The organism is Niallia taxi, from assembly GCF_004005475.1.
Classification (GTDB): domain Bacteria; phylum Bacillota; class Bacilli; order Bacillales; family Cytobacillaceae; genus Niallia; species Niallia taxi.
Genome location: NZ_RZTZ01000009.1, coordinates 1 through 57671 on the forward strand (window position 1 = coordinate 1; position 57671 = coordinate 57671).

General features: G+C 34.3%; 58 protein-coding genes and 1 pseudogene. 7 read left to right on the top strand and 52 right to left on the bottom strand.

Annotation, left to right across the window (positions count from 1 at the left end):
- Positions 1–151: 151 nt before the first annotated feature.
- The 19 genes from EM808_RS18945 to EM808_RS19035 form a co-directional block, all read right to left on the bottom strand.
- The gene (locus EM808_RS18945) at positions 152–1795 is read right to left on the bottom strand and encodes an FAD-dependent oxidoreductase (protein ID WP_127739779.1); all 1644 of its coding nucleotides are present in this window, start codon (positions 1793–1795) and stop codon (positions 152–154) included.
- A 55-nt stretch (positions 1796–1850) separates the two neighbouring features.
- Positions 1851–2123: an iron-sulfur cluster assembly accessory protein gene (locus EM808_RS18950; RefSeq protein WP_127739780.1), complete on the bottom strand. Its 273-nt coding sequence runs from the start codon at positions 2121–2123 to the stop codon at positions 1851–1853.
- Between the two features lie 2 nt (positions 2124–2125).
- The gene (arsA, locus tag EM808_RS18955; protein WP_127739781.1) at positions 2126–3904 is read right to left on the bottom strand and encodes an arsenical pump-driving ATPase; all 1779 of its coding nucleotides are present in this window, start codon (positions 3902–3904) and stop codon (positions 2126–2128) included.
- A 16-nt stretch (positions 3905–3920) separates the two neighbouring features.
- Complete coding sequence (gene arsD, locus EM808_RS18960; protein ID WP_127739782.1) at positions 3921–4289, bottom strand: arsenite efflux transporter metallochaperone ArsD; 369 nt, start codon at positions 4287–4289, stop codon at positions 3921–3923.
- Between the two features lie 24 nt (positions 4290–4313).
- Positions 4314–5612, bottom strand: a complete 1299-nt coding sequence (locus tag EM808_RS18965; protein ID WP_127739783.1) for an arsenic transporter — start codon at positions 5610–5612, stop codon at positions 4314–4316.
- A 15-nt stretch (positions 5613–5627) separates the two neighbouring features.
- On the bottom strand, positions 5628–5987 hold the full coding sequence (locus EM808_RS18970) for an ArsR/SmtB family transcription factor (protein WP_127739784.1): 360 nt from the start codon (positions 5985–5987) through the stop codon (positions 5628–5630).
- A gap of 193 nt (positions 5988–6180) precedes the next feature.
- The gene (locus EM808_RS18975) at positions 6181–6519 is read right to left on the bottom strand and encodes an ArsR/SmtB family transcription factor (protein WP_127739785.1); all 339 of its coding nucleotides are present in this window, start codon (positions 6517–6519) and stop codon (positions 6181–6183) included.
- A 106-nt stretch (positions 6520–6625) separates the two neighbouring features.
- Positions 6626–6835: a hypothetical protein gene (locus tag EM808_RS18980; protein WP_127739786.1), complete on the bottom strand. Its 210-nt coding sequence runs from the start codon at positions 6833–6835 to the stop codon at positions 6626–6628.
- A gap of 21 nt (positions 6836–6856) precedes the next feature.
- Positions 6857–8227, bottom strand: a complete 1371-nt coding sequence (locus tag EM808_RS18985) for an NAD(P)-binding domain-containing protein (RefSeq protein WP_127739787.1) — start codon at positions 8225–8227, stop codon at positions 6857–6859.
- A 1-nt stretch (position 8228) separates the two neighbouring features.
- Positions 8229–8756, bottom strand: a complete 528-nt coding sequence (locus EM808_RS18990; RefSeq protein WP_235856653.1) for an arsinothricin resistance N-acetyltransferase ArsN1 family A — start codon at positions 8754–8756, stop codon at positions 8229–8231.
- 70 nt (positions 8757–8826) lie between these two features.
- Positions 8827–9285, bottom strand: a complete 459-nt coding sequence (locus EM808_RS18995) for a MarR family winged helix-turn-helix transcriptional regulator (protein ID WP_127739789.1) — start codon at positions 9283–9285, stop codon at positions 8827–8829.
- Positions 9286–9843: 558 nt separating this feature from the next.
- Positions 9844–10620, bottom strand: a complete 777-nt coding sequence (locus EM808_RS19000; RefSeq protein ID WP_127739790.1) for a sulfite exporter TauE/SafE family protein — start codon at positions 10618–10620, stop codon at positions 9844–9846.
- Positions 10621–10669: 49 nt separating this feature from the next.
- On the bottom strand, positions 10670–10897 hold the full coding sequence (locus EM808_RS19005) for a sulfurtransferase TusA family protein (protein ID WP_127739791.1): 228 nt from the start codon (positions 10895–10897) through the stop codon (positions 10670–10672).
- A 22-nt stretch (positions 10898–10919) separates the two neighbouring features.
- Entirely contained in the window at positions 10920–12047 is a 1128-nt protein-coding gene (locus EM808_RS19010) for an MBL fold metallo-hydrolase (RefSeq protein WP_127739792.1), read from the bottom strand.
- 65 nt (positions 12048–12112) lie between these two features.
- Complete coding sequence (locus EM808_RS19015) at positions 12113–12688, bottom strand: sulfurtransferase TusA family protein (protein WP_127739793.1); 576 nt, start codon at positions 12686–12688, stop codon at positions 12113–12115.
- A gap of 53 nt (positions 12689–12741) precedes the next feature.
- A complete protein-coding gene (locus tag EM808_RS19020) occupies positions 12742–13038 on the bottom strand; it encodes a rhodanese-like domain-containing protein (protein WP_127739794.1) in 297 nt (98 codons plus the stop codon).
- A gap of 18 nt (positions 13039–13056) precedes the next feature.
- The gene (locus EM808_RS19025) at positions 13057–13419 is read right to left on the bottom strand and encodes a rhodanese-like domain-containing protein (protein ID WP_127739795.1); all 363 of its coding nucleotides are present in this window, start codon (positions 13417–13419) and stop codon (positions 13057–13059) included.
- A 39-nt stretch (positions 13420–13458) separates the two neighbouring features.
- Positions 13459–13938, bottom strand: coding sequence for a DsrE/DsrF/DrsH-like family protein (locus EM808_RS19030; protein ID WP_127739796.1), 480 nt, complete (start codon positions 13936–13938; stop codon positions 13459–13461).
- 159 nt (positions 13939–14097) lie between these two features.
- The gene (locus EM808_RS19035; protein ID WP_127740018.1) at positions 14098–14358 is read right to left on the bottom strand and encodes a metal-sensitive transcriptional regulator; all 261 of its coding nucleotides are present in this window, start codon (positions 14356–14358) and stop codon (positions 14098–14100) included.
- Between the two features lie 400 nt (positions 14359–14758).
- Here EM808_RS19035 and EM808_RS19040 point away from each other — a divergent pair, with 400 nt between their 5' ends.
- Positions 14759–15154 (top strand): DUF3888 domain-containing protein, encoded by a 396-nt coding sequence (locus EM808_RS19040; RefSeq protein WP_127739797.1) that lies wholly within the window; start codon positions 14759–14761, stop codon positions 15152–15154.
- Positions 15155–15335: 181 nt separating this feature from the next.
- Here EM808_RS19040 and EM808_RS28660 read toward each other — a convergent pair whose 3' ends face one another.
- Genes EM808_RS28660 through EM808_RS19050 form a run of 3 tightly spaced genes read right to left on the bottom strand, consistent with a single transcriptional unit; the run spans position 15336 to position 18026 of the window.
- The gene (locus tag EM808_RS28660; protein WP_164849713.1) at positions 15336–15500 is read right to left on the bottom strand and encodes an SE1832 family protein; all 165 of its coding nucleotides are present in this window, start codon (positions 15498–15500) and stop codon (positions 15336–15338) included.
- A 35-nt stretch (positions 15501–15535) separates the two neighbouring features.
- Positions 15536–17665 (bottom strand): heavy metal translocating P-type ATPase, encoded by a 2130-nt coding sequence (locus EM808_RS19045; RefSeq protein ID WP_127739798.1) that lies wholly within the window; start codon positions 17663–17665, stop codon positions 15536–15538.
- Positions 17658–18026 (bottom strand): ArsR/SmtB family transcription factor, encoded by a 369-nt coding sequence (locus EM808_RS19050; RefSeq protein WP_127739799.1) that lies wholly within the window; start codon positions 18024–18026, stop codon positions 17658–17660. The genes EM808_RS19045 and EM808_RS19050 overlap by 8 nt, the downstream gene beginning before the upstream one ends.
- A 292-nt stretch (positions 18027–18318) precedes the next feature.
- Between EM808_RS19050 and EM808_RS19055 the strand changes: the two genes are divergently transcribed.
- Complete coding sequence (locus EM808_RS19055) at positions 18319–19044, top strand: YwmB family TATA-box binding protein (protein WP_127739800.1); 726 nt, start codon at positions 18319–18321, stop codon at positions 19042–19044.
- A gap of 44 nt (positions 19045–19088) precedes the next feature.
- Here the strand turns inward: EM808_RS19055 and EM808_RS19060 are convergent, their stop codons facing one another.
- The 19 genes and pseudogenes from EM808_RS19060 to EM808_RS28670 form a co-directional block, all read right to left on the bottom strand.
- Positions 19089–21659: a heavy metal translocating P-type ATPase gene (locus EM808_RS19060; protein ID WP_127740020.1), complete on the bottom strand. Its 2571-nt coding sequence runs from the start codon at positions 21657–21659 to the stop codon at positions 19089–19091.
- Between the two features lie 206 nt (positions 21660–21865).
- Positions 21866–22186, bottom strand: coding sequence for an ArsR/SmtB family transcription factor (locus tag EM808_RS19065; RefSeq protein ID WP_127739801.1), 321 nt, complete (start codon positions 22184–22186; stop codon positions 21866–21868).
- A gap of 404 nt (positions 22187–22590) precedes the next feature.
- Entirely contained in the window at positions 22591–22794 is a 204-nt protein-coding gene (locus EM808_RS28955; RefSeq protein ID WP_127739802.1) for a MerR family transcriptional regulator, read from the bottom strand.
- 521 nt (positions 22795–23315) lie between these two features.
- Positions 23316–23576, bottom strand: coding sequence for an SHOCT domain-containing protein (locus EM808_RS19075; protein WP_235856654.1), 261 nt, complete (start codon positions 23574–23576; stop codon positions 23316–23318).
- Between the two features lie 204 nt (positions 23577–23780).
- Positions 23781–24011 carry a DUF2933 domain-containing protein gene (locus EM808_RS19080; RefSeq protein ID WP_127739803.1) on the bottom strand — a complete coding sequence of 77 codons (231 nt, stop codon included), beginning with the start codon at positions 24009–24011 and terminating at the stop codon, positions 23781–23783.
- Between the two features lie 271 nt (positions 24012–24282).
- Positions 24283–24435: an SHOCT domain-containing protein gene (locus tag EM808_RS19085; protein ID WP_127739804.1), complete on the bottom strand. Its 153-nt coding sequence runs from the start codon at positions 24433–24435 to the stop codon at positions 24283–24285.
- Between the two features lie 18 nt (positions 24436–24453).
- Positions 24454–24780 carry a hypothetical protein gene (locus EM808_RS19090; RefSeq protein WP_127739805.1) on the bottom strand — a complete coding sequence of 109 codons (327 nt, stop codon included), beginning with the start codon at positions 24778–24780 and terminating at the stop codon, positions 24454–24456.
- 98 nt (positions 24781–24878) lie between these two features.
- Positions 24879–25007 (bottom strand): SHOCT domain-containing protein, encoded by a 129-nt coding sequence (locus EM808_RS29195; protein ID WP_328040387.1) that lies wholly within the window; start codon positions 25005–25007, stop codon positions 24879–24881.
- An 81-nt stretch (positions 25008–25088) separates the two neighbouring features.
- Positions 25089–26270, bottom strand: a complete 1182-nt coding sequence (locus EM808_RS19100) for a F510_1955 family glycosylhydrolase (RefSeq protein WP_127739806.1) — start codon at positions 26268–26270, stop codon at positions 25089–25091.
- Positions 26271–26477 carry a hypothetical protein gene (locus EM808_RS19105; protein ID WP_127739807.1) on the bottom strand — a complete coding sequence of 69 codons (207 nt, stop codon included), beginning with the start codon at positions 26475–26477 and terminating at the stop codon, positions 26271–26273.
- Complete coding sequence (locus tag EM808_RS19110; RefSeq protein ID WP_127739808.1) at positions 26474–27913, bottom strand: HAMP domain-containing sensor histidine kinase; 1440 nt, start codon at positions 27911–27913, stop codon at positions 26474–26476. Before EM808_RS19110 ends, EM808_RS19105 begins: the two co-directional genes overlap by 4 nt.
- Positions 27892–28596: a response regulator transcription factor gene (locus tag EM808_RS19115; protein ID WP_127739809.1), complete on the bottom strand. Its 705-nt coding sequence runs from the start codon at positions 28594–28596 to the stop codon at positions 27892–27894. Before EM808_RS19115 ends, EM808_RS19110 begins: the two co-directional genes overlap by 22 nt.
- Before the next feature lie 247 nt (positions 28597–28843).
- Positions 28844–29531, bottom strand: a pseudogene (locus EM808_RS19120) (hypothetical protein); the annotation flags it as partial.
- Positions 29532–29656: 125 nt separating this feature from the next.
- Positions 29657–29926, bottom strand: a complete 270-nt coding sequence (locus EM808_RS19125) for a glutaredoxin (RefSeq protein ID WP_127739810.1) — start codon at positions 29924–29926, stop codon at positions 29657–29659.
- Between the two features lie 108 nt (positions 29927–30034).
- Positions 30035–30235: a MerR family DNA-binding protein gene (locus tag EM808_RS29810; protein ID WP_127740024.1), complete on the bottom strand. Its 201-nt coding sequence runs from the start codon at positions 30233–30235 to the stop codon at positions 30035–30037.
- 169 nt (positions 30236–30404) lie between these two features.
- The gene (locus EM808_RS19135) at positions 30405–32639 is read right to left on the bottom strand and encodes a heavy metal translocating P-type ATPase (protein WP_127739811.1); all 2235 of its coding nucleotides are present in this window, start codon (positions 32637–32639) and stop codon (positions 30405–30407) included.
- A 185-nt stretch (positions 32640–32824) separates the two neighbouring features.
- Positions 32825–33163, bottom strand: a complete 339-nt coding sequence (locus tag EM808_RS19140) for an ArsR/SmtB family transcription factor (RefSeq protein WP_127739812.1) — start codon at positions 33161–33163, stop codon at positions 32825–32827.
- A gap of 175 nt (positions 33164–33338) precedes the next feature.
- Positions 33339–35336 (bottom strand): heavy metal translocating P-type ATPase, encoded by a 1998-nt coding sequence (locus EM808_RS19145; RefSeq protein ID WP_205685883.1) that lies wholly within the window; start codon positions 35334–35336, stop codon positions 33339–33341.
- Between the two features lie 239 nt (positions 35337–35575).
- Positions 35576–35740, bottom strand: a complete 165-nt coding sequence (locus EM808_RS28670) for a hypothetical protein (RefSeq protein ID WP_164849714.1) — start codon at positions 35738–35740, stop codon at positions 35576–35578.
- Between the two features lie 170 nt (positions 35741–35910).
- On the opposite strand from EM808_RS28670, the gene EM808_RS19150 reads away from it, so the two are divergent.
- Positions 35911–36813 carry a YIEGIA domain-containing protein gene (locus EM808_RS19150; RefSeq protein WP_127739814.1) on the top strand — a complete coding sequence of 301 codons (903 nt, stop codon included), beginning with the start codon at positions 35911–35913 and terminating at the stop codon, positions 36811–36813.
- A 2-nt stretch (positions 36814–36815) separates the two neighbouring features.
- Positions 36816–37016, top strand: coding sequence for a capping complex subunit for YIEGIA (locus tag EM808_RS19155; protein ID WP_127739815.1), 201 nt, complete (start codon positions 36816–36818; stop codon positions 37014–37016).
- A 369-nt stretch (positions 37017–37385) separates the two neighbouring features.
- Here EM808_RS19155 and qoxD read toward each other — a convergent pair whose 3' ends face one another.
- From qoxD to qoxA, 4 genes are read right to left on the bottom strand one after another with little or no spacing between them, the layout of a single operon-like run.
- Positions 37386–37670 (bottom strand): cytochrome aa3 quinol oxidase subunit IV, encoded by a 285-nt coding sequence (gene qoxD / locus EM808_RS19160; RefSeq protein ID WP_127739816.1) that lies wholly within the window; start codon positions 37668–37670, stop codon positions 37386–37388.
- A gap of 1 nt (position 37671) precedes the next feature.
- Positions 37672–38268, bottom strand: a complete 597-nt coding sequence (gene qoxC / locus EM808_RS19165; protein WP_127739817.1) for a cytochrome aa3 quinol oxidase subunit III — start codon at positions 38266–38268, stop codon at positions 37672–37674.
- Positions 38268–40214, bottom strand: coding sequence for a cytochrome aa3 quinol oxidase subunit I (qoxB, locus tag EM808_RS19170; protein ID WP_127739818.1), 1947 nt, complete (start codon positions 40212–40214; stop codon positions 38268–38270). Before qoxB ends, qoxC begins: the two co-directional genes overlap by 1 nt.
- A gap of 34 nt (positions 40215–40248) precedes the next feature.
- Positions 40249–41166 carry a cytochrome aa3 quinol oxidase subunit II gene (qoxA, locus tag EM808_RS19175; protein WP_127740026.1) on the bottom strand — a complete coding sequence of 306 codons (918 nt, stop codon included), beginning with the start codon at positions 41164–41166 and terminating at the stop codon, positions 40249–40251.
- Between the two features lie 341 nt (positions 41167–41507).
- On the opposite strand from qoxA, the gene EM808_RS19180 reads away from it, so the two are divergent.
- The gene (locus EM808_RS19180; RefSeq protein ID WP_127739819.1) at positions 41508–43457 is read left to right on the top strand and encodes an LTA synthase family protein; all 1950 of its coding nucleotides are present in this window, start codon (positions 41508–41510) and stop codon (positions 43455–43457) included.
- 88 nt (positions 43458–43545) lie between these two features.
- On the opposite strand, the gene EM808_RS19185 is transcribed toward EM808_RS19180, so the two are convergent.
- The 6 genes from EM808_RS19185 to EM808_RS19210 form a co-directional block, all read right to left on the bottom strand.
- On the bottom strand, positions 43546–43845 hold the full coding sequence (locus EM808_RS19185; RefSeq protein ID WP_127739820.1) for an ArsR family transcriptional regulator: 300 nt from the start codon (positions 43843–43845) through the stop codon (positions 43546–43548).
- Between the two features lie 697 nt (positions 43846–44542).
- The gene (gene cydC / locus EM808_RS19190) at positions 44543–46261 is read right to left on the bottom strand and encodes a thiol reductant ABC exporter subunit CydC (protein ID WP_127739821.1); all 1719 of its coding nucleotides are present in this window, start codon (positions 46259–46261) and stop codon (positions 44543–44545) included.
- On the bottom strand, positions 46258–47991 hold the full coding sequence (gene cydD / locus EM808_RS19195) for a thiol reductant ABC exporter subunit CydD (RefSeq protein WP_127739822.1): 1734 nt from the start codon (positions 47989–47991) through the stop codon (positions 46258–46260). The genes cydC and cydD overlap by 4 nt, the downstream gene beginning before the upstream one ends.
- Before the next feature lie 28 nt (positions 47992–48019).
- The gene (locus EM808_RS19200) at positions 48020–49033 is read right to left on the bottom strand and encodes a cytochrome d ubiquinol oxidase subunit II (protein WP_127739823.1); all 1014 of its coding nucleotides are present in this window, start codon (positions 49031–49033) and stop codon (positions 48020–48022) included.
- Positions 49030–50382 carry a cytochrome ubiquinol oxidase subunit I gene (locus EM808_RS19205; RefSeq protein ID WP_127739824.1) on the bottom strand — a complete coding sequence of 451 codons (1353 nt, stop codon included), beginning with the start codon at positions 50380–50382 and terminating at the stop codon, positions 49030–49032. Before EM808_RS19205 ends, EM808_RS19200 begins: the two co-directional genes overlap by 4 nt.
- Positions 50383–51843: 1461 nt before the next feature.
- Complete coding sequence (locus EM808_RS19210; RefSeq protein ID WP_127739825.1) at positions 51844–52488, bottom strand: ZIP family metal transporter; 645 nt, start codon at positions 52486–52488, stop codon at positions 51844–51846.
- Between the two features lie 258 nt (positions 52489–52746).
- Between EM808_RS19210 and EM808_RS19215 the strand changes: the two genes are divergently transcribed.
- Together EM808_RS19215 and EM808_RS19220 are read left to right on the top strand one after the other, a co-directional pair.
- Positions 52747–54165 (top strand): Na+/H+ antiporter NhaC family protein, encoded by a 1419-nt coding sequence (locus tag EM808_RS19215; protein ID WP_127739826.1) that lies wholly within the window; start codon positions 52747–52749, stop codon positions 54163–54165.
- 938 nt (positions 54166–55103) lie between these two features.
- A complete protein-coding gene (locus EM808_RS19220) occupies positions 55104–55826 on the top strand; it encodes a YwmB family TATA-box binding protein (protein WP_127739827.1) in 723 nt (240 codons plus the stop codon).
- 932 nt (positions 55827–56758) lie between these two features.
- Here EM808_RS19220 and EM808_RS19225 read toward each other — a convergent pair.
- Positions 56759–57607 (bottom strand): cation diffusion facilitator family transporter, encoded by an 849-nt coding sequence (locus tag EM808_RS19225; RefSeq protein WP_127739828.1) that lies wholly within the window; start codon positions 57605–57607, stop codon positions 56759–56761.
- Positions 57608–57671: the final 64 nt, after the last annotated feature.

Genomic DNA, 57671 nt, shown 5'->3' on the forward strand with positions numbered 1-57671 from the left:
CTGTGAAAATCTTTTTACTCATTATTTTCTCCGTCTCCATGTTTCTCTAGTTGTGTTACATAATTATACAAAAAAATACCCTATAGGTAGACTTTTTTTAAGTGTCTACTCTATAGGGTACATTTTATTTTTCTAAAGGTCTTTTATATCATCATCTATTTTTCATATAATTTTGGTAATTTTTATTTCCACCAGAAAGATTATAAATATCATTGAACCCTAAGTTACGTAGTACATTTTGTGCAGCATTTCCAGTTACCCCACTATTACAGTAAGTTACTGTAGGTAAATTAGGGTCGAATTCTTTAGATTTCTCACGTAATTCACCTAATGGAATATTAACGGCACTTTCCACTTTTGATACATTATATTGTTTTGTTGCACGTGTATCAATTACCTGGATCGTTTCTCCTTTTTCAATTCTTTCTGTTAGTTCTTTCGGTGTAATTAGCTTATTTTTCTTTTCAATAGCATTTTGTAAGGCCATACCAGTATACATAACTGGATCTTTTGTTGTGCTAAATGGAGGTGCATAGGCAAGATCTAGGTGGAATAAATCTTCTGCTTTTGCTTTAAACGTCATTGCTGTTACAAAAACATCAATCCTTTTATCTACACCTTCTTCTCCTACTATTTGCACACCCAAAATTCTGCCAGTTTCTCTATCTGCAATAGCTTTTATAACTAGCTCTTTTCCTCCAAGATACTCTGCTCTAGCTGGCTTAATATTATGAAGTATTTCAATGTTATAGCCTTCTTCTAAAGCTTCCTCCTCATTCATACCTGTTTGACCAACAGCCAAATCAAATACTCTTAAGATGCCAGTACCTAAAATACCTCGGTGTTCTAAAGAACCTCCCGTTATTACATCACCAGCTATTCTTCCCATTTTGTTAGCTGTACTTCCTAATGGACGATAGATAGGTTTCCCAGTGATAACAGAATAACTTTCTGCCACATCACCAACAGCATACACATTAGGAAGGTTAGTTTGCATTTTGTTGTTAACTGCTATAGCTCCAGTATCACCAATAGTAACCCCTATTTCCTTAGCTAATATTGTATTTGGGCGAACACCTGTAGCTAATATGACAATATCCGTTTCAATAGTTTTCCCTGACTTTGTTTGTACGTTCTTCTCATTTATAGCAGTTACTTCATCACTTAAAATTAGGTTGACTCCCTTTTTCACTATATGATCTTCAACACGTGAAGCAATATCTTTATCCATATGTGCCATTACGTGATTACTACGTTGTACGATTGTTACATCTAATCCTCTATGAGTAAGCTGCTCCGCCATTTCTAAACCTATATAGCCAGCTCCAATAATGGTTGCTTTCTTTGGTTGGTTCGCCTTCATATATTGATCAATTGCTGCTGTATTTTGTATCGTACGTACTTGGAAAACATGCTCTTTATCAACTCCTGCAATGTCAGGAGTAATTGGTGAAGCCCCTGTTGCAAATACCAATACATCATAAGTGTCTTCTTTTATTTCATTTGTATCTAAGTTTTTAACTTGAACTTTTTTCTGCTCAGCATCAATCGTAGTTACTTCATGACGGGTAAAAATATCTACGTTGTAGCGTTTCTTAAACCAAGCTGCACTTCTTGGTGTTAATGTTTCCAGTTCCTCTACTTCTCCACCTAGGAAATAAGGAATACCACATATAGAATATGAAATGTCATAATCTGCATTATAGAGTGTTATTTCCGCTTTTTCATCGTTTCTTCTTGCTTTCGCTGCTACTGATGTACCTGCTGCTACTGATCCTATAATAATTACTTTCATGAATTATATCCTCCAAAATACAAATTAAAAATTCTATATTATTACTTCTATATAATTAGCAATTTTGTTCTGGTAGCCCAGAAAGAACTAATCCACCTTCTGAAAAATCAATGACAACATCATCTGTCATATCTTGAACTCGCTCATCCATTGCAACTTGTATCTTATTAATCATTAAGACTTTATCTGTCGTTTCTGGAGAGTCTAAAGAAACACCTAATTGAGGTCCACAGCATCCTTGACCGGCAAAATAAAACCGAATGCCTTGAGCTCCATTTTCTTTTATCATCTCTAACAGTTTATTTTCTGCAACTTCCGTAATTTTCATTATTATCTTCCTCCATCATCAGAAAAGTAATGTTTCTGTATTTGCTTGTAGCCAATAATTTCTTCTGGTTCCCATGGAATAATAGCAACTTTATCATTGAGTTCTTTTATCTTTTTCATCCAAATTTTTTCGGCTTGTGCTTTTTGTTCTAAGATGGGATCTGTTGTCTCAGTTGCATATAAACTCTGATTAATTACCCACCAACTTGTTTTAATATCTGCTCTTAATAGATCTTCTTGTAACCTCTGAGCTTCTAAGACTGGCGTCGCCTCTGCTAGTGTAGTAATAATCACACTTGTTTCATTCCGGTTACGTAACCTTGGTAATAGCTGTTGGACACTTAATGGTACATCACCATTCGCTTTTTTAATCTCTTTATGATAAGATTCAGCAGCATCTAATAACAACAGAGTATGACCTGTCGGAGCTGTATCAATAATAACCACTTCTTCATTAGAACGGCTAACTACCTCAGCGAAGGCACGAAATACTGCTATTTCTTCCGTACATGGTGAATTTAAGTCTTCTTCAAGGTAAGAAAGGCTATCTTGGTCCATATCAGTTTTGGCTTTTTCTAGAACTTCTTTTCTATACTTATCTACTTCCACCTCTGGATCAATGCGGCTAATGGTTAAATTATCGTGCAAGTTTCCGTCAAACATGTTTCCAATATGAGCTGCAGGGTCTGTAGTAGTTAAATGAACTCTCTTCCCTTTGTCAGCTAATCCAACTGAAATAATAGAAGCAAGTGTGGTCTTACCAACTCCACCTTTCCCCATGGTAAAAATAACTCTACTATTATTTTCATGAAGGTCTTCAACCATTTCCTCGATAGGACTATAATTCAATCCCTCTATTGATGTAGATTTATTTTTGTTAATATCTTCTGTTTCATTAAATAATCTTCTGAAATTGGATATACCTGTTAATGAATATGGAACAAAAGGTAAGAAATACTGGGAAAGTCCATTCAATCCTATTGGCATATTCTTTAATGACTGGGATTGGCGTTGGTGAAAAACTTCAGAAATTCTATCCCCTTTTGTAAAGCTTTTTAATATACCATTTATAATAATCACTTGATTTTTAATGCCTATTACTTTTAACTCTTTCGAAGCTCGCTCTGCCTCATTTAGCGAGAACTTTTCTGGCCTAGAAACAAGAATTAATTTGGTTTGATCTGGGTCAGATAAAACTTGAACTGTGGTTTCATAAACTTCTTTTTTTCTATCCAATCCAGAAAGTGGACCAAGACACGAAGCACCATGAGTTGATTCATCTAAATATCCAGTCCAAGCTGTCGGTAATTGCAAAAGCCTTAAGGTATGACCAGTTGGCGCCGTATCAAAAATAATATGGTCAAAGTTTGATACAATTTGTGGGTTGGATAATAAGTTCGTAAATTCATCAAAGGCTGCTATTTCTACTGTGCAAGCACCCGATAATTGTTCTTCCATTTGGGCTATAACTATTTCTGGTAACTTATCACGATACGGACCAATAACATTATTTTTATAACTTACTGCAGCCTGTTCTGGATCTATGTTACAAATTGATAGACCTTTAACTCCTTTAACTTCAGTAGGTTCATTGGATAACTCCATTTCGAATACGTCTTGAAGATTGGAAGCCGGATCAGTGCTTACAAGAAGAACTTTTTTATTTCCATCAGCTAATGCTATTGCAGTTGCAGATGCAGTAGAAGTTTTTCCTACCCCACCTTTTCCAGTGAAAAATAAAAATGGGGTACCTTCGAGAGCAAGTGGATTAAATTTTTCCATGTGCCAGTTTTCCTCCTTATTTGTTATCTATTTGGATGAACTGCAATGGAGTTAAAGGTTTCTTTTCAACTAATTCTGTTTCTTCTAATGAATACCATTTTGCTAATTCCTCAGTAGTAGGATAGCTGGCTTCCTTTACTATTTCTCCATTTAATATAACAACCGGTAAACAATCTGTTCCTTTTTCATGCAACAACTTATTTACTTTGTTATTCTCAACAAAAGCCCCTGGATCGTTAGCAAGATTATACCTATCGATAGTGTAACCCTTTTTACCTAACTGAAAAATTGCAGATGCTATTCTTGTTAGTTCAGGATCAACTGATGGCCCACATACGCCTGTTGAACAGCACATTGCCGGATCAAATATTTGTACTTTTGTCATTATTAACTCCCCTTTATTTCTTTATTATGAAAGGATGGAAAGCCACAGATATAAACCTATTAGAGTAATTAATAGGGTTGGAATAGTTAGGACGATACCTGTTTTGAAATAAGTACCCCATGATATTTTTACACCCTTCTGAGATAGAACATGAAGCCATAATAAAGTAGCTAATGAACCAATTGGTGTTATCTTAGGGCCTAAATCAGAACCAATTACATTGGCATAAATTAACCCTTCTCTGATTATTCCAGTAGTATTTGTATCTGCAATTGCTAAGGCATCAATAAGTACGGTTGGCATATTATTCATAATGGACGATATAATAGCCGCAATGAATCCCATTCCAATAGTTGCAACGAATAATCCCTGGTCTGCAGTTGCTTGAATAACATTTGAAAGTAAGTCTGTCAAACCAACATTACGCAGTCCATAAATAACGACATACATTCCAATGGAGAAGAATACAATTGCCCATGGAGCACCTTTAATTACTTTCTTAATAGATACAGCAGAGCTTCTTCTTGCAAAAACTAGGAAAATAATTGCGATTACACCAGCGATGATTGAGACTGGAATAGAAAGAAATTCGCTTACGAAATAGCCAGTAAGTAATACAGCCAATATCACCCAAGATAAACGAAACATTTTCAGGTCTTTGATTGCATCTTGTGGTACTTTTAATTGATTTAAATCATAAACCTTTGGAATCCTCTTACGGAAATATAAATACAACACGAGGATACTTGCCACTAAAGAGAATATATTCGGTACGATCATTCGGGAAGCATATTCTACAAATCCGATATCAAAGAAATCAGCAGAAACAATGTTTACCAAATTACTCACAACTAAAGGTAAAGATGTAGTATCAGCAATAAAACCACTTGCTATGATAAAGGGAAAAACCATCTTCTCTTCAAGTTTTAATGCTCTAACCATTGCTAGAACAATTGGTGTTAAAATTAGGGCTGCTCCATCGTTCGCAAACAACGCTGCAACAATTGCTCCTAATATAGAAACATAAACAAACATCTTTAGACCGTTACCACCAGCAACCCTTGCCATATGTAGAGCTGCCCATTCAAAGAAACCAATTTCATCTAAGATTAATGAAATGATTATGATTGCTACGAAAGCCAATGTAGCATTCCAAACAATTCCTGTTACATCGACTACATCATTGAAATCAACTACGCCTACAAGAAGTGCTAAGATTGCACCGCCGCATGCAGACCAACCGATTGATAGGTTTTTCGGCTGCCAAATAACTAAAGTTAAAGTTAATAAAAAGATAATTATTGCTAGTATTGTTTGTAGCAAAGCTGTTAACCTCCATTAATAACATGTAATTCTTAAACCTTTTTCCTCTAACCAATCAAACTTCTCTCGTTGGCTAGGAACATGTTTTAATAATTCTCTTACTAATAGGTAGTATTCACTCGTTGTATTTAAAGAATAAACCACCCATTGTCCTTTTCTTTGTTCCTTAACAATTCCAAGGTCTTTCATTTTCCGTAGGTGCTGGCTAATAGATGGCTGTGACATCTGAAAAATTTCAACAAATTCGCAGACACAACATTCTTGTTCAGCCAACATACTTACCATGGATAATCTTGTTTTGTCTCCTAATAGTTTTAAAATATTGGCTGTATCCTTTACATCTAATACCTTTAAAGATTTATCTTCTTTTATCATTTTTATCCACCTCCCTTAACAGACTAATTACAATTTATATAAACATATTATTATTTACTTATATAAAATCAAAAAAATAGCCTTTATTGACTCCATGTAATAAACAAGCACTTCACACATATAATTATATGCTTATATATTAATTTAAAAAAAAGTTAATGTCAATCACATTAAACATTAACCCCTTAACTTATTAATCACATGAAATTCGCAATCCATTTTCTTCAAGCCAAATAAATTTTTCTTTTTGGCTCGGTACGTACTTTAAGATATCTTTTATCATAAAGAAGTATTGATTTTGTTGATCTAGAGAATAGATGACCCATTGCCCTTTTCTTTGTTCTTTAACCAAACCGGAATCCTTTAGTTTTCTTAGATGTTGACTTATAGCTGGTTGAGACATTTGAAAAACATCGACAAACTCACATACACAGCAATCGTTTATCATAAGCATTCCCATTATGGATAATCTTGTCTTATCACCTAAAAGTTTTAAAATATTCGCTGTAGTTTCTAATTGTTCTGAAGACATATTAATCATCCACTTCCGTTGAATTAACTTTATCATATAGTTGAGTACCATAGTATGCAAGAAAATAGGAGTTACCTGAACACCTATTTCCTTGCATCAATGCTAATTAATTAGCTAATTCTTTCTCTAATTCATTATAAGCTTGGATGAAATTGTTATACGATATGTTTCCAAGCGTTTTTGCTTGATTCTTAAATAACCTCGTAAAGGTCTTCTCTCTTGCCATTTCAACGGACCCTCCCATACTTGTCATGATAAGTGTCAAGTAGGCTTTAAAGTACTCTTTACTTAGATTACCTCCATTATTTATAACCATAATACTCCCTCATTATTAATTTTATGAGCAACAAGAATCCGTTTCACAACTTCTATCACTTTTAATATTTGAGAAATTCACACTGCAAACCCCAGTTTCAGGTAAATCTAGCTCTACTTTTTCTGCTGCTTCAATATCCCCTGCAATATATGCAGCAATCGAACGTACCTGTTCATATCCAGTAGCCATTAGAAAGGTTGGCGCCCTCCCATAGCTTTTAGAACCAACTACATATAGGTTCTTCTCCGGTTGTCTCAATACCTTTTCTCCATGCGGTCGAACTGTTCCACAGCTGTGTAGATTAGGATCAATTAAAGAAGATAGTTCCTCCACACTTTCCGTTGCAAAATCTACTTTTGTACGTAATTCGCTCAAGAAAGAATAGTTAGGTCGATTCCCTGTATTGACGATTACTTCATCAATTAAATCAATCTCTGATTTTACACCTTTTATTTCGCCAATAATGGTTATGGTTGAGGTATTATTCTTTTTTAGTTGCTCTATTTTAAAGGAAGTGTACACTTGTATTATCCCTTTATCGACCATTTCATGGATTTTGCTCCCTAATAATCCTCTTGCTTTCAATGCATCCTTCTCTTCTCCACCATATGCATCTTCTACATGCTCTTTTCGAATAACCCATAAAATTTCTGTTGCAGGGTTCTTTTCCTTTAATATCCCTAATTCTAACAAAGCATTAATGGCAGAGTGCCCACTTCCTATAACTGCTACTTTCTTATTTTTGTAACGGCTTATACTTTCTCCCAAGATATCAGGTAAACCATAAAAGATGTTTTCCTTGAGGTGTTTTTCTGATTCTAACCAAACTCCACTAGAGTTTGCTGGGTTAGGATTTCCCCAGGTACCAGTAGCATCAATAACAGCTCTTGCTTCAATAGCTTGGATAGTGCCTTCATGCTCTGTATAAATAACAAATGGAACATTCTCTCGGTTAGCAGTCTTCAATTTATCGATATTTTTTTTTGCTATAGAAATGACTTTTGTATTTAAGGCTATTACTTCTTGTATTTCTGGAATCTTTGATAAAGGGATTAAATAATTTTCTACTAGTTCTTTACCGGTAGGTATTTCTTCTAAATTCGGCTTTTCCCATTTATATTTCTCTAATAAAGAAGATGCTGCTTTATCAATGTTATATTTCCACTGTGAGAATAACCTTATATGCTTCCATGTTAGAATGTTTGATCCCACTTCGGTTCCAGCTTCTAGTAGAATAACTTTTTGCTTATATTGAATCAAATGAGCTGCAGCAGCTAAACCAACGGGACCTGCCCCAACAATAGCAATAGGTAGTTCTTTATCGATAGTCGTTTTTACTTGAGATTCATCAGATGGCTGACAGCAAGATGATAAGATATTAAATTCAGACATATTAATTACTCTCCTTTGTATTCAACAAATAGTAATTTTGATCAAAAAGCAGCTTTTCCATTATCATTACATCTACAAATTTGCCTCTTAATCTTCCTTGATTTTTAAATAATCCAACCTCCCTATAGTTTAGCTTTCGGTATAAACCTTGGCCTAAAGTATTTATAGGAAATGTAGAGAGCACAAGTTTGTAGAAATCCTGTGATTTTGCTTCTTCTTCTAAGACATGTAATAGTTGCTGTCCTATTCCTTGTCCCCTAAATCCCCTATGTATATAAATGGATAGTTCTCCTACTCCATAATAAGCAGCCCTAGAATTGTAAGGGTTTATGGAAGCCCAACCCATTACTTCTCCTTGATCATTTGTAGCAACAAAAGCGCAATGTCTTCCACTATGAAGACTAAACCAATTGTTTATATAATTTTCATCTTTTAAATCTTCTTCGAATGTGGCTAATCCATCTTCAATGCCTTGATTATAAATCTCTAATATTTCTAATAAGTCCCTTTCCTCCACTTTCCTAATCACTTCTTCTACCTCCTCAATTGACTTGTTCATTAATTGACTTTATCAAATATAATATTTAATGAAAGCCACCTTATTTGGTGGCACAACTACCTAATCCATTATTTTTATTCATTGCAACCAATAGCAAACTTAGACTTTCCAAAACCTGTTGATGCTTATCTTCCTGTATATGCTCAAAAATATTACCGAGATACTCCACCATTTGATTGGAAATCTCATCTGCCTTCGATTCCCCTTCATCTGTTAATGACAAAAGGACATATCTTCTATCATTAGGATCTGGAACTCTTGAGATGAAGTGAAGCTCCACCAATTTATTAACTTGACGACTTAAAAGTCCAGTATCCATCATTAATTTTTCTGCCAATGTCTGTAGAGATATATTCGGACTCTTACTTAACTCATAGACAATGTGACTTTGTGATACTGTAATTCCACAACAGTCAGAACCATCTTTTTGCAGAAGTCCAAAGTCCCTTACTAACTGTTGTAACAATTCACGTATTTGAATTTTATCTTGTGTTTTCATATATCATCGCCTCAAATTAAATGTTAACGTCATTAATTGATAATGTCAAATATTTTTTCTTATTCAACTTACCTTCCAGGTTTTTTCCCTAAGTTAGTTTTTTTTTTATTACATCTTTATTAAAAAAGATGTCCCGTTCTTTTTTCATATAGAGAAAGTGAAGAAGAAAAAGAAAGGTATAAAATAACATGGTTGTATGGTGGCATGATTATCGGTACATAATTCTAACGATATCGTTCCTATTGTTGTGTTTTTTAATTATATACAGAAATATGGATTAACAATTTCAATTCAGAAGTACTAGATAATATAACCCCCCTCCAAAAAATAGGAGGGGGGTTATATTATTCTTATTACGCTAAACGGCCAAGTTTGTGACACAAGAAGGATTCTTTTCATTTATTATAGGATTGATGCCACAATAGTTTAAGAACAATTCCACAAAAAGTAGTCTGTTTCACAGTTGCAAATATAATGAATATCCCCCATTATTTAAAATCAGCTGCCTACGTCTTAAATAGAAATAACATAAGAAGCAAGACAATTTATATCTTTAAATTATAAAATTGTCATCCAAGTCTTAACTGCAGTTGCTAATATTAAAATCACCATTGTACTCTGCAATACTTTTGTGTTCACTCTTTTACCCATGTGGACTCCTATAGGTGAAGCAATTAAACTGGCAATAATCATAATAAATGCAGGAAGGACTGGTATTTGTCCTGTTGTAATCTTTCCGGACACTGCTCCAATTGACGAAATAAGTGTAATAGCCAATGAAGATGCTATTGTCATTCTTGTTGGTATTTTTAGAATTACAAGCATGATAGGAACTAACAGGAATGCTCCTCCTGCACCTACAATACCAGCTCCAATACCCACTATAAAAGCTAATAATGAGGCAAGCCATTTGTTAAACTTGACTTGCTGAAAAGACATATCGTCAATCCCTATTTTAGAAACAAACATCATAAAAACTGCAATTAAAGCTAGAACACCATAAACGATATTTAATCCATTTTCCGACATGTGAGTAGAACCCAATCCACCAATAAGACTGCCAGTTAAAATGCTAATACCCATGTATATGATTAACCCTTTATTAAGAAAACCACCTTTACGGTATGCTAATACGCCACCAAATGTCGCAAAAAACACTTGAATTGCTGTAATCCCAGAAACTTCATGTGCTGTAAAGTGCCCTACTCCCAACATTACTGGTATATATAGCAACATTGGGTAATTGATTATAGCACCACCTATTCCTAACATTCCAGAAATAAATGAACCAACAAATCCAATGACGAAAACGATAACTATAAAAGTAATATCCATTCTGTTTCACCTCTTTAGAAAAAGGGAACCTAACTGGTCCCCTTTATTTTCAACCTTTCTTTATCCAAAATTTTAATACTCCGTTTTCGTCTTCCTGTTTTAATAATTCATGTCCTCCAGATTTAGACCAGGCTGTTAAGTCATTTTTTGCTCCTTTATCCGTTGTATGGACTTCTAATACTTGCCCTTTTTCAATCTCATCTATTGCCTTTTTAGTCTTAACAATCGGCATCGGACAAGCCAAGCCTTTAGCATCTAATACTTTTATTGAATTCATTTATCTTCCTCCTATTCTAAAATTAACGAACTGCACAGCGATTCGGTCCAATTTCCATTTCACGTTGTTTCTCTAAATTTGGATTAATTTTCCCCATGTTTGTTTCACGAATTTCTTGATATGCATTTGGTTGAGGTGGTAATTTTTTTGTTACTAATTTTCTAAACTCGTTTTCATCATTGATATTGAGACCATGGTTTTTTGCAAACAATTCCCCTAGTTTTTCTGCCACACTACCATCCTCATTCAACTCGTCTATCATCATAAAATGTGCTGGCAGAACAATCAGGTCTTCTGACAATTCTCTATAGCGTTTATACAAAGTTGTCCTTAAATCAGCAACCCAGTCTTCTGCCTTACCTGCAAGGTCTGGTCTTCCGATAGAATTAATGAACAAAATATCTCCTGAAAGCAAGTATTCCCTGTCCACTATAAATGAGCTAGAACCAATCGTATGACCAGGTGAGTACAATGTTTCAAAATTTATAGTTGTGTTACCGATTGCTACATCATTACCGTGTTCCAATGGTTGGTAAACAAAAGTCACTTCAGTTGCATCCTTTGGTGGTAACCAGTAAGTAGCTCCAGTTTTCTCAGCAATTGTGCGTCCGCCGGAAATATGGTCAGCGTGGAGATGTGTATCAAATACGTGAGTAATTTTTGTACCTTTACTCTTAGCAAAATCAATATAGATATCCGTCATACGTGTTGAATCGATTACTGCTGCTTCTCCTTCAGATAACACCATGTATGAAAGACAGCCTTTCCCAATGCGAACAAATTGATAAATTTCACCACCATCATTTAGATCACCTATTTTAACTGGTTCTAAATATTCACTCCATGCTTTCATTCCACCCTTAAGATAGGATACATTTAAACCGGCCTCAGAAAGCATTTCTGCTACCATTACGGATGAGCCTTCCTTTGCACAAACAACTAATACAACTTTGTTAGTGGGGATTTCCCCTGTAATCTCTTCTACACCATCTAGTAATTCAAAATAAGGAACATTTAAATATTCAAAGTTTTCTCCTTCAATCTTCCAATCATTAAAATCACTTTCATTGCGAACATCTAGAATAAATAACTCCTCTCTATTAAAAGCCTTTTTTGTTATATCTTTAGGAGTCAATACATTAACAGTCACCCAGATACCCCCTTTTGTATTATTTAATTTATCATTTATATTGATTTAAAAGATTAAATCATGTTTTAGTTATTTATACTACTTGTTTTTCCATTCCATTGAATCATTCCATGTTCAACATTAGTTACGTTATTAAAACCATTTTCGGTTAATTTCTGTGCAGCAAGATCACTTCGATTTCCTGTTCTACAAACTATATAGATTTCATCATTTTTGTTTAAATCATCCAATTTGTTTTCCAATTCACCCAATGGAATGGAGATAGCGTTAGGAATATGGTTAAAAGCAAACTCTGCATTTTCTCTAACATCAATAATTACAGTGTTTTTATTTCCTTCTATCTTCTTCTCTAGTTCTTCATTGCTAATAACATTTGGGTGTTTTTTTTCATTCGCTTCTTCATTAGAAGATTTACGCAAATAATGCTTCATTACTTCCCCTTCTTCAATTGTTCCTAGATATTGATGTCCAGTTCTTTCAGCCCAAGCTTTCATGTCTGCTTTAGAGCCTTTATCCGTCGCTTGAACTTCCAATACTTGGCCTGCCTCTATGTTCTTCATTTCTTTTTTTGTTTTAACAATTGGCATGGGACATGCTAAACCTTTTACATCTAAGATTGTATTTGCGTTTAAATTTTTCATTTTTCAAGCCTCCACCCATATACCCTTATGGGTATTATTGATTTCAAAAAAATTTATTCTACTTTTCCTTCCCAAGCAAGCATTCCACCAGTCATATTTATCACATTAAATCCATAATCTTCAAGGATTTGTGTGGCACGACCACTTCTTGCTCCAGAACGGCACACCATAATATACTCTTTTGATTTATCTAATTCATGCATGCGAAATTCAACTAAACTTAATGGAATATTAACAGCACTTGGTATTTTTCCTGCAGCAATCTCATCCGCTTCTCGAACATCAATAATATTCAAGTTCTTTCCTTTATTTAATAAAGTTTCTACTTCTATTACCGTTATTTGTTTCATTATTTAGCCCTCCTACTATTAAAACCACGCACTCATGCCGCCTTTTACGTTCGTTACATTTCTAAATCCTAATTTTTTCAGGATTTTACTTGCTCGCTGACTTCTCATCCCACTTTGGCAAATTACAATTACTTCTTTTTCCTTTGTAAGTTCGCTCTCAGCTTTTTGAGCAAGTTGATCAAGTGGTATATTTTTAAAACCTCTGATATGATTTCCTTTAAACTCTCCGATTGTCCGGACATCAATAAACTGCTTGTTCTTGTTAGTTAAATCTTTTCTTAATTCATTTGTGGTAATATTGTTAACACCCTTAATCGGTAAGAACCTCTTTACAATGAAAAATAGTAATAAAGCAATAACCAGATAATTTATATATGCCATTCTGGTACCTCCTATTTGTTAGGGGACTGATATTTCCGTTTATATAAATAGATTAACATTCCCTTTCTCAGCATCCGCTAAATAAGCTGCAACTCCAGCATATTCAATGTTATCTAATAGCTCTTCCTCTTTTAGCCCTAACAAATCCATTGTCATTGTACAAGCCACAAGTTTTATGTCTTGTTCGAGTGCCATTTCAATTAACTGTGGCAGTGGTATTGCGTTATGTTTTTTCATAATATCCTTAATCATCTTAGGACCAAGTCCAGCAAAGTTCATTTTAGAAAGCCCCATTTTATCTGCACCTCTAGGCATCATTTTGCCAAATACTCTTTCCATAATCCCTTTTTTGACCGTAATATCCTCATTCTTACGTAGGGCATTTAAACCCCAAAATGTGTGGAAAATGGTTACTTCATGATCATAAGCTGCTGCCCCATTTGCAATAATATAAGCAGCCATTGTTTTATCATAATCTCCACTAAATAAGACAATTGTTGTTTTTTTCTGTTCCACCATGATGTACCTCCTATTTTTAAACCAATACCAGTATGGGTATGTTTATATTAAAAAAAATTCCATTTTTTCAATCCAAAGCCTTAGTACTTATTTCTTAAAACCAAAATACCCAATGGGGTATTTAATTGTTTAAAATAAGAGAAGGTGTCAACCCTTTTCTTATCGGCTTTTTACAAGTAGGTTTACAGCCTCTTTTACTATCTCCTCTGTGTTTTCCCCATTTTTATCAGCTTCCCGAACACATTCTACTAAGTTTGCACTAACAATCAAACCAATTGTTCGATCCAGGGCGGTTCTTGATGCAGATAGTTGAGTAATAACTTCTTTGCAGTCCTTATTCTCTTCCATCATTTTCAAAATTCCTCTTAGCTGCCCTTCAATCCGTTTAATTCTATTTTTCATTTGATCATTGTAATCCACCACTTTTTTTCCTCCTTTTTTTTGTGAATGGTAACTAGGTAATTTTTTATTATTTCATTTTCTTTTATGATTTATATTTTCGCTAACAAGATTTATATTATACCCCCTAAGGTATATAGTCAACTATAATTTTTTAGTATACAAAAAGACAGCAAATTAGCATAACAGTCCCAAAAGGATATTACAAACCTTTAAGAAACGACTTCATACCCTTTTATCAATCTGTTTAGGTCTTTTGGATTGAGGGTCCCGACTTTCATCTAAAAAGGTATGTTAAAGTTTTTGGTTGATTTCGTATAAAATTCTAATAACTGTCCTGCTTAAGTTAGTTGGTCTTTATTACCTTTGAATTTTAGACATCGGTATGGGGAAAATAAAGTAAAAATAAGTGGGGGTTATTATGACTTATAAAAGAAAGCTATTACTATTAATGACTTTTCTAACTCTTTCCTCTTATTCTCCAGTTCAAGCAGAAACAGTAACTAAAAACGATGTACAGTTGCGTGATGATGTGATTCTCGATTTGCTCTATCCATCCATCTACAAAGCACTCGAAAGACATTTCGGCGAACCAAAGCAATATTATTTTCCTAAGATTATCCAAATAAAACAAAAGGAAGAACAAAAAACTTACAGTTACTTTAATATTACAGTTCAAGTAACAACGTTTGAAGGTGCCCACAACCCCCCATTTGACTTAGTTACCATCACTTTTAGTAATAAAAATTCTATAGAATGGCAAGCAATAGATATCAAAAGCAGAACATTAAAGTCAAATGAAACATCTAAATTCTAATAAAACATTTTAGTAATTAAAAAACGGATACAGTTTAATTGTATCCGTTTTTTTAGATTTTTTAGTTGTTGTAATATGAAAATAGAAATTCAGGAGACCGTTTAATCAACCATTACCTTTAACATAGCGTAATTAAAAAATCTACTATCAGCTTATATCAACGTATTGTTCAAATTTCACCTTAATATTGATTAAAAGATTTTATTTCCTCTTCAATTTCAGAAAGCCTTTTTTCTAAGGGAGTTATGTTTCCTTTTACATATTCCAATTTTTCTGGATTATCTTGAACCTGTAACTTTTCGTCCTTTAAATCCATGATTTTATATTCAATATCTTTTTTATTCACTTTCTACCTGCCTTCTCCCTCTAAATATTAGTTAATTATTCTTTAATTTTTAATAAACGCAAACTGTTAAGTGTGACAATTAGTGTTGCCCCCATATCAGCAAAGATTGCAATCCACAAAGTTAACCAACCCGGCATCACTAATACTAATGCTAATAATTTAATCGCTAAAGAAAATGAAATGTTTTGCTTAATAATAGTTAGCGCTTTACGGCTTAATTTAATCGTATAGGGAAGTTTACTTAAATCATCTGACATTAAAGCAATATCTGCAGTTTCTAATGCTGTATCTGTTCCAGCTCCACCCATTGCAACACCAACTGAAGACGCTGCAAGTGCTGGAGCATCGTTCACACCATCACCGACCATTGCGACACTTTGATGTTTAGCTCGAAGTTCTTTAATAAAATTGAGTTTATCTTCAGGAAGTAAATCAGCTTTAATATCCAACACACCGACTTGCTTTCCAATTGCTATTGCTGTTCTTTGATTATCACCAGTTAACATTACTGTTTTAATACCTATGTTGTTTAATTTAGTAATAACTGCTTTCGATGTGTCTCTTATTTCATCAGCTACTGCAATTAAAGAAAGAATTTCCTTTTCTGTTCCTAAAACCATCACTGTTTTACCTTCATTTTGCATATGAGTGATATTTTCTTTAATTGTATTTTCAGTCTTACCATGTAATTCCTCAAATAGATTAGGACTGCCGACAAAGTATAATTCATTACTTATCTTCGCTTTTACACCTTTACCAGTAATCGATTGAAACTCTTCCACTATTAAAGCATTAAAATTTAATCCTTTTTCTTCTGCTTTTCTTATAATGGCTGATGCAAGTGGATGTTGAGACCCTTTTTCGATCGCTGCTGTTACCTTTAACAACTCATCCTCATTACCATTAATAGTCACGATATCTGTTACGGAAGGAACTCCCCTTGTTAATGTTCCAGTTTTATCAAAAGCAATTGCTTTTATATGGCCTGTTTCTTCTAAGTGAATACCACCCTTAATTAAAACGCCATTCTTAGCTGCGTTTCCAATGGCTGTAACTATAGAAACCGGAGTTGAAACGACTAAGGCACAAGGACAACCAACAACTAATACTGCTAATCCTTGATAAATCCATTCACTCCAATCTCCACCAAATAACGGAGGAACAACAGCGATTAATAAAGCTAAAATCACTATAGCTGGTGTATAGTATTTAGCAAATTTATCAACAAATGCTTGGGAAGGTGCACGCTCTGCTTGTGCTTCCTCAACAAGATGAATTATTTTGGATAAAGTTGTATCTTCTACTCGCTTCGTTACTTTTACTTCTAGTAGCCCTTCTTCATTTAGTGTTCCAGCAAAGACCTCATCATCCACTGTTTTCGTAACAGGAACACTTTCACCTGTGATGGCTGCTTGATTAAGTGTAGAAGTTCCTTTAATCACTAATCCATCCATTGCTAATTTTTGACCGGGCTTAACAATCATTATGTCTCCCACTTGAATATCATCAACAGAAATCATTAGTTCTTCGTTACCCCTACGTATTAACGCTTCTTTTGGTGCAATATCCATAAGAGATTCAATGGACTGTCGTGCTTTCTCCATTGAATAACGCTCCAATGCCTCGCTGATTGCAAACAAGATAACAACAGTTGCACCTTCGCCCCATTCGCCAATGATTGCAGCTCCAATAATAGCAATAGTCATTAGCGTATTCATATCAAATTTTAATCGACTAAGATTTTTAAGTCCTTTTACAAATAGTGTATAACCACCAATTAAAATAGATGCTCCATACCCAATCATTGGAAGGATATGATTTTCCCCATATTGCTCACCTAAAAACCAACTAATCACGAGTAATATAGCAGATATATATACTTTAATATTTTCTTTTTGCTTCCAAAATGGTTCACGCTCAACCTTTTGTTCTTTATCGCCTCGAATTTTTAGATTTTCAAAAGCTCCTGCTTTCTCTAATTCCTCGATGGTTGTATTTCCTTTTACGTAGACCTTGGATGCTCCAAAGTTCACTTTTGCATCTTGAACCCCAGGAAGTTCTTTTACATTATTCTCAAAAATAGCTGCACAATTTGTACAAGTAAATCCTTGAACACGATATGTTTTCATCTCTTCTTCGGTTAAATTTAATCCTTTTTCAGACATTTACCATCACCTCTTTATTACGCTTTAATGCAATCATTAATATCTGTCGAATATACTCATCCTCTAAAGAATAAAAAGCCAGTTTCCCTTCTTTTCTATACTTTACAAAACCTTGCTTATGGAGAGTTCTTAAATGATGGGAGGCATTTGCAACGGATGATCCAATAATATTTGCTACATCACAAACGCATAATTCATCGACTTGACACAAGGCATAGGTTATTTTTGCTCTATTTTCATCAGCAATTAGTTTAAACATTTGAGATAAATTACCAATGTTGACTTTTTCTATATCGCTTTGTATTCGAGTAACTTTTTCTTCGTCGTAACAATAAATTTCACAAGTATCTTTCTTCTTCATTACAACACCCCATGTTCATTCAAATATTCATTTGATTATAATATACCACATTCGAACAATTATATTCAAATGTTTATTTGAATGTTTTTACCTATTTCACCTGACCTTAAAAATAAAATAAGTTCATCTCACAGTTATTATGTACACAATAACCCTTCAGTACTTTGTATTTGTTGATAAATCTTCCTACATTAATCCCTCGCTATGGAAACTAGCTATTATTTAAAGAATATTAATCTAGTATAAATAATCCAGGCTTTGGTTATCCTTATTCATAAGGGAGAGTTGAAAAATGAAAAAAATAATATTAATGTTATGCATTTTTTTACTATTAGTAACTATTACAACTAAGGAAGCTAAAGCTTTTTATGAAGAGAATGAATTAAGTCAAATAACAAAAATCGCCAATCAAAATGGTGTTTCAATAAATACTTGGTCTATGTATATAAAAGAACCAATTCAACATTTTTCTACAATGAGGGACCTTGATAAGTCAGTATCAGTTTTTTTGAAGAACGAAAAAGAATATACGTGGTCCCCTAAAAAAGCTGAGAAAGATTATTATAAAATTGAAGGAAAAAAAGAATCTGCCAGTTTAGGAATAGCAGAGAAAGTATTAATCATAATTTATTCTCAAAACGGTAAATATAATTTAAGTATTACTTATGATATAAAGGGAAAGTGGAATGAAAGTAAATGGCCTGCAATTTTCAATATGTATAAAAATAAAATCGATAATTACTCTACGTTTTATACCATTCAAGGAACAGCAAATATAGAAAATTCCTTGTATACAGAAGCATCCCAATTACTAGCTGATTTTTCTGGAGAAGAAGTACAAAGCCTTAATGAAAATAACTTTGTTTCCCTATCCGCATACACGAAGCATTGGGAAAATAAACTTCCTCTTGGAGATAATCAATATATGAACCTGCATATCGCATACAGAGAGACTAGTGAACCTGCGAATAAGGTGAAGGTAACTATTGGTACCCCTATAATTACATCAGAGTATTAACAAGACAAAACGAGATGTCGGTCCATAGACATCTCGTTTGTTGTTCAACCTTTTATGCGAAGTAACCGTAATGCATTTAAAATTACAATTAGGGCTGCTCCTGTATCACTTAATACTGCCATCCAAAGTGTTAACCACCCTGGGAAAATCAATACTAAAGCAATAACTTTTATGAGGATAGAGAACCAAATGTTTTGCTTTATAATGCTTAAAGCTTTTTTACTTAATTTAATGGTATGTGGCAGTTTCTCTAAATTATCTGCCATTAACACAATATCTGCTGTTTCCATGGCAGTATCTGTACCAGCCCCACCCATTGCGATTCCTAAATCAGCCGTTGCCAAAGCTGGTGCATCATTTATGCCGTCACCAACCATTGCTACTTTGTATCCTTCTTCTTGCAATTTCTTTACCGCATCGACTTTATCTTCAGGAAGTAAGTTAGCAAAATATCGATTTACATTCGCCTTAGAAGCAATCAATTTAGCTGTTCCTTCATTATCTCCTGTTAACATAACCGTTTGCTTGATACCACTAGATAATAGTGATTTTAACGCAACGGCAGAGTTTTCACGTATAGTATCAGCAACCGAAATAACTCCCAGAATATCGGTTTTTGTCCCTATGATAACTACTGTCTTCCCATTATTTTGCACTTCATTTACATACGCTTCAACCGTACCTAATGGGATGCTCATGCCTTTAAACAGTTTCAGGTTTCCTGCATAGTATATTTCTCCAGTGATGGTAGCTTGCACACCTTTTCCTACAATGTTTTTGTATTCTGCTCCATCTTTAGCTGGCTTCCCTAGTTCTCTTACATGATCTACAATTGCTTTAGCAATAGGATGAGTAGAATATTCTTCCAAAGTTAGAGCTATGGATAGCAATTCTTCTTCAGAACCGCTAAAGGTTTTAATGTCTGATACTTTTGGTTTCCCTTCTGTCAGCGTACCCGTTTTATCAAAAGCAATTGCATTGATGGCCCCAGCAGCTTCTAAGAAAGTACCACCTTTTATTAGGACACCATTTCTAGCAGCATTGCCTATGGCAGATACAATCGCAACAGGAGTGGAGATAACTAGGGCACATGGACAAGCAACCACTAATAACTCAAGCCCTTTATAGAACCATTCTCCCCATGTTCCAAATCCAATCAATGGAGGAATAACAATAACAGCCAAAGCAGCTATAAATACGATAGGTGTGTAGATACTTGCAAATTTGTCCACAAATGCTTCTGTTGGTGCTTTTTGTTCTTGTGCTTCTTCTACTAAATGGATGATTTTAGAGATAGTCGTATCTTCCGCCAACTTCGTTACTTTTATTTCTAATAAGCTATGTTCATTTATTGTACCAGCGTATACAGAATCACCTATAGCTTTATCTACTGGTATAGATTCTCCCGTTATAGGTGCTTGGTTTACACTGGATTCACCCTGAACAACATCGCCATCCAAAGCAATTCGGTCACCAGGTTTTATAACGATAGTAGTACCAACCGAAATCTCCTCAACAGGCTTTTTGATTAAGTCATTTCCAATCTTAACCCAAGCCTCCGATGGAGATAAATCCATTAAACTTCGAATAGAATTTCTAGTTCTTTCAATGGACTTTGTTTGCAGGTAATTACCGATAGCGAACAACCAGACTACTGTGGCACCTTCCAACCATTCTCCAATTAAAGCAGCTCCAATTGCGGCCGCTGACATTAGCACGTTCATATCAAGGGATCGGCTCTTAATGGCATAAAACGCACTTTTCACTGGCTTATAACCGCTAATTACGATAGCACCAGCGTATAGAATAGTGGATACAAACGAAGGAACGGATAAATAAGATAGTAAAAAACCTAAAACGATAAGAAGTCCCGAAGAGATAATAATCCAGTTTTCTTTTTTACTTTTCGGTTGTTCCACCGTTGATTTCTTATTTGATTTCAAACTAGCACTATACCCAATTTTATCCACTTCTGAGATTATTTCGTCTACACTATTGGTATGTTCTATTTTCATTTTTCCTGTAGAGAAATTAACACTTACCTCTTTAACAGAAGGGTTTTTATTAAAGTGGTTTTCAATGCTTTTGGCACAGCTACCACAGTCCATTCCCACGATATCATAAGTTCGTAAATTTTTGTTTTGTTGCAGCACTTCAGCCGAATATCCAAGTTTCTTTATTTCCTTTTCAATAGGAATGAAAGCAGACGAATTAGCAGCGGATACCTGCATTTTTGCCGTACTGTAATTTACTTTTACCATCTCGATACCTGGTAATGATCCTAATCCTTTTTCAATGGTCTTGGCACAAGCAGGGCAATCCATTCCAGTAACAAGGAAATCTTGCCTTTCTCCAGCATTAGTTTCCATTATATTTTCTTCGACTTCAATTGTAGTACTACAACAAGAGCTAGCCTTTTCTTCAGACTTACTAACTTGAGAAGCACAGCAATCACTTACTTTTTCCGCTGAGTCATTACTGCAACATGAGTCCTTCTCCGGCTCTTTAGTACTGTTGCAGCAGCTACTTGCCACCGGTATCACATTAAATAGCTCAGATGTATTCGATGGTTTCTTTTTATTGGTCGAACAGCAACTTGAGCTTATTTCTTTCATTTCTTCTTTCGAGGAACTTGAACTGCAACATGTACTTTCGTCTGTCTCTTTGGAATTACTGCAACAGTTGCTTTCAACTAAAATCACTTCAGAAGTTTCTTCTGTTTTTTTCGTTTCGTTTGAACAACAATTTGTTGTGGTAATTAGTTTATTATCTTTATTTTCATTATTTGAACCACAGCATTTTTCAGGCACTATTATTCACCTCACTCCATATGATTTTCACAACAAATAACGTCATTCTGAACATCATTTAGAACTACATCAAACATATCTAATAAATCACGAATATATTGGTTTCTCAGACTATAAAAGCAATATTTGCCTTCATTTCTTCCAACGATAATGCCACAACCCTTTAAACAGGCTAAATGTTGAGAAATATTCGATTGATTTCCTTTTATCTGCTCGACAATTTGTGATACAGTTTTCTCCTCATTTTTCAGACATTCTAGAATCTGAATTCGAGTTTTATTCGAAAAACCATGAATTAGTTTGACCTTCATATCCAAAGTGCTATTTTGCATAATTACCCCCTCGTATTAGTTGTTTCTAATATGTCTAATACCATCATATTAACTTTCACTAATATGTGTGTCAATAAATTACTGTTTTTTAATGTGAGAAATAAATTCTTAAATAAAACTAGCCAATTAAAAAAGTCTGGAGATGTCTCTATCTCCAGACCACACTTTATTTTATGAAACAATATAGGGTTCATTCTATTGTTTCCTCTATGCTCCTTCGCTAAACGCTTTAATAATAGGGCATTGATTCATGGAAGATCCTGAACCTTCACATAGCTCTGATAACTGTTCTAATGTCTCTTTCATGTTCACAAGATCATGAATTTTTGATTCAATCTCCTGAATCTTTTATGCTGTAAATTCTTTTACCTTTATAGCATCACTTTCTTGTCGACATCCAAAAGCTATTTAATTTCTTCTAAGGTAAATCCAAGTTCTTGAGCTCTTTTGATAAATGAAATGCGTTCGATAGCTTCGTCTGGAAATCGTCTGTATCCAGATTCTGTTCTTGGAGGTTCTACTATTAACCCTCTTTTTTCGTAATAACGCACCGTTTCAAGGTTCACTTTCTCCGCATTCGCGACTTGACGGATCGTTAGACCTGTCACATCATTCCTCTCCTTTCATTATTAGTATAAAGCCCGTACCTTGCTACAGAGTCAATAGGTTTTTAAACATTTTTTTATGATCGTTTGAAAAAATTAGATTTTCATTTTCACAATCATCCAATTTATTCATCATGCGTGATACAACCTACTATCTTTTTTGACTTTCGTTTTTTCAACAGCCACTGGTTTGTTTACCTTTTCGTTCCTCCAAATGATTTAAATACCTCCGATACCTACAATTTAAGCTAATAGATAGAACAACTCATCCATTCAGTAATCCTCCAGATTTTCTGTCATTTTATATAAGGTTCCCTGTGATTGATGATTTAATAAAAGGGAATTATCATCCCTTAGAAAAAATTTAGAAAAAGGGAAAAGAGTTAGGCTGCTTCCCTAACTCTTCATGAACTTAAGCTATTCATTGTCATAAATCAGGTTGTATCTCTATCAACAAATTAAAGGAGGTAACATTGTTTTAGAATCACTTGTCATTATTTAGAAATAACCTTAAGATTGAATGTTTACTTTTCATTTAATACTTTTCGTTTCAGCTGATATTCTTCTTCGTTTATTTCACCTTTGACATATCGCTCTTTTAATAATAACAATGGACGGTCTGTCACGCTACTTTTTTTCATCAACTGGCGAACGACCATATAAATGGTCACTCCAATCAGAATAATCAAGAGAAATAATCCAATGCCCATCATGAGACACATTCCCATCATAGAATTACCACTCATTATTCCTCCCATCATTCCATCCATCATTCCATCCATCATAATCTTCAGCTCCTATCTAGATTACTTTTCTAATAACCGCGTAAAACAGTATAGACTACGTGCTTGACTTATATCAAATGAAGATTTATTACAATTGCTATACCTACTGTTGTATCAACTTGTATATATGCTCACAACTAGTTTTTTATATAATACGTTTCGTTTCTCATTACATTGAGACCTTGTTTCTAGGAAATTCCTTGATCACGGCGTATGGTTCTTTTGCTCTTTTAAAGAATGAATCTCCTTCGTAAGATTATGGTTTTGTTCAATCAAATCTGCCATTTTAATATGAAGTGATTGTAATTCTGTCTGTGAAACTTGCTGATGGTCTGAATTTTTAATTTTATCTTTATTCCCACTAAACATACCTTTCATACAGAACAGCATCATCAAAGGGCATAAAAGAAGGATTAAAATCTGTACCAATGTCATGTCGTTCACTCCTTTTTCTCGTTATGACAAGAGTATAAACAAAAAATGTGTTGAAACTTTGTATAAATGAAGGAGAAATCAAGTAGTTTATTTTTACATCTTTTGAATTTAAGACTTTCCCACATTAGATTTCGATTCATTTTTCCATTTATAAATTGATTAAAATACAAAATTCCCTTTAACATTGCGTTAAAAGTCAATCTGTAATTGATTCAGAATTTAATAAAAGAAAACGGACCAGTTTCTAACTCTGACTGGTCCGTTTTCCGTTTTATTTTACTAATTCACCTTTCACTTTTTCGTACTCCTCAAAGGAGATTTCTCCTCGAGCTAAACGAATTTTCAGCTGATCAAGAGGACTTACGTTTCCTACCGGTTCACTTTTTGTCGTATGTTTCTTTTTATTTGTTGGTCCACAGCACATAACCAATTCCACCTTTCCTTATAATGATGTTTCCTTAGGTTTTAAGCTATTATCTTTTGAATCAGATTGACCTTCTTTATTTTGAGATGATTCCATGAATTTGTTGCAACTTTCCATCATCTCTTTTCCTTCAGAAGAGTCCATGGCCTCCATCATATTGCCCATATTTGAATCCTTCATCATGCCTGACATATTTTCATCATTCATCATGTTTGACATGCTGTCACTGTTCATCATTTGACTATCATTATTATTTATTTTTTCAGCAAATGTTGTATTTCCTATAGCCAAGACGGCAGCTAATGTAAGGCCCAAAACTGTGAATGTTATCTTCTTTTTTTTCATCTTGTTTCCTCCTTGTCTCTTGATAGTTTTAGTATAAACAATAGGTTTGTTTATATCTTGTTGATTATTTGAAGAATATATGAAGTACTTTTTCTTTTCTATTTATGGAGGAATGCACTCTTCTGTTTAAATTCTTCCTCTGATATTTCACCTTTGGCAAATCTCTCCCTCAGTAGGTGAAACGCTGGGTTTTTCTTTTTCGTAAAGACCTTCATGATTAAAGACATCAGTCCATAAATTAAGAATCCAATCCACCAATTAGAAGCACAAATATGGAGGAATATAACATCATAACTCCATCCCTCCCTTTAATGATTTTTTTCGTCAATTCCTTTCCCTTGATCAGCCACTTTGATCCATTGGGTCGCTTTATCATATGAAACATATACATCTTTTTTAAACGTGGCGAATGCCATTTCCTTCCCGTTTACTGGATTCCCAGAAATATAGGCAATAGCATCTTCTTCCTTTATGTCAGGAATGTTGATTTCTTCCGACAGATTATTTTCAACATTCAACTCTACCAGATAAGCTTGTTTATCATAACCTCCAACAAATAGGGTTCCATTTGTTTTGAAGTACAGTGATGTAGCTTGACCTTTTGAAAAAACTTTTTCAAAGTTTTGTCCATAGTCTTTAGAGAGATATACCCCACTTTGGGTTCCAATCGCCAGTACAGTCTCGTTTGAAGGATGGACAGCTAATGCAGTCGGTTCCTCACTTATTCCTTTCATGGCACTTTTTGTCCACTTTTTGGTCTCATCGGTTGAATAGTAAAGACCCGTATAATCCATTCTTGAATTGGGTTGCGGGTTTATCACGTATATTGCATGTGATTTATACCCAACACCCATCATATGAAAGTCTATTTCCTCATAGAGGTCTAACGTTTCAAAGGTTTTTCCTTCATCTGTACTTTTGACAATTCCAAAAGGATTCTTCTTATCTGACCCAGAAGCAGGATGCCCACTACTGTAAAAACCATCATCTACAGAAGAAAAGCCCATGTAATCATGTTTTTCTCCTTCAGCACTACCCCAGTGCCCTTCTGAATACGTTTTTAATCCATCATGCGCAGGAATGATCATTTGTTTTCCATCCGTGGAATATCCTAAACCGTGTATATGTTCCAGGTATGTTCCTTTGCCTACAGTCAATTTGTCTCCCATAACGGATAGGCTACCAGTAATCAAAACTCCTATCAGGGATAATATCCATCCCCAATTTATTAGTTGTAGGTTCTTCTCTAACCGTTGTCGTTTGATTCGATCCTCTTTTTTCTTTACATTTTTTAGACCCTGTACTTTCTTTTTTACCACCATATAGAAAGCAATGAACAAGATCAATAATAGGCCCATTGCCAGCAATCCAAAGGTGCTCATTGGTAATCCTGATTGCGTTTCCTCCGCCCCGCCATGGGCGAAGACTGTACTGGGTATTAAGACTAAACCTACACTGATTGGATAAATAAGTGATTTGAACTCTCGCATTTATGAATCTCTCCTCTTCCTTTTCATTACGTAATAAATGACTCCTACGATAAGGATTGGTATGCCTATCCAAAGGCAAATTTGGAGGAAATTTGTGAAATAGGATCGAATGGATCCGGTATCCATCATCCATGTTGCGGACATGGTCAAACAAGTTAATCCAATGACTACCAAGAACAAAGCAATAATCCAGTCCAACCTTTTCATTCCTCTTCCTCCTCTTTTTTTATATCAGGTGAAATCAAGAACTTGATCTCAAAGCGAGTTCCTTTTCCTACCTCACTAAACGCTCGGATAGACCCTCCTTGTTGCTCCACCAGGTTTTTGACAATCGCCAGGCCTAATCCTGTTCCCCCAAATTCACGCGAACGAGATTTTTCAACCCGATAAAATCGTTCAAAAATATAGGTTAGTTCGTCCTCAGGAATTCCAATGCCTGTATCTTCCACAGAAATCTTCACGACATCATTCTCTTTCGTCATTTTCGCTGAAATCGTCCCTTGTTCTGTGTAACGGATAGCATTGTCCAGCAAGTTCATAAAAACCTGCGCCATACGATGACCATCACAATAGACAAATGGCAGGTCAGGTTGGATATAAGCTCGCATGTCCAATCCTTTTTCTTGGGCTCTCCATTTTGTTTTTTGAATAGCACTATTCAGCACTTCCGATAAATCGATCCATTCAAAGTGGAAGCCAATCTTTCCCTCTTCAATTTTGGAAAGTTCAAACAGGTCTCCAATTATCCTTGTCAAACGGATGGATTCCTGATGAATGATATCGAGGTATTGCTCTTTTTCTTCTTCTGAATCATACAACTTCTCCTTTAATACTTTTGCGTAGCCCTCTATACTCGTCATTGGCGTTCTTAACTCATGAGAAATGTTCGAAAAAAACTCACTCCGGGATTCACGATACTTTTGTAGGTCGAGTGCCAAATCGTTAATCGCTTGGGCTAACGAGCCCATCTCGTCTTTCGATGGTGGAGTGACACGAGTTTTTAAATCCCCTTTGGCTATCTTTCGAGTGGCTTTTTCCATTTGAATTAAGGGGTCTGATAACTTTTTTGAAAGGATATACGTGAAAGCAAGCGCAAGAAAGAAAGCGCCCATTCCCGATAACCATAACATACTTCGTATTTTTTCTAGAGACTCGTCAATCACATTAACAGAGGATACTACATAAACCCCACCATTAAATTGGTCTTTAGAAATAATAGGTGTCCCTGAAACTAGGTACCTTTGGTTGTCTAGGGGTTCTATAAATTCCTTTTCAACAGATTTTCCTTGTAATAGGGTTTGAACCTCTTCGTCTGGTATCAAGGTACCTTGCACTGAACTAGGTACACCTGAAGTAACAATGATAGTCCCCTGAGCGTCAACGATATATAACTTGATCTTTGAAAATTCCGACATCATTTCCAACATGTATGGAGTTTGTGGATTGTTGGATGCTGCGATCGATTCGGCATAACGCGAAGACAAATCCTCAATCTCTGCTCGAACTTCTTGATAGTAAAACCCTGAAAAGGCTCGATCGATGACAAATCCGAGGGGAAGTAACACCATTAGAAAAAGCAAAAGGATGGTTCCGCCTAGTTTAATGACAATACGGTTCCAGATCATTTTCGCTCGTCTGTCCATTGAAACTTATATCCAACTCCCCATACCGTTTGAATAGGGTTAAAGGATAATTCTGCTTTTCTTACTTTTTCTCGTATATTTTTCACATGAGTATCTACTGTGCGAAAATCTCCAAAATAGTCGCCTCCCCAGACTTTCTCCAACAGGTTCTCGCGTTCAAAAGCCCGACGAGGATTTTCAGCTAACACAAACAGCAATTCAAACTCTTTAGGGGTTAGATCTATAGGCTGTTCTCGAACCAACACTTGTCTACCCTCCGGATCAATCGTCAGGTCTAAATTAGTAATGACTCTTGAGACGGTTGTTGTTTGAGAGATGCTTGATCTTCTAAGAAGGGCAAACACACGAGCTATCAATTCGTCTGAATCAAAGGGCTTTACTAAGTAGTCATCTGCCCCCATAGTTAATCCCTTTACCTTATCTTTTGTGTCTGTGCGAGCGGTTAACATCAAGATAGGTGTATCTTTCGTTTCGCGAATTTTCTTACACACTTCCCATCCATCCATATCAGGCATCATGACGTCCAAAATAATAAGATCAAAAGATTGCTGTTCAGCCAATCGGACTCCCTCGTACCCATTTTTAGCTTCCATTACCTCAAAACCATTCTTGGCGAGATAAATACGAAGGAGATTCCGTACATTCCATTCATCATCTATCACAAGTACCTGCAATTTATTCATAAGAATCCCTCAATCCTGCGTTTTTATCTTTATTTTCCCTATTTGAATCCATTTTACCCGGTCTGAATCCTCCTTGATCTATTATATCTATTATAAAAGGTAAGTTTGTAGAAAGAATTAGTAAAATGTGTTGGAATTATGAAGATGCGAAGTATGGGGAGTTTGCTCATTAAATCCGTATATCTTTCCTTTGTCATTTAATTAATTAGGGGAATACCATAATGATAGTTGACACCGTTAAGGTGAGTATGCCAACAATACGCAAAAGAATTAGCTTCAAAATTATATCTAACAGATTACCAATATCGAATCAATAGCAAAATACAACTGCGTTCCGACAGTCGCAGATAATGTCAACACAAGTACTTGTTTAAAAGCTATTTTTCCGTTGTACATCGGTTTCTGAAGTGACTCGTACACAACAACAGAATAGGCGGGATAACTGCGTGTTGTGGGTAACCAGCCAAGTTAAGCCGATCCATACAAAATTCAGTACTAAGAATACGAGCGAGAACCCCAAGCATCAATATGAGCGTTAGAGTTAAAATTGATATAATAAATGTCCATTCGCTAGCATTCATCACCAACGGTAGCAAGCCCGTTGCAATAGACGGTGCCAAGTTCGATTGAATGATACGCAAAAAGAGCATCATGAGTACCACGGTAAGGATGACTTTTCCTAAATAAGCAATGTCTAATTGATTCACCGCGATGCCTAACGCAGCAGTGATGGACGGAGCAAGAAAAATCTTGGATGGTTGTCTGATCCATCCGGCTTCTCGGTATACCCACATGGCAATAGCCATTGCCGCAACTTCCGGCAAAATAATCTCATGATCGTTTAACATCACCGAATCCGTAATCATTGCAATAATGAATGTAATCGCAATCATATAAGAAATAATCGTTCCTTTCTTTGAAACAGCTGAATTCATGGTTATTTACTCCTTTTGTTCGTATCATTTCCATCATCCACAATAGCTGATTTAAACACCCGATTTTGTAAACATAACAATGCTATTACAAGGGTGAAATGATGTTTACCCTTGCAATTAGCTGTTTATTTACCTAATCCGGCAGCTTTTAAAGTTTCAATATCAATACTGTTGTTCATACAGTAATCCACTAATTTCTTATTAATTGCAACGGCAGGAACGGATTTTACGCCATAGGCTTTTGCTTTTTCTTCCCATTCAAGTGTGTCGCATTTTTTGTTCAGATCATAAACTACAACCTCACAATTATCACAAGCTAAATCTTTTACTTGCCGCACAGCATCTTCACACACACTACAACCTGCCGTAAATACTTCGATTAATCTTTTAGCCATAACTAATTCACTAATTCTAATAAAATTTTCATAATTGGATACTGAGCTTTCGGTACTCCAGAACCAGGGCATTTATCAACCAAACCCTCTAACAAGATTTTATGTCGTTTAAATCACAAATTTTTTTTCAGCCTCTTTAATTTTACACGATGCAAAGTTGAGCATTTCCTCTGAATGAAATTCTTCATCCCCGTTTGATGCGGCTAGTAAATCTTTAAATTCTTCAAGAGTAAAACCTAAATCCTGAGCTCGCTTAATAAACTCAATATCTTGAATAACTTCCTTAAAAATATTATTAGGGTAATTAATACTAAGCCCACAAGTACAATAGTAATATTTTGCATATGACTCTCCTAATTATTTTTTAGGTGAAATTCAACAATTAGTTTATATTCCTAAAGGTAATTGCATAAAAAACAGCATCATTATCAGCTTAGTTACTAAGATAATGATGCTGTTTTTAACTAATTATAAAGATTTAAGAAAAAGGTTCATCATTTGTTACTTTTAGTATTCTCATAGCATTCAATACTGCGATAAGTGTAACTCCTACATCAGAAAATACGGCTTCCCACATTGTTGCAATACCAAAAGCCCCTAACAATAGAAAGATTGCCTTTACTCCTAATGCGAAAATAATGTTTTGCCATACAATACGTCTAGTCCGCTTAGCAAGTGAGATTGCCGTGGCTATTTTAGAAGGTTCATCTGTCATAATAACAATATCAGCCGCTTCAATTGCTGCATCTGAACCTAACCCCCCCATAGCCATTCCTACATCTGCTCTAGCTAATACTGGAGTATCATTAATACCGTCTCCAACAAACAAAATTTTGTCTTTAGCATTCTTAGAAGCATCTAATTTCTCTATTTCTTCTACTTTATTTTGCGGAAGTAACTCTGCATGAACCTCATCTACCTCAAGTAATTCTCCTACCCTTTTTCCAACCACTTTAGAATCCCCTGTTAACATTACGGTCTTCTTGATGCCTATTCTTTTTAGTGTTTGTATCGCGCTATAGGAGTCCGCTTTTATTTGGTCTGAAATTGCAATGGAACCTACGAATTGTTTATCGTATGCAACATAAACAATCGTACCAATTTCGTTATTCCGATAAAAATCAACCTTTTCTTTTTGCATAAGCTTATCGTTTCCAGCTAGTATTTCTTTTCCGTCCACCACTATAGAAATACCATGACCAGCTATTTCATTATAGTCTTGAATTAATTCTTCTTTTATCTTATCTCCAAATGCCTTTCTAATTGAGTCAGCAATTGGATGATTGGAGTGTGTTTCAGCATAAGCAGCAAACTTAATTATTTCTTCCTCTGAGTATCCATTAACAGGATAAACCGAGTCTACTTCAAATACACCTTTTGTAAGGGTTCCTGTTTTATCAAATACGACATACTTAACATCATTAAGTGCTTCCAAATAGTTACTACCTTTTACTAATATTCCTTTTTTAGAGGCTGCTCCAATTCCACCGAAAAAGCCTAAAGGAATAGAAACAACTAAAGCACAAGGACAGGAAATAACTAAAAAGATAAGGGCTCTATATACCCAGTCTGAGAAGGTAGCTCCACTAAAAAGTAAGGGTGGAACAATAGCTAACAGTAATGCAATAATTACAACAACTGGTGTATAGTAACGAGCGAATTTAGTGATAAAGTTCTCCGTTTTAGCTTTTCTATTGCTAGCATTTTGTACTAATTCTAAAATTTTAGAAACAGTTGATTCTCCAAATTCTTTTTTTACTTCTACCGTCAGAAGACCATTTTTGTTAATAAAACCACTTAATATATCACTTCCCACAGTTACATCACGTGGCACTGATTCCCCTGTTAATGCAGATGTGTCAACGCTCGAAGTTCCTTCTAATATAACACCATCTAATGGAACCTTTTCTCCAGGTTTAATTACAATAATATCGCCAATTTCAACATCTTCGGGTGATACTTTTTTGACATCTAATCCAACTTGAAGATTGGCAAAGTCTGGTCGAATATCCATTAAACTGCTGATTGATTTTCTAGAACGATTAACTGCAATTGATTGGAATAGCTCACCGACCTGATAAAATAGCATTACGGCTACACCTTCTGGATACTCCTGAATAGCAAAAGCACCGATTGTAGCAATAGCCATAAGGAAATGCTCATCGAAGACCTGCCCTCTTGTTATATTTTTTATTGCTCTTAATACAATATCGCCACCAACTATAACATATGCAAGTAAGAACACCATCAATTCGGTCATTCCTGTTATTGGCGCAAAAATCCCTAAACCAAAAATTAGTCCACCTAAGAATAAACGACTAATCATTTTTTTGATATCATTACTTCCATGCTCATGGGAATGGGAATGGGAATGGCCATGATTATGGTCATTTGCATCATTGTGGGAATGGTCATGATTATGGCTATGAGCATGACCATGGCTTATGAGTTTAGTATTCTTTCTCCCACTTTGTTTTTCAACTAACTTAACATGTGGCTCTAAACGATTAATTGTTTTCTTTGTATTTAATAATATACTTTCTTCTTCGTTACTTTCGTATCGCAAGGATATTGTCTGTGTAGCAAAATTCACATTACAATCCTTTACACCATTTATAGACGAAACTCCTCTTTCAATTTTCATTGCACAGTTAGCACAGTCAAGACCCTCTAATAAAAATTCCTTTTTTAACTGTTGTCTGACTTCTTCCATAAATACTCTTTCCCCTTTCTACAAGCGTTCGAAAAACTTATATATGACCAAATATTCATATAACCATATATGTATTATATACTATCCAAAACAAGTGTCAATGGTTATCAACTTTTAAGAATAAAAAAGGATGGTATAAACTCCACCATCCTTTTACCCCATATTCTTTCTAAATAATCTTCTTATTAATGGTGTTGTGCATGATCAATCATTTGTTCTAATACACCCATTACATGCGCATCATCACACGAATAAATCATAGTAGTTCCTTCTCTTTTATATTTAACAAGCCTCAAATTTTTCAGAAAACTTAATTGATGAGAAACAGTTGATTGTAACATCTCCAACCTTTCTGCTATTTCATTTACAGAGTGCGGTCTTTCTGCTAACAAATGCAATATTTTTATCCGTGTTGGTTCAGAAAGAGCCTTAAACGTTTGAGACACTATAAATAATGTTTCCTCATCCAGTTGATTTTTATATTGTTTTGTATTCCCCTCATTTTTTTCATGTAAAGATCCCATTATGTAATCCCCTTATTTAGTTCTAATTTCTCTATTATAGCATAAATATATAATTCCCCTTTTTTATTTACTAAAAAAAGCAACTGTTTACTATAATTCTAATGGGATATATTACACATTAATCTAAACTACTTTACCTTCCCGTATTTAAATATTAGTTGTGGTATACAGAAAATTATTTTTTTAAAGCTAAAAGTCTTAATGCATTAAAAACAACAAGTATTGTGGATCCCTCATGTATTAAAACAGCTAACCCAATTCCAGTAAAACCAAATAAAGTTGCAGGTATCAGGAAAGCAGTAACGCCTAAACTTATCCATAAATTTTGCTTTATTATGGATTTACTTTTCCTACTTAGATTTATTGCGAAAGGTAAATCATTTAAATTATCTGCCATCAAGGCGATATCTGCTGTTTCTAACGCAACATCTGACCCTGCAGCACCCATTGCAATACCAACAGAACTTTTTGCCATAGCAGGAGCATCATTAACACCATCCCCTACCATAGCAACCTTCTTTTCAGTTTCTTTAAGATCATTTATTGCTTTAACCTTATCTTCAGGTAGTAGTCCTCCCCAAGCCTCTTTAATTCCGATTAATTTCGCAATACTATCCGCTACTCGTTGATTATCACCTGTAATCATTATCATTCGTTTTATTCCGTACTTCCGCAAACTTTTAATAACAGATTCAGCCTCTTCTTTTGGAGTATCCATCAGTCCAATAATACCCAGAAACATTTCTTCTTTTTTTACTATCATCGCAGTATTTCCATTTGACTCCAATTCATTTAAACTGTTTGATAAATCATCGGGTAAACTAATGGAGAGGTGCTCCTCAAATAAACTTCTATTTCCAATATAAATGGTTTCATTATTTAACTGTGCCGTAACACCTCTTCCCGTAACGGCTTTTAAACTATCTGCTTCTTCTATTGGTCTATTTCCGAGTTTCTCTACTCCACCTTTTACTATGGCGGCTGCTAGTGGATGATCACTTAATTTCTCTACCGCAATAGTAGTTAATAATAACTCTTCCTCACTAACATTATTAACAGTTACGATTTTATTTAGTTTTGGTTTACCCTCCGTCAATGTTCCTGTTTTATCAAAGGCTATTGCTTTTAATTCTCCTAAATTTTCAAGAGGTAACCCACCTTTTATTAATACACCTCCACGAGCAGCTCTTGCTACTCCACTTAATACAGCACTTGGCGTAGAAATAGCTAATGCGCAAGGGCTTGCTGCAACCAAAACTGCCATTGCCCGATAAAAGCTTTCACTAAATGTTTCATCTAAAACAAGAAAAGCAAAAAGAAGTAAAAACACCAATATAAGTATAGCTGGGACAAAATACTTCTCAAAACGATCAGTAAATAATTGAGTAGGCGATTTCTGTGATTCCGTTTCTTTCACTAATTTTATTAAACGACTTAAAGTCGAATCGTTAGCTTCTTTTAATACCTTAACTTCTAAAGTATCAGTACCATTAATCGTTCCAGAAAACACTCTACTTTCAGAAGGTAGATTTTTCTCCGATATATTATCTGGATTACTTATAGGAATTTTATCAACAGGCATGCTCTCACCCGTTATTGGAGCTTGATTAACACTACTCTTACCTTTCACGACAACTCCATCAGCTGATATTTTGCTATTTGGCTTTACAATTACAATATCCCCGACTGTCAAATCCTCTATAGGCACTTCTTTTTGATCTTTTCCAATTCGTACAATAGCTGTTCTAGGGGCAATATCAGCAAGGGCAGATATTGAATTACGTGCTCTATTCATCGCAAAATGTTCTAGTGCATGTCCTGCACTAAACAAAAACAGTAACAATGCACCTTCAGCCCACTCACCTAGAAAAGCTGCCCCAATTGCTGCCAAGATCATTAGAAAGTCTATTTCAAATTTTCCTTTTTTTATAGATGAAATAGCTTCTTTAATCGTAAAAAATCCGCCAAAAAAATACGCTATAACATACAAAGTAATGGATATTAAACTGACATTATCTTTCGTTATACTTATAAGATAACCAATTCCTAATAAGGCACCACATAGTAATGAAAAAATAAGTTCTGTATTACCTCCAAAGATTCCTCCGTGATGGTGATTATTTTCATGGTTTTCTCCTTTATGAATTGAATCTTTCTGCTTTTTATTCTCCAAACTAATTACCTCCATTGGCTGGTTCGTTATTCAGTGTAGTATTTCCTTAAATATGAGATATTGAAACAATTTCTTTAAAATATAATAGGCTTTATTAAGTGAATCCTCGTTTCATTTATCCTAAGTGGTTAGAAAATAAAATAATAATCAATAAAAATCCAATATAAATTTAACTTATAGAAAAAACTCTGTTCAATATTTTAATCAGAGTTTTTTCTCAGTGTATTCATTGCTTTATATTACTGTGGTTCTCTAATTTCAACTGGTTCTTTCATCTCAAATGGACTATTTATTTCAATGAATGGTTCGTTTGATTCTTTAATTCCTAAATTATTTAACAGACTTATATCATCTGGATTTCCCATATTATTTATTACACCTAAAAACTTATTTTTATTAAACATATTTTTTCACCTCCCAAATCTATTTTTATCTAAACTAAACTTTAATATGAATGATTTTTTAAAAAATTTTCTCCAACCATACAAAGTTCATTTTATTATTATAAACCTGAATACATTATTCATTTGCGGAGATAATATTTTTGAAAAGTAGATATGAGGAGGGGGAAAAAATGAGAGCACAAATTCTATCTACCCCACATTTAATTTTAATTATTATAGGAATAATTGGTGGTACACTTGCTAGAGTACTTATTTTAAGAGAGGACTATAGACAATATCCCACCTATCCAAATGGGGTTCTTAGCCAAATTGCACTTGGTTTTGTTGCATCAACATTAGGGGCAATTTTCATCCCTGCAATAATGACAAATAACGTTACAGCTGCTACTTTTTTAGCTTTGGCAATAACTCAATTTCAGGGTGTTAGAAAGTTAGAACAAGACAGCCTAAAATCCTTAGAAGAAACCGAATACACAAAACGCGGAAGTGCTTATATCGATGGTATTTCGAAGACCTACGAGGCGAGAAATTATATAGCTTTATTTGTTGCATTAACAATAAGTGTCATAGCTGAGTCACTCGAAACAATGCCAGTGTTCATCCGTATAAGCTTGGGAATATTAGGGGGGATTTTAATCTTTTTAATCTTAGTCCGTTTCTCAAAAGGGAAAACTATATCTGATTTTGCAGTAGTAAACCAAGCAAAGATAATTATAAAAAATAACGAGCTTTATGCAGATGATATGTTTATTTCTAATCGTATAGGTAGTATTCGTGGGCAAGAGATGATACTTCAAGAGGGGATAGCTGTTATTTTAAGCCCTAAACAAGAACACTATAGAATCTTCCTTGATAATTTTGGCCAAAGACAAGCTATTTTATTTGAAATCACCAGAACTCTTGGCTTAAAAAGGTACCATTTTACCAGAAAAGATTATTCTAACGGAAGAATTGCTTTTGTAATCGTACCTATAATTCATAATATTGATAATATGATTTCTTCTATTCTTCGCACACCTGTTCTTGAAACAGTCCAAAAGAATCATAAATATTTGCAAAAAAAGGAGAAATAAATGTGGAAGACATTAAAATTTTTGCCGTTATTGGAAGCAGTAGTCATACAAATGAAACAATTAACTCTGGAAATGCTCTTTTCATTCAGGCAAAAGAAGAGAATGAACAGCAATCGTTAGTAAGGGAAATAGCACTAGCTGTTAGAGGGGATACAGTAAAATTAAGTAATGGTTTATATCTTGTTATAACTGCTGATCGCTAATTTTATGAGTTAAGTGCTTTCGATTGAGATATCTTGGAATTATAATAGGAAGATTTTACTTTGTCCTTTTTTTCTAATTTTATAGGTATAAAAGATTCTTAAACCTTACCTATTCGATAATGTCTTCTTTTAAATTTTCTTAATTAACTTTGCTATAATCTTTAATGTTAGTAGGATAACCCTTTACCCACCTACTATTAGAAAGCATAAATTTCCGCAAACAACCAAGCAAATTTATGCCAAAACAGGTAACAATAAAAAAACTTTGAATATGACCAACGGCTGCATAACTTACCAAATAAAAAAGAAAACTGGACATATTAAACCATGCCCAGCTTAGAATACAATACATAAATTATTTTATCTTTATTAATAATATCCCCAAATTAAAGTTAAAAGTGTTCCAAAAACAGTTACCAAGGCGATAAAAACTCCGTAATAAATATTAATGTATATTACATTTTTATCTTTTGATTCACCTGCATGCATGAAGATTACTAATTGTACAATTGCCTGAATAAAGGCAGTAACTAGTAATATAGTAGATCCAACAGCAAATGACATATCCAAGAAATAAACAGTTAGTGCAATTGCGGTTAATATTAAGGAAGACACAAACCCAATCACATGTTTCTTTGGAAATAATTCACCCATTCTACATCATTCCTTTCAAGAACACAAAACTATAAAGGAAGATCCAAACTACATCGATAAAATGCCAATATAGTGAGAATATAAAAGCTTTATTGGCAGTTCTTTCATTTATCCCATCTCTTATTACCTGCAAAATAATCATTGTTCCCCAAAGAATTCCAAATGCTACGTGAGCTCCATGAGTTCCTAAAAGAGTGAAGAGAATGGCAGTAAATCCGCTAGTTTGCAGAGTAGCACCTTCATGTATATAAACAACAAAATCATAAATTTCGACTCCCAAGAATGCTAAGCCGAGTAATAACGTAAGAGCGAAAAAAGTGACCATTGCTTTCTGCTTTCTTAATCTCATAGCATTTATACCAAGGCCAATGGTAAAACTGCTTGCCAATAACAGTATCGTTTCAATAATCACTGGTAATATCTCGAATATTTCAGCACCTGTTGGTCCAGATCCTGTCCGATCAACGAGAGTAAAGTAGGAGGCAAAAAGTGTTCCAAACAACGCAATTTCAGCTCCTAGAAATATCCAAAAACCAAGTATATTTAACCGATTTTGTTCTGTACTATATTCAAGAGGCAAAGTATGATCTATTTTCATTATTTCGGACCTCCTAACGAATTTTCTATTTTCTCTACTGTTTCCTTAGGAATATATCTTCCGTTATCTTTTTCGTTTGATCTAAATGCTAAACAAATAAAGATAGCTACTGTTGCTATAATTAATAAAATCCAAAGTGCAAATACAAAGGCAAATCCCCAAACAAAGAAGATAAAACCTAGAACAAAAGGCATGCCACTGTTATTTGGCATATGAATTTTATCTACTTTCCCTTTAAATAACTTATAACCCTTTTTCTTTGAATCCCAAAATGCTTCTGTTGAATCAACTGTAGGAGTTATAGCAAAATTGTACTCTGGGACAGGTGATTTAGTTGCCCATTCTAAAGATCTTGCATCCCAAGGGTCGGAAGAAATATTTCTTGGTGCATTCTTGAAGCTGTAAAGAATATTGTAAACTATTAGGACAAACCCAACTAATAGTCCTAAAGCTCCTATAAAGGAGATCATATTCCATATACCAAAACCTGTTGACTCAGAATAGGTATACATTCTTCGTGCCTGACCATCTAATCCTGAAATGAACATTGGGAAGAAAGTGACACAGACGCTTATAGAAATAAACCAGAATGCCCATTTTCCAATTCTTTCGCTTAGCATGTATCCAAACATCTTTGGCCACCAATAAGTCAACCCAGCAAGCATTGCAAAAACAACCCCAGGAATAATTACTAAGTGAAAGTGAGCTACTAGAAACATTGTATTATGGTATTGGTAGTCAGCACTTGCCATTCCAAGCATTACTCCAGTCACTCCACCTATTGTGAAAATAGGGATGAATCCTAGAGAATATAGCATCGGAACCGTAAACTGTATTTTACCCTTCCTTAAGGTAAACAGCCAGTTGAAAATCTTAATACCCGTTGGTACCGCAATAGCCATTGTAGTAACAGAGAAGATACTATTTACTAATGCACCTTGTCCCATAGTAAAGAAATGGTGAACCCATACTAAGAAGGAAAGTACAGAAATTGCAACGATCGATATTACCATTGATTTATATCCATATAAATTTCTCTTAGCGAAGGTTGGAATAATTTCACTGTATATACCGAAAGCCGGCAATATGAGGATGTATACTTCTGGATGCCCCCACACCCAAAATAGGTTAGCCCAAAGCATATCCATCCCACCATCAGTGGTTGTAAAGAAGTTCGTACCAAACAGTCGATCCATTGTTCCCATGATTAATGCAATGGTTAAAATAGGAAAGGCAAATACAATGATTAAGTTTGTAATCAGTGCTGACCAAGTAAACATCGGCATTTTCATAAGAGTCATACCTGGAGCTCTCATTTTTAAGATAGTAGTAACAAAGTTAATACCTGTTATTAATGTACCTATTCCAGAAATTTGTAGTGCAGTCATGTAATAATTCGTACCTACAGATTTACTAAACTCAGTTCCGGCTAATGGGAAGTAAGAAGACCAACCAGAATCTGGTGAACCTCCAACTACGAAAGAAATATTGAATAACATGGCTCCAAAGAAATATAACCAAAAACTAACTGCGTTTAGCCTTGGAAAGGCGACGTCTCTCGCACCGATTTGCAGCGGTACTACAAAGTTCATAAGAGCCATGATAAATGCCATCGCCATAAATATAATCATAACTACACCATGTGTAGTAAAGATTTCATTATATTCCTGAGCATTTAATAAATTATTATCTGGAACCGCTGTTTGCGCCCTCATCATAATGGCATCGGCTCCACCACGGAAAAGCATTAATAATGCTGAGATTAAATATAAAATACCTATTTTTTTATGATCTACAGTTGTTAACCACTCTCGCCATAAATACCCCCACTTTTTTGTATACGTTATAAACACTAATGTCCCTATAACGGTAAGGGCTATTGCAACCATAGAAGCATAGATTGTTGGCCCTGGATTTGGAACAGCAAATCTATCGAAAAAATCCATACGGTAGTACTCCTTTCAGGAAAAAGATTTATTATTAATGGTTCATACCATCCATGTTCGTATCTGACATATTACCTGTCTCATTTGAATCTGCGGAATTCCCTTTTTCTTCATCTTCCGTATTCGCTTTCATATCATGAGGCGGTGGAGAAAAGCCCAAATGAGTTCCATTATAAGTTGACTGACCCAAATGACCAGGTTTTAACAATTCATTAAATTTTTCCTCTGTTAGTTTTTCTGCTGTACTTTTTACTTCTGTTACCCACTCCTTATATTCATCCTCCGGCATTGCCTGAACATTAAAAGTTTGCTGAGCAAATCCTTCTCCAGTGAAATTTGCATTACGACCTGGATATTCACCTGGTACATCTGCAGCTAGATTTAAGGTGTTCAGCATATCAGCCATTGCATATTTCTGGCCACCTAATTGCGGGATCCAAAAGCTAGAGATAGGTCCGTAAGAATATAACTTAAACTGTATTGGTCGGTCTGTAGGAATAAAGAGGTAGTTAACTGTCTCTATATCCTCTTCTGGGTAACTAAAGTGCCACTTCCAATTGGATGACGACGCATAAATAACAAGTGGTTCTTGACTATATCCCTTTGGTATATCTTCCACTTCATAGGTAGATTTGATTGTTATGAAGGATAAAAAAGCAACAATTAGAATAGGTATAGCTGTCCAAATTATTTCTAATTTTATGCTACCTTCAATATGAGGCGGTTCGTAATCCTCTTTTTGTTTGGAAGCCCTGTATTTCCATACCATATAAGAATATAAAGCTAATACAGAAACTACTACGATAGCCATTGTCCATATAGATATCTTAATAATATCGGCAGTTATTCTTCCTTGTGGGCCTTTTGGATCCAAAACCATTAGAGGCTCACACCCTGTTAAAAGAACAAGACTTAATATAGCTGTAAAATAAACAATCTTTTTTGTTTTCATCATCTGTATCCTTTCTTTAAAAAATTTGATTAATAAAGTCTTATCCCCCCTCACACTTAATCACTACATGCACACCTAACCATATTTAAATAAATATATATGTGCAATCATTCATTTAAATCTGATATTTTCACTATCTTTATAATGGTAACATATAAAAATAAATGTAATTGTGACGAAATTAAGAAGTAATATTTTTCCATTTTATTATTTAGTTACCAGATACTTCTGTGTTTTTGCTATTCAATATAAAACAAAATGTATTATAATAATACATGTTCACTTAGACATATTAAGTTAATCGTCAAGTGAGATACAATAGACATAAAAGAGGTGTAAATATGGAAACTAGCTACCTTAATAAATTTAAAAAATTAAATAATATCATGGTTATTTATCTTTTTATGGTATTTTTAATATGGTTAAAGACCTACTTTGTACAAATAACACAATTTAAATTAGGGATTGAAAACCTCTTACAGCAGTTTTTATTATTTTTAAACCCGCTTGGTTCTTCTTTATTATTTTTAGGCATAGCATTGCTATTTAAAGGACGAAAAAAATACTATCTACTATTTGGCTTATATTTCTTTCTATCATTCTTATTGTATGCAAATGTTCTATACTATCGTTTTTTTAATGATTTCATTACCCTGCCAACTTTAACCCAAACTCAAAACTTTGGTGATGTAAGTAGTAGCCTTTTTTCATTATTAAAACCGTATGATTTTCTATTCTTTTTTGATTTTATTATGTTACTAATATTATTTGCAGTAAAATTTATTAAAATCGACAATAGAAACTTAAAAAGAAAGCAGAAACTGGGTTTGTTTGCTATTGGTTTACTCTTGTCTATAGGTAATTTGATTTTAGCGGAGACAGATAGGCCACAATTATTAACAAGAGGATTTGATAGAAATTATATTGTAAAGTATTTAGGTTTATATAACTACACTATTTATGATGGTATACAAAGTACAAGAGCTTCCGCACAAAGGGTATTAGCTTCAAGTGACGAAATAACAGAAGTTGTTAACTTTACTCAAGCAAATTATGCTAAGCCTAACCCAGAATACTTTGGTATTGGTAAAGGAATGAACGTTATATATTTCCACTTAGAGTCCATTCAAAATTTTGTTATAAACTATAGTTTAAACGGCGAAGAGGTTACTCCGTTTTTAAACTCACTAACACAAGATGAAAATACTTTATATTTTAATAACTTCTTCCATCAAACAGCACAAGGAAAAACCTCTGATGCAGAATTTATGATAGAAAATTCACTCTACGGCTTGTCTAGGGGTTCTGCCTTTACAACTAAAAGTGGTAATTCTTACCAAGCTGCACCTGGTATTTTAGGACAACAAGGCTATACTTCTGCCGTTTTCCATGGTAACGCAGGTAGCTTTTGGAACAGAAACGAAATGTATAAGTCTTTAGGTTATACTAATTTTTTTGATGAAAGCTATTATGATGATGTAGACCCTGAACAAATGACCGGTTATGGTATTATGGACAAGCCATTTTTTCAAAAGTCCGTTCCTTTACTTAATTCTCTGAAACAGCCATTTTATGCTAAGTTTATCACTGTTTCCAATCATTATCCTTATACGATGAATCAAGAGGAAACTTCTATAGAGCCTGCTACTACAGAAGATAAATCTGTAGACAACTATTTTCAAACAGCACGTTACGCAGATGAGGCTTTAAATAACTTTTTTGATTACTTAAAGAAAACTGGTTTATATGATAACTCTATTATCATCATGTATGGAGACCATTACGGAATTTCAGAGAATCATAATACAGCAATGGAGAAAGTGATTGGAAAAGAAGTAACTCCCTTTGAATCAGCTGCACTACAGCGTGTTCCTTTATTCATTCGTGTACCCGGCCAAAAAGGTGGAACGATTGAAGAGTATGGTGGACAAATTGACCTGTTGCCAACACTATTACATCTTCTGGGTATTGATACGAAAAAATATATTCAATTTGGGACAGACCTTTTATCTGAAGACCATAATGAACTTGTACCATTTAGAAACGGTGACTTTGTAAGTCCAACCATATCATCAATTGATGAAAAATTTTACAATTCAAAAACGGGAAAGGTAATACAGGATGAGCAAACCATTGAGGCAAAAAGGCTTCTAGATAAGGTCACTACCACCCTTTCTCTTTCCGATAAAGTAGTAAATGGTGATCTTTTAAGATTCTATACTCCTAAAAACTTTAAACCGATAGATCCAAATGATTACTTTTATACAAGAACTGATAATGATAAAGAATAAATTTCATATCCAACAGAAAGAACCTATCTAGTAACTTACTGGATAGGTTCTTCTGTTGGATGAAATATAACTTTGGTATTTGATATTATTAATATGCTTGTTTTAATAATTGGTTTATTGTAATAATTAGTTCTTCGTCGTCATGTCTATAAAAATTCTCTGACCCTTTTCTACACTCAATATATTTTACATTTGTTAAATAGTTTACTTGATTAGATATCATAGAACTAGACATTTTCAGTCTGTCAGAAATCTGATTTATTGTTAACTCTTTTTTATATATCAAAGATAATATTTTTATTCTTGTTGGATTTGTAAGTACTTTACAAAGACGTGAAAGTCCCTTTATATTTTCATCAGATAACAAAGAGTTGATATCTCTTTTCATTTACTTATCCCACCATCTTTCTAAAAAATAAATTAGAATGCATCTATATTCTTAAATGCGCACTCATTCATATATAGAATATATGAATATCCTTGTATTTGTCAAACTTTATACCACCAAATTTATTAGTAGGATTATTATAGGTTCCTTAGTAACTTTTAGTAACTTAATAGCCACTTCTTAGGATAAGTAGTGCAACAATTAGATTGCATACAGTAACAAACCTTATCTAGGACTTCTAATTTGTTAAACTGCCTGGGATATTTTTAATATGCCTCTCAACAGCTTTCAATGAATTTGATGGGAAAATTGACAACTTATGAAGAATCAAATTATAATCTGAATGTTTTCAAGAGTATAGAGATTAAGGTCAGGTCTATGGGAATAATAAAGTGGTTGATATAGGAATCCTTGAAACTTTTTTATAAAATTAGGTTATCAAAAAAATATGTTATTTCAAGCAAAACTTATGAACATTGTACATATTTCTTAGAATCAGCAAATACCCCTTTCTGCAAAAATTCCAGTACAACAATTCAAAAAGCCAGTTACCTAGGAGGAACTGGCTAATCTGATATTCATTATACTACACATAGTATTAATAATTGTGGTGAAAAAACGACACCAAAATACAATAGCTCTTATATCTAGTGCATAGTTGGCGTGTTTCACACTCTTGTCTATTATTTATTCCTTTTTAAAGTAAACTTTCTTCTAATGTTTTCATTTGAAAGAAATATCCTTCTTTGTTCAAAAGCTCTTGGTAGGAACCGTATTCTATAATATTTCCTTGGTCCATTACAATAATTAGATCCATTCTGTCTAATCCTTGCAGCCTATGACTGATTAGTATTAAAGTATCCTCTTTTGCATATTCGAAAAGTCGCTGATAAATACTTTGTTCTGTCAGTGCATCTAATGATGAAGTGGGCTCATCTAATAACCACAGATGTCCTTTCTTTAGGAAAGCTCTAGCAATGGCTAATCGCTGTTTTTCTCCTCCTGAAAGATTTTCACCGTTTTCTAATACTTGCTGATCTAATGAAAATTGTTCAAGATTTACGTTAGTTAAGGCAGCTTTCAACTGATCATCTGTAAGTTCAGCTCCAGCTAATTTTAGATTTTCTCGGATGGTACCATAAAAGAAATGATTTTCCTGCAACACTACCTTTGCTTGTTCCCAGATTGCTTCGCCTGCAATACTTGCTGTATCTTGTTTATCCCAGAATACTTTACCGTTTTGAACTTGTAGTAACTTTAAGGCAATTTGCAGTAATGTGGATTTTCCAGAACCACTTGCACCTACAATTGCTACTTTCGATTTAGATGGTATCGTTAATGAAAGATTAGGGATTGTTGTCCGCCAATCGCCTTGGTGTGTAAACTGGATTTCTTTAAAGTGTAGTGATGGGGCATTATCCGGTAATTTAAATATAGTCGCCTTAGTCTCATTAACCTGTACGTCTGGGTCTTCTACTACATCATATAAACGCTTGGAAGCATCACTGCTTTCTTGCATATAGATTGGAAAGACGGCCATTGGTGCTGCAGGCTCAAAGACAGTAAGGGAAACCATGACTAGCATTGCCAAAAATATCCCTTCTAATGTACCATTCGTAACTAAATATGCTCCAAAGGCTAAGACAAACCAGCTGACTACAAAGGTAATAAATCCATTAAACGATTGACTGGATATTTTATTTATATTTTTAGCTTTTTGTTGAGCAATATAGGCTTCTGATTGACTTATTAAATGATTTTGTTTTGTTTGTAATTGTTGAAATAACTTTAAATCACGAAAGCCAAACATCATTTCTGTAATATATGTGGATAATTCACCACGTTCATTTCTAACTTTGCCATTAATCTTCACTTGTCTTAAGGTAAATAGCGCTGGAATAAGGACGGTGGTCAATAAAAATCCAATTAAAAGGATTACAGCAATCTCCATTGAATAGAAGCTAGCAAAGAAAATGGTACTAATAAAAACAAGTAATAACACCATTGGTGGGTAAAAAACTCTCAGAAAGAAATTTTGTAAACTTTCTACGTCTCCAACTACACGTGCTAGTAAATCTCCACTTCTATACTTTTGAAAAACATTTGGAACAAGTGGGGTTAATTTTTCAAAAAAAGCCACTCGCAAATTACTTAAAATGGTAAATGTTGCTCTGTGGGAATAAAGACGCTCTCCGTATTTTGCCCCTGCTTTAACTAGACCTAATAATTTTACAGTTGATGTTAATACAATTAATGTATAAAAGGGAGGGGTTAAGGCCGATTTAGAAATAAGATAACCACTTGCTGCAAATAAACCTACACTACTAATTCCAGCAATAAAGCCACAGATAACCGCAATAACGATATCTTTTTTCTCTATTAAAACTAGTTTAATTACTTTTAGCAAAGCGCTCATTGTTTAGCCCCCCCTTTTTGAATGGTAACAATTTTTTTATATGCTGGGATATTCTCAACCAAGTATTCATGCGAACCAGTTGCTTGTAACTGCCCATTCTCTAGATAGAGAATCTGATCTGCATTTTTAATGGTATGCAATCGATGTGCTACCGTTATAACAGTCGCCTTTTCACTTAGCATTTCAATCGATTGCTGCAAGATACTTTCCGTAGCAAGATCAAGTCCTCGTGTTGGCTCATCAAGTAAAACTATATTCGGTTTTTTCAGAAAGGCTCTGGCAATGGATACCCTTTGTTTCTCGCCGCTAGATAATCCCCTGCCTGCTTCCCCTATTTCTGTTTGAAACCCTTTTTCTAAAGATTTTATAAGTGGTAAAAGCCCAGCCAATCTTGCAGCCTCTTCTATAGCTGTTTCTTCTACCTTATCTGTAATCCCCATTGATATATTTTCGGCTATCGTACCAGAAAAAATATAAGGGTGCTGTGAAATGTAAGAGATCTGATTTAACCAGGAAGCTTCTGTATAGCTAGTCAGCTCTCTACTATTAATTTTAACTGACCCATGATCTGGAGTTATCATTCCTGCCAATATGTTAAGTAAAGTAGATTTCCCTGTTCCACTTGCACCAACTATGGCAATCTTTTGTTTTGGCAAGAACGTAGCAGTGACCGGCTTTAATTGAAAGTCCCCAACAGGATAGGTATATCCTACTTGATCAAGTAATATAGTTGGAGGAACATCCTGCTTTGGCAGCTCTTCTTTTCCCCATAACAACAAGTTTTCTTGTTCCTCAAATTCTTCTAATACTTTTTTCGTCGCTCCCATACTTGCTCTGCCATTATGGAATGTTGTTCCTAGTTCTTTTAATGAAGTAAAAAACTCAGGAACTAATATAAGAATTAAAAAGGCCGTAAAGAATGACATGTTTTCATAAATAATCATCTGTATAGCCAATTCCAGTGCAACAATTCCTATACTTAACATGGAGATAAGTTCAAGTGCAAAGGATTGTGTAAAAGCAATCTTTAGTATATCAAGAGTTGTGTCACGAAAACTCAAACTACTTTTTTCTAATTCATCCTTTTGACGTTTCGTTTGGTCAAATAACTTTAACGTAACGAGTCCTTTTAATGCATCTAAAAAGTTACCAGAAAAAGAAGCTAGTTTTTCTAACTTCTCTTCTGATTTTTTTTGCGTTTTAATTCCGATGATAATCATATAGATCGGAATAAAAGGAGCGGAAACTAATAGTATTAAACCTGAATTGATATGTTGTGTAAAAATGATTATTAGCACTAAAATCGGTACAAAGGTGCTCTGCATCACTTGCGGAATAAATTGACTATAAAAGCTATCCATCTCATCCACACCATCAAGCAGCATACTAACCTTTTTACCTGTTTGCCCTTTTTCTGCTAACTGAATAGAGCTACCAGCATATTTCGTTAATAATTCTTTACGCGTAGCATTCTTTACATCGCTCGCAATGGAAACACCGATACGTTTACTTAGATAATCAGAACTAGATCTAATCAATAGTATGAATAATAATAGGATTAACCATGGTATAACTGCTGAAAAGGTTTGATGATTCAAGAAGACACCATCCACTATATTCGTCATTGCGAAAGCCTGTGTAATAACGGCTATACCAAGTATTAATGTTAATCCCATTAAAAGAAAAATTCTTTTTTTATATAACCAGATGGTCTGCTTTAATTTTTGCATAATCAATTCAGCCCTTTGTTCAATCTCATTATTTTTTACCCTTCGCGTAATCTGCATCAAATAAGAACAGACGCATTAACAAAATCAGGGAAGGAACTAATAATAGCAGTCCAGCTATAAATGCAACAATAAGTGCAATTCCCATCGAAGGATTTGTAACACTATTTTCTATACTGATTTGCGGATATAGTAAATATGGAAACTTGGCCATGCCGTATCCAAAAAAGGCAAAAAGAAATTGCAGCATAATCGCTATAAAAGCAACACCATAATACTTGCCAATATACAATAGACTAATCGCAATTAAGAAAAATGCCATCGATAGACCAAAAACCCACCATAAATCAATCATATTTTCGTAATTTTGCTGATTGCGCTGACTTAAAGCTATCATGGTTGTAAGTGCCATAATAATGGTTGGTGTTGCCCAAAAAAGTGCCCATTTTCTTACTAAATGAAGTGCCGGTATATCATTTGCTCTTGATGCATAGTACGTTATAAAGCTCGCACTAATAAACAGGACAGAGACAATAGCCAAACCAACAATGCTCCAAGCTAATGGACTAGTAAATAACTCAAAGTATTTTAATGATACGTGTCCATTTTGTTCTGTAATGAATCCGCCCTCAGAAATCGTTAAGGCAACCGATAGAGAGGCTGGGATAAATAGCCCTGTTGCACCATATAGAAACATATAAATATTACTTTGTTTTGACCCATAATTTTCAAAAGCATAAAAGGAACCGCGAATAGCTATCAAAATGATGGCAAAACTTGCGGGTACAAGTAATGCTGATCCATAGTAATAGGCTGTTGATGGAAAGAATCCAACAATACCAACAAAAAAGAATACTAAAAATACATTTGTTACCTCCCAAACTGGAGATAAATAACGTGAAATAATTTTATTGATAATGTGATCTTGTTTCGTAACTTTTGCATAGTAAGCGAAAAAGCCTGCACCGAAATCTATGGATGCCACTATTAGATATCCATATAAAAATATCCATAATACACTAATCCCAATTACTTCATAGCTCATTTTTTATCCCCCTTATTAAGTTCAGGGTAGTATTTCTCTAATTCGAGTTCCACAGGCTTATCTTTAAATAATTTCCTTAAAGTAAGGACAAATAGGGTTCCAAGCACTAAGTATAGTGCTAAAAATAAGAAAAACATGTGAACAATATAGGGAGATTTAGTTGCTGCCTCTTCCACTGTCATATATCCTCTTAAAATCCATGGCTGTCTGCCCAGCTCTGCAAATACCCAGCCAAATTCGACTGCTAACATCGCAAGTGGACCACCTAAAGCGAGTAACCATAATATAAACTTGTTGTGGACATCCCATCGTTTAAATCTACTTAATACTAGATACAAGGACGAAACCCCTAATAAGAATAATCCAATCGAAACCATCAAATCAAACAAATAGTGAATGATTAATGGTGGTCGTTCTCCTTCTGGTGTTTCCTCAAGCCCTATTACCTCACTCGTAAAATCACCATTTGCTAAAAAGCTTAAAAAACCTGGAATTCGGATCGCCCCAACTACTTCATTATCTTCATTTAACCATCCGAAAAGAACAAGATCAGCATTACCCTCTGTTTCAAAGTGCCACTCTGCAGCTGCTAATTTTTCTGACTGGTACTTGGCTAGGTATTTTGCTGACAAATCTCCACCTAATGCAGTTAGCAAAGAGAACACAACCATAGAAATAACAGTCATTTTTAATGCTTTCTTATGATATTCTGCAGCACCTTTCTTTTTTAAGAGTGCAAACGCAGCAAGGGCAGCTAAAATTGCAGCAACTGTTAAATATGAACCTCCTAAGACGTGAAAGACTCTTGTGGGAGTTGATGGGTTTAACATGGCTTGCAATGGATTTACTGCAGTAAACTCACCATTCACCATGGTAAATCCGTCTGGTGAATTCATAAACGAATTCACTGTACTAATGAATACCGCCGACATACCTGCACCGATAATGACAGGTAAAGATAATAACCAGTGTGTATATTTCCCTTTAAATCGATCCCAAGTATATAAATAAATCCCCAGGAAAATTGCTTCAAAGAAAAATGCAAAGACTTCCATAAACAGCGGCAATGCAATCACATTGCCGGCAAGCTCCATAAAGTTTGGCCAAACTAAAGATAACTGTAGGGCTATAGCCGTTCCCGTAACCACCCCAATAGCTACAGATATCACAAAACCTCTGGACCAACGTTTAGCTAATAATTCATAATGTTTGTCTTTCTTCTTAATACCAATAAATTCAGCTAACGAAATAAATAATGGTACACCTACGCCTAAAGTAGCAAAAACAATATGAAAAATTAGTGTCATAGCGGTAATTAATCTACTTATTGTAACTGTATCAAACTCCATTTTAAAGCCTCCTCAAATGTTAATTTATGTGAAATTCTGAACAAGTTTTTGTATACTTATATACTCTTAAACAATAGATTGTCTGGTTTAAACATTTATCATTAAAGAACTTTTACACATATTTATCAATACCTTGTTCATATAACAGGATTTCTTTCTTTATAAGAACTATAGATAATCCTTATACAACTATCAACCATTCTAATCATGTAAATGATAGATTGTATTTTTCTATTTTCACTATGTATACAATGTTATCATGGAAGTATATAAAAAAATGTGTACAAATAGTGTACGTTTTGTGTACAATTCCGTAAGGGTATTTTTACCACTAACTTCCGAAACCCTCAACTTTACAAAAATTGAACTCCTAAACTCCAAAACGGCATAAACAGCAAGAGCATCATTAGAGACTGAAATCAAAAAGATTATGATAGTGTTCTATTTTTATTTTTACTCAAACAAAAAGGATCCAATCCTAGTTCCTATTTAATTAATAAAAAAAAAGGATTTCCCCTTTTTTTGCTTACTTTGCAAAAGTTTGTTACCAAATCTGACATTCACTTCTCTTCTTTAGTTAAAATCCATTCCCTTTTGATTGTAGAAGTATAGAGACCTTGTGTCCTCTCTATAGACAATGTTTTATCCAATGCCTTGTTTCCTATGCTTGTAGAGTCTTATTTATTTTGCCTATTTTAACAAGCAAGATAATAAAATAACTGTTAGAACTATTAAAATTAACTTTTCTAATTGTATATGAAAATGTATTAATATAAACACTGATTCAAGACTAAATTCCTAATGCAACTTTTAAGTTCATATGGTTCTCCTAGTGCTTCTGCATAAGATAATTGAATTAATAATGTTCTATTAGTAATTTTTTAGCAACCCTTGATTCCACCATAACTCTATCAAGTGGTTTGTACCTAAGGTCATACTCCTAAAGCATTGTTCCAAACTTAACGCCTGTCTTGATCCAATAGAATATGACTACAAAGCTTTCTTAACCAAGACTGTCACTTAATAGAGATTTCCATTCTGATACACTATCTGCAGTTGTCTTAGAACTCGGTTCTATGTGAATGAGAGTCCGAATGCCACCAGTTAGAAACATACAGACATATAAATGTGATAAAAGGAAACTATTAAATTTTTGTTGATTAACTAAACTATTGATCCTTTATGCCGAAACAATATAAGGTTCTATACCTTACTAAGGGCCTTAAGAGGAAAGCTCTCACACACTTACTTCGCTTTTCTTTTAGGGCCTATATTAGCATGGAATTCATATAATTTTAAACCACGGGTTCTATACAAACATAAGGAAAGAATATATACCTTCATAAACAATTCGTTTAATTGAGGATTGCTGTCTTTATTTATAAAATTAACCACCGTATGGCAGCCTAAATTATTCATGGAAAAAGCTACTTTATCTTTAGCTTTACAGTGAATGCAAGTTTACCTGCTAATGGTTTTCCATAATATTTCATAAACCGTTACATAGCCTAGTGTGCTAATTCCAGCTCCCATGAACATAGTTGTTATTTTTGGTGATGCAATGTTTAACTCCATCCCTACATACACATTGATTGCTAGTGCAGCCGATAACATAGCGCATAAAATCCAAAAAATGTTTATACCGGCTTTTGAAATTAATAGAGAAGTCATCAAAACCATCCCTTCTGGGATATTATGAGCCAATGTTACTTTCAAAAGGGAAGTATCAGTTTCACCAATATTAATTCCAAGAGCTATACCTGTAGGGATACTGTGGATGAATAAAGCGAAGAATAATAAAAATATAACTTTCATATTTTGTATACCGTTATACTTTATGTTATGAGTATATTTTTCTACAAGCACAATAAAAAAAATACCTACAGAACTTCCTGCCATTAGACCAAGGATATCATATCTAGCTATGGCTTCAGGAATAAGTTCAAATCCCAACATTCCAGCTAAAACTCCACCGCCCAAAAGGGGCAAAAAGTAATATTTATCTCTCAAAAAAGGGAATAATATTCGAATGAGTCCTCCCCCTAGTACTATCCCCATAAAAACTAAACTCATAATGATTAAACTGACCTTAATTTCTACAGACATTCCACGCCTCCATATAGAACTAGTTTTAACAAATATATTCAGAGGTAAAATTCTATATTCCCTTAGCTTATTGTTTTAATTAATATTTTTTGAGTCCAAATTAATATTAAAGAGTTTAATCGTATAAGATAGGTTAACGAATAACTTATATAGCATTAGAAGATATACACTCTACATTATTTCATTATTTTACGAATGATTTTAAACCTTTGGTACAAAATATGTGTGTAAAATCTATTGTAGAGAAGAGGGATATTAATGGAAAATTGGTTTTCTATTGTTCCGTTTGTCATCGCCGTATTTGTGGCAATGACAACCCGACAAGTATTAGTTGGTCTAGGATTGGGACTTCTAATTGGCTCATACTCATTAAAACCCGGAATCTTTAACTCTTTGTCTAAAATGAGTGATTATGTGTTTATTGCCATTTCAGATAGAGACAACCTTAGAATCATCATTTTTCTATTTGTTTTCGGAGGGCTTGTTGGTATGATGCAAGTTGCTGGAGGCATTAAAGGATTTGCAAAAACAGTACAGAAGCGAATTAAAACCGAGCGAAGCGCCTTAATCGTTGCATGGTCTACGATTCTCGTCACCTTTATGGATTGCGAGTTTAGGATTATGACTACTGGACCAGTTATGAAGGCTGCAAAAACATCCGTTGCCATTACGAGGGCAAAGCTTGCATATGCAATCGACGTTTCCACCGTTCCAGTAATTGTCCTAATGCCTGTGGCCACAACTTACACTGGATATATGGTTTCTGTTGTAGGAGGTTCGTTAAATCAATTAAATATTAACCGATCTCCTTATCAGCTTTTTTTAGCAAGTATCCCTTTTAATTTTTGGGCTTTGTCAATAGTGACAATCGGTATATTTGCAGTACTGACAGGGCGATATATTGGAAAAGGAATTGATTCAAATAATGGTCATAACGTGTCTGAAATTGAAGAAGAGATTCACAGGGAAAGTATTGAATCCGAATTAGAAAAGGTAGAACCAAAAGCGATGAACCTTATTTTACCTTTACTTTTACTTCTATCTAGCACATTTTATCTAATATGGCAAGATGGTTTACATAAGGGAGCAAACTCGTTCTTAGATGCAATGCAACAAGCTGATGCAACGCAAGCAATGTTAATTGCCCTTTTTGCGACAGTCATTTTTTCTTTATGTTTGTTCCTTCTACGAAAGGAAAAAATCTCTGAATTAATGTTTCATTTCATTGATGGCGGAAACCAAATAATAATGGCTATCATACTATTAGTACTCGTTTGGGCACTTGCAAATATGGCGGAAGACCTTGGGTTTTCCAGCTTCATAACAGGAACAGCAGGAACCTTTTTGTCAGGGGCTTTTGTACCGGTAGCAGTTTTTTTATTTGGTTCGCTTATAGCTTATTTTATAGGTTCATCTTGGGGTACATGGGGTCTTTTAATGCCTCTAGCAATTTCATTAGCAGAAGCTACCGATGCTTCACTGCCACTGGCGGTGGCAGCAGTGTTTGCCGCAGGATCCTTTGGTGACTTCACTTCGCCCTTAGGAGAGACAACCGTCACTACTGCTTCAGTTTTTGATTTGCCCGTTGTTGATTATGCTAAGGCCAAATCCGCTTCCTCTTTCGTAGCATTGGGTGTCTCAACTATTTTGTTTGTAATTGCCGGCTTATTTTTTTAAAGTTAGGGTTCCGCCAACAACCACATATGTTAGCGGGATTCTAATTATAACTAACTAATTGGCTGAATTATTCTTTTTAACAGTCTAACTTCAAAGTAGAGCAACTTTCCTATAATATTTTAAATTAGGTCCTTTTTTGGTTTCCTTATATTTACATGAATAATCACAATAAATTTATACCTTCAATAGTTTTAGTGTCCAGAAAGGGATAGCACACCAGTATGAGTGGTAACATATCTTGTTTTGCATATATCCCAAATGAAATTACTACTACAAAAACAAGTCCAGCTATACCCTACTCTTAAGACATAACTCCCATTATATGCAATTAAAGGATAACAGAAGAACCAATAGCGCGATTACAGCTGAAGAATGCAAAAAAATAATAAAGCCTTATAGCAGCATCAATGAATGCAACAAATCAGTTACCGTTACAAACATTTCCTCTATCCATAGACCAAAAGAAACTGGTTCAGGTCATTGCTCCTAAGCAAAATCAAATAAATTTATTCCTTTTACGACTCCAAGTTTTGCAGACATAGAAAAAAATAGCCATTAAGTTTAAAAATATCACAACCAAAAAAGTAACATAGCGTATAGATATACTCTCCAATATCGTCTCTAAGTTGCCCGGACATAAATGCCCGATCGAGGAATGTCAACAACTTCTATATCCACGCGTTTTGCCACCTAAATATCATGAGCATATTTTTCTAATGTCTTCTATTTTAATGATTCTGCATCCATACTTTTCATCTTTTATCCATGGTGATATACCTAATTAAATAACTAGAAAAAAATTACTTAATTCCATTAACTCAATATTAAAGTTTTGATTATTGCAATTCCTATTAAAGAATAAAAACATAAAATTTACTAATCTAGTATAAATTTTTATTTTCCTGGCTATCCTTCATATATAGAGGGAGTTGAGAAGTATGAAAAAATTAATTCTATTATTTTGTTTTTTCTTATTAATAACTTTAACAACAAATGAAGCTAAAGCTTTTTACCAAGATAATGAATTAAGTCAAATTACACAAATTGCAAAGCAAAACAATATATTTATTAATAATTGGTCTATGTATATTAAAGAACCTATTAGGAAATATTCTGATATGAAAGATCTTGATAGGACAATAGATGATATTAAAGACACTGAAAAAGATTATAGTTGGTCAAAAAAGAAATTTGTGAAAGATTACTATAAAATTGAAGGCAAGAAAAAAACTTCTATTGCAGACCTAGAGGAGAAAGTTCTAATCATTATATACTCACAGAGCGGTAAGTATAATTTAAGTGTCACCTATGATATAAAGGGCAAATGGGATGAAACTAAATGGCCAGCAATCTTCAATATGTATAAGAATAAAATAGAGGATTATTCGGCGTTTTATACCGTCCAAGGAACAAAAAATATTAATCAATCTTTGTATACTGAAGCATCTAAACTATTAACTAATTTTTCAGGAGAAGAAATACAAAGTCTAAATGAAACAAAATTCGTTTCTCTATCCGCATATACGAAACGCTGGGAGAATAAACTCCCTCTTGGTGATAACCAATACATGAACCTCCATATTGCATACAGAGAAACTAGTGAATCTACGAATCAAGTAAAAGTAACAATTGGAACACCTATTATCACTTCCGAGTATTAAATAGCAAATACGAGATATCGCATAATCAGACACTTCTTCGTTTTATTATCTTAACTTTTCATACGTAGTTTCCATAATGCAATTAAAATAAAAATTAAAACTGTTCCTGTATTACTTAATACTACCATCCAAAGCTTTACCACCCTTGAAAAATTAATATATGGAAATATTGGAGTTCAAAATAAGTATTGGACCTAGCTCCATTCCTTGATAATCCTGTGCTTTAGCTACGTGATGATGTTTAGCGATATACATACCAATTACGATGGTTTAAGTTGTGAAATCTAAGCTAATGTATGATTTTGGTTATGATTTATGTGAAATTCTGAGTAAAATTTTTTGTCCCTTTTAGCTTGCCGGCTCAAGACACAATTATCTTAAAAAGAGGACTTGTTTTAAGATAATTTTTAACCAGGGATTATCCCTTTTAGAAATACCGCTTGAAGGTCATTTACGCTTCCTTCAGCATCATCGTTCTTTTTTATATTCATATCATTATCTTGTCTGGAAGTATTTTTACTTTAAATAATGTGTTTTAAAATTACTCTTTAGTATGACAAAACGTTCTAAATTGCTGTAGCTACTTAAATAAGAGACAGATTCTTGATAAAAGTAGATAAAAGCATAACTATAATCTCCTCTCACTGAAAGAAAGGCTCTTAATCATTCACTACTATCCTATGAAGAAAATTACGAAATGCGCTCGTCCTTGTTAAATACAGTAAGTGATACAAGATTACCTGCCAAAGGGTTTTTCTTTCTCGTTATAATTTCAAACTTAACAGTATTTAATGATTACACAGTTAGGATTCCTCTCTTTAAGGAAAACTTCAAAATAGAATAACCAAAATATAAATCAGAAAAGAAACTGAATTTTTTTCCGATCTTTATTTTGGCTTTTTTAAAGGGCAAAGGTCCTTCCCTACAACTACTTATTGATTTTTCCATTCCAGTTCAATTGTTGAATGGGTAATGTTCAGGTCAGAAGTGACGTCCCGTACAGACTTCTTAATTACCTCACAATCACTCAGGCGGTTTCCTGTGACACAAAGGTGTGCATTTAAGGCAGTTTCTTCTCCATCGATGGACCAGATATGCAATGAAGAAACCGAAACAACCCCCTGTATCCTTTCAATTTTCGATTGAATTTCTTTTATATTAACGCCATTTGGTACACCTTCTAAGAGTATCTTCATGGTTTTAATCAAATTTCGTACAACATTAATTAAAATAAACAAGGCTATCGCAAGAGACAAAATCGGATCAAGAATATGAATATCCTTAAACAACAAAACAATACTGACCATTAAAACAGCTGCCCAACCTAAAACGTCTTCTATCATATGCCAGGAAATAACACCTTCGTTGATGGAGTTCCCCTTGTGCAGCCGAAAAGCGGCAAATCCATTTAAGAGTACTCCTACAATGGCAAACCAAAACATTCCCTGCGCATTGGAATGTACCGGATTAAACAACAGAGGAACGGCTTTAGAAATAATAAAGACGGATCCCCCAATTAAAACCAAAGAATTAATTAATGCACCAAGGAGAGAGAATCGCTTATAGCCAAAAGAAAATTGTTGATCCCCTTTCTTATTAGAAAATTTTTGGAGAAACCATGAGAGCCCCAACGAAAGAGAGTCTCCTAAATCATGAACAGCATCCGACATAATAGCAACACTGTTAATCAAAAAGCCGCCAATAAATTCTAATAATGAAAAAAGAAGATTAATCCCAAAGGCCAATTTAATATTTTTTGCAGACGCATGAGATTTTTCCATTTACTTTCTCCTTTCATTTCTAATTCTTGTTTTTCAAATAACATTCTTATTAATGTCTTTTACC

Excerpts from the sequence above, each read along its gene's own strand:
- EM808_RS18970 (WP_127739784.1), bottom strand. The coding sequence starts at position 5,987 with ATGATAAAAGAAGATAAATCTTTAAAGGTATTAGATGTAAAGGATACA.
- EM808_RS19090 (WP_127739805.1), bottom strand. The coding sequence starts at position 24,780 with ATGAAAAAAAAGAAGATAACATTCACAGTTTTGGGCCTTACATTAGCT.
- EM808_RS29195 (WP_328040387.1), bottom strand. The coding sequence starts at position 25,007 with ATGTCTTTAATCATGAAGGTCTTTACGAAAAAGAAAAACCCAGCGTTT.
- EM808_RS19050 (WP_127739799.1), bottom strand. The coding sequence starts at position 18,026 with ATGAAGAAGAAAGATACTTGTGAAATTTATTGTTACGACGAAGAAAAA.
- EM808_RS19205 (WP_127739824.1), bottom strand. The coding sequence starts at position 50,382 with ATGGAGTTTGATACAGTTACAATAAGTAGATTAATTACCGCTATGACA.
- EM808_RS18995 (WP_127739789.1), bottom strand. The coding sequence starts at position 9,285 with ATGAAAACACAAGATAAAATTCAAATACGTGAATTGTTACAACAGTTA.
- EM808_RS19140 (WP_127739812.1), bottom strand. The coding sequence starts at position 33,163 with ATGGGATCTTTACATGAAAAAAATGAGGGGAATACAAAACAATATAAA.
- EM808_RS19020 (WP_127739794.1), bottom strand. The coding sequence starts at position 13,038 with ATGAAACAAATAACGGTAATAGAAGTAGAAACTTTATTAAATAAAGGA.
- qoxD (WP_127739816.1), bottom strand. The coding sequence starts at position 37,670 with ATGGGTGAATTATTTCCAAAGAAACATGTGATTGGGTTTGTGTCTTCC.
- EM808_RS18985 (WP_127739787.1), bottom strand. The coding sequence starts at position 8,227 with ATGTCTGAATTTAATATCTTATCATCTTGCTGTCAGCCATCTGATGAA.
- arsA (WP_127739781.1), bottom strand. The coding sequence starts at position 3,904 with ATGGAAAAATTTAATCCACTTGCTCTCGAAGGTACCCCATTTTTATTT.
- EM808_RS19125 (WP_127739810.1), bottom strand. The coding sequence starts at position 29,926 with ATGGCTAAAAGATTAATCGAAGTATTTACGGCAGGTTGTAGTGTGTGT.
- qoxA (WP_127740026.1), bottom strand. The coding sequence starts at position 41,166 with ATGAAAACAAAAAAGATTGTTTATTTTACAGCTATATTAAGTCTTGTT.
- EM808_RS19100 (WP_127739806.1), bottom strand. The coding sequence starts at position 26,270 with ATGCGAGAGTTCAAATCACTTATTTATCCAATCAGTGTAGGTTTAGTC.
- EM808_RS19080 (WP_127739803.1), bottom strand. The coding sequence starts at position 24,011 with ATGACATTGGTACAGATTTTAATCCTTCTTTTATGCCCTTTGATGATG.
- EM808_RS19075 (WP_235856654.1), bottom strand. The coding sequence starts at position 23,576 with ATGATGGATGGAATGATGGATGGAATGATGGGAGGAATAATGAGTGGT.
- EM808_RS19210 (WP_127739825.1), bottom strand. The coding sequence starts at position 52,488 with ATGTCTGTAGAAATTAAGGTCAGTTTAATCATTATGAGTTTAGTTTTT.
- EM808_RS19185 (WP_127739820.1), bottom strand. The coding sequence starts at position 43,845 with ATGAAAAGAGATATCAACTCTTTGTTATCTGATGAAAATATAAAGGGA.
- arsD (WP_127739782.1), bottom strand. The coding sequence starts at position 4,289 with ATGACAAAAGTACAAATATTTGATCCGGCAATGTGCTGTTCAACAGGC.
- EM808_RS18950 (WP_127739780.1), bottom strand. The coding sequence starts at position 2,123 with ATGAAAATTACGGAAGTTGCAGAAAATAAACTGTTAGAGATGATAAAA.
- EM808_RS19045 (WP_127739798.1), bottom strand. The coding sequence starts at position 17,665 with ATGTCTGAAAAAGGATTAAATTTAACCGAAGAAGAGATGAAAACATAT.
- EM808_RS19000 (WP_127739790.1), bottom strand. The coding sequence starts at position 10,620 with ATGGATATTACTTTTATAGTTATCGTTTTCGTCATTGGATTTGTTGGT.
- EM808_RS19105 (WP_127739807.1), bottom strand. The coding sequence starts at position 26,477 with ATGAAAAGGTTGGACTGGATTATTGCTTTGTTCTTGGTAGTCATTGGA.
- EM808_RS19225 (WP_127739828.1), bottom strand. The coding sequence starts at position 57,607 with ATGGAAAAATCTCATGCGTCTGCAAAAAATATTAAATTGGCCTTTGGG.
- EM808_RS19025 (WP_127739795.1), bottom strand. The coding sequence starts at position 13,419 with ATGGCATATATAAATTATCTGGTTATTGCTTTATTACTATTTTTCATT.
- EM808_RS19180 (WP_127739819.1), top strand. The coding sequence starts at position 41,508 with ATGGAAACTAGCTACCTTAATAAATTTAAAAAATTAAATAATATCATG.
- EM808_RS18980 (WP_127739786.1), bottom strand. The coding sequence starts at position 6,835 with ATGGTTATAAATAATGGAGGTAATCTAAGTAAAGAGTACTTTAAAGCC.
- EM808_RS19215 (WP_127739826.1), top strand. The coding sequence starts at position 52,747 with ATGGAAAATTGGTTTTCTATTGTTCCGTTTGTCATCGCCGTATTTGTG.
- EM808_RS28670 (WP_164849714.1), bottom strand. The coding sequence starts at position 35,740 with ATGTTTAATAAAAATAAGTTTTTAGGTGTAATAAATAATATGGGAAAT.
- EM808_RS19055 (WP_127739800.1), top strand. The coding sequence starts at position 18,319 with ATGAAAAAAATAATATTAATGTTATGCATTTTTTTACTATTAGTAACT.
- EM808_RS19060 (WP_127740020.1), bottom strand. The coding sequence starts at position 21,659 with ATGAAAGAAATAAGCTCAAGTTGCTGTTCGACCAATAAAAAGAAACCA.
- qoxB (WP_127739818.1), bottom strand. The coding sequence starts at position 40,214 with ATGGATTTTTTCGATAGATTTGCTGTTCCAAATCCAGGGCCAACAATC.
- cydD (WP_127739822.1), bottom strand. The coding sequence starts at position 47,991 with ATGCAAAAATTAAAGCAGACCATCTGGTTATATAAAAAAAGAATTTTT.
- EM808_RS19150 (WP_127739814.1), top strand. The coding sequence starts at position 35,911 with ATGAGAGCACAAATTCTATCTACCCCACATTTAATTTTAATTATTATA.
- EM808_RS19220 (WP_127739827.1), top strand. The coding sequence starts at position 55,104 with ATGAAAAAATTAATTCTATTATTTTGTTTTTTCTTATTAATAACTTTA.
- EM808_RS19135 (WP_127739811.1), bottom strand. The coding sequence starts at position 32,639 with ATGGAAGAAGTCAGACAACAGTTAAAAAAGGAATTTTTATTAGAGGGT.
- EM808_RS19005 (WP_127739791.1), bottom strand. The coding sequence starts at position 10,897 with ATGAATTCAATAAAAGTATTAGATGCTAAAGGCTTGGCTTGTCCGATG.
- EM808_RS18945 (WP_127739779.1), bottom strand. The coding sequence starts at position 1,795 with ATGAAAGTAATTATTATAGGATCAGTAGCAGCAGGTACATCAGTAGCA.
- EM808_RS19110 (WP_127739808.1), bottom strand. The coding sequence starts at position 27,913 with ATGGACAGACGAGCGAAAATGATCTGGAACCGTATTGTCATTAAACTA.
- qoxC (WP_127739817.1), bottom strand. The coding sequence starts at position 38,268 with ATGAAAATAGATCATACTTTGCCTCTTGAATATAGTACAGAACAAAAT.
- EM808_RS19085 (WP_127739804.1), bottom strand. The coding sequence starts at position 24,435 with ATGTGCTGTGGACCAACAAATAAAAAGAAACATACGACAAAAAGTGAA.
- cydC (WP_127739821.1), bottom strand. The coding sequence starts at position 46,261 with ATGAGCGCTTTGCTAAAAGTAATTAAACTAGTTTTAATAGAGAAAAAA.
- EM808_RS18975 (WP_127739785.1), bottom strand. The coding sequence starts at position 6,519 with ATGTCTTCAGAACAATTAGAAACTACAGCGAATATTTTAAAACTTTTA.
- EM808_RS19065 (WP_127739801.1), bottom strand. The coding sequence starts at position 22,186 with ATGCAAAATAGCACTTTGGATATGAAGGTCAAACTAATTCATGGTTTT.
- EM808_RS19040 (WP_127739797.1), top strand. The coding sequence starts at position 14,759 with ATGACTTATAAAAGAAAGCTATTACTATTAATGACTTTTCTAACTCTT.
- EM808_RS19015 (WP_127739793.1), bottom strand. The coding sequence starts at position 12,688 with ATGAAAAATTTAAACGCAAATACAATCTTAGATGTAAAAGGTTTAGCA.
- EM808_RS19115 (WP_127739809.1), bottom strand. The coding sequence starts at position 28,596 with ATGAATAAATTGCAGGTACTTGTGATAGATGATGAATGGAATGTACGG.
- EM808_RS19200 (WP_127739823.1), bottom strand. The coding sequence starts at position 49,033 with ATGAGCTATGAAGTAATTGGGATTAGTGTATTATGGATATTTTTATAT.
- EM808_RS19030 (WP_127739796.1), bottom strand. The coding sequence starts at position 13,938 with ATGGTGGAACAGAAAAAAACAACAATTGTCTTATTTAGTGGAGATTAT.